We start from the raw sequence: 57,289 nt of genomic DNA, 5'->3' as shown, positions 1-57,289 counted from the left end.
TCCGCATCAGGGAGCCGTTGCCCGCTGTGCGGCCTGTGCGGTTGTGAAGTGCGGCCGATGCCTCGCGGGCAGTCCGTGCGCTCAGACGGTGTGAGCTTGCGGTCCGTAAGACCTGGCTGGTCTGGATGCCAACATCTTTCGCATGCTTCGACCAATCATGCCAACGCTGAACGACGGCATCGAGCACCGTTTCCTCGCGCAGATCAGCCCCGGCGGCAAGGGCTTCGGCGAGGGCGATGGCCATCGACGTGTCGTCGGTCCATTCACCGGGCTCCCATACACCGCCACCCGTCATGGCGACTTCTAGCTCGGGTCCGCGTGGTGGGCCAAACTCGTAGGGCGCTCCAAGTGCATCACCGGCTGCCGTGCCGAGCAGAACGCCGCACGCGCGGTCAAGTTGAGCGGGAGTCATTGTCATAGGTCGAGTCTCCTTTCACCCACCGACACGTCCGAGGCAACAAATGGAAGTTGTCGGATCTTCAAGTCGTGCAGGGCTTCACCGACAGCTGGCCGCTAGGGCGATCCTGTCCCCCGCCGGGGGAAGCAGGCGTCCGTCCCCCAGCGGGGGAAGTCCCCCGCCCGGGGAAGCAACGTGTCGATCCCCCGCCGGGGAATGCAGGTTCATCCCGACCTCCAACCGGGGAAGCCGGACGGAGGCTAGGCAGCTTCTTCGGACAGATACCGATAAAGCGTGGCCCGGCTGACGCCGAGGTACTTGGCTATGTCGCGTGCGGTGTGACCGTCGTCCTTCATCCGCCTCGCCGTGGCAATGTGGCTCGGGTCCGGGACTTTTTTCTTCCGCCCAAACTTGGTGCCGTTCGCCAAGGACACCGCGCGCTTCAGCGCCGTACGCTCCTTCACCAGCTCCCGTTCGTATTCCGCGAGAGATCCGAGGACCCCAATCATCATGCGGCCAGCCGCCGTTGACGAGTCGATCCCGTCGGAAGTCGACACGAGTGTTACGCCGCGATCCGTTAAGATCTTGACCGTTTCCAAGATGTGAAGCGTATTGCGGCCCAGCCGGTCCAGCTTCCACACGACGACTGTGTCACCCTCGCGGACGTAATCGAGGAGCGCAGCTAGGCCCGGACGTTCATCTCGAGCGCCAGACATGATGTCGGAGAACGTCTTCGTGACTCCAGCACCGGCGAGAGCTGCGTTCTGTTGCTCCAGCGTCTGCGCGATTGTGCTGACCCGCACGTAGCCGACGCGAAGTCCACCGCGCGGCGGAGCGACGGATTGCGGGTCAGTTTTTAGCACAGCTAATTATAGCACTTATCACACGCCATCTAGTGTCGTTTGATGGCGGTAGCCACTGGGTGCAGCTCAGGACGTTCCATAAGCGCTCGGTAGCCTGGCGGTCCGATTCGTTGAGCGGACGAACACTGGCTCTGCAGGGATTGCGATGGCCGAGAGGCCGACTAGTAGTGCTGTCTCGGCGGCGAGACGCGTAGAGCCAATCTCGCGTCTATCCCTGGGGCGGTCCCCACGCGTGCGAGGATGCTGTGCGTGGATCTCGAGCCGGGCCTGCACGAGTTGAAAAGCGATCCGATCGTCGTCTCGTTGTGCCAGCGACCGGATCTTCGTGTCGTGGTCTCCGGTTGGTCTGCGAGCGGGAAATCGGTGTTCTCACGATACGTCGCCGCGCTCCTGGGGTGCGAATACGTTTGCGCCTCTTCTCTGCTCACGAGTGATCTTGGTCTTGAGTCGGTCGACTGGATCGCCGATCGCACGCAGATGGAGTCGCTGCGCTCCTCCGAGAAGGAAATGAAACTGGACGATCTGCTGCTCGACGTCTTGCGGGACACCCCTCGAATCATCCTCGATTCATGGGTGGCTCCGTTCCGCTCGACCGTTCACGACGTTGCTGTCTGGATTGAGTGCGACCTGGCGACGAGAGTGCGAAACGTGTTGAAGGTGCAGGCTATTCGCGGTAGTCGAAATGTGGAGGAGACGCGATACGCTCTGCTTTTGAAGGACCGTGACAGTGTCCGCAGATTCAGGGAATCCTACGGTTTCGACTTCGGCCCGAATCCCGCAGTGTTCCCAGTGCGCTTGGACATTAGTGGTGACATCACGGCTGACTCGGCTCACTGGCCATCGGAGCGGCGCAAGGTTGTCGGGGACATAGTGCATGCGGTCTCGCGCTACTTGGGCGGCCAGTCGGCGAGGTAGCGGGCGTTCGCTTCCTGAACCGCCTGCAGGACGGACATTCGGACGTCGACACGTTTGGCTGTCTCCACGATCGCATCCAGATCTTTTGGAAGACAACGGCCATCGAATCCTCTGGATTGCGGGAATACCGCCGTGTGGTCGCGGTCGACGCGAGGATCTAGAAGCCATGCCTCGCGGACCGTGAACCAGTCGGCTCCCAGAGCTTCACAGAGGTCGTAGAACTGATTCACGAAAGTCACCTTCATCGCGAAGTAACTGTTCTCCATGTACTTGGCTACTTCGGCCTCGATCGCAGTGCATTGAAATATTCGTGTCTCGGCGCCGTGAATTTCGGTGAGGTGCGCGGCGAACCATCTAGTGTGTTCTGGGGATCCGCCGATGATCTGGAACAGCTGGTCGTGTGCCCACTGCTTCCAGCCGTCCTGAGCGAATGGCGATTCGCCCACGTACTCGGGGCTGAAACATATCGCTTTGCCGGTTTTGCGTGCCAATGTGTCCGTCGTGCCGGGAGGCACGGTGGAGCGGAGCAGAATCTTGTCTGTCGGAAGCGACTGGATTGCGTCCACGACGTTGAAGAGGCAGACCTGACCGTTGTCTCGGCGCGGGGTGTCGACGCAGATCGTAGCGAAATCACACTGCGACAGTTCGTCTGTCGGGTATAGGGCTCCGCTCGCTGTATCGAACTCGACCACATCGACGCCCTTGGCAACGAGTCGCTGGGACACGTTCCTCCCGACGTGTCCGACCCCGATGACGCCCACTTTCATGTCGACACCCCGCCTGCCAAACTCGATATCACGTAGCACCAGTACGTGCGGTCTTGTTGAAAGAGTGCGCTAGCAGACTGCAGCGATGCCGTTGACGGCCCGAAGACGACGAGCGCCGGCCCGACCGAGCTCAAAAGGGGGATGTGGCCCATCGCCGTCAGTCGCTCGGCTTGCAAGAGGACCGGGGATCGCTGGATACCCCACTCTTCCGGTTTTGAGCTGGACTGATTTAACAATCGGAGCCCGTGGTTGAAGGTGTCGAAGCTTTCGTCGATGACGCCGGGGATGATCTGGGTCAGTATTGACTTCGTCGCGGTGTCAGTGCGGGATTCGGAAACCGGAAGTGTATTTTCCCAGAAGGCGGAATCCTCGGTGTCCTGCGGTCCCGATACGTGACGCGGCCAGGCGACAAGGGCACGCCAGTCCGAGGGTAAATTCATCCGGAAAGCTCCACAACGGGGTTTCCGAATGGGGTATGGCGTCAGTGACGTTGGCGGAGAAGTGCCCCCGAGGTCCAGCAGCGGCCGGCGATCGAACGCCAAACGAATGCCGAGCGATGACTCCGCTCCGATTCCGATCATTGCTAATCCCTGAATCGATAGGAGCGGTCGATCCAGTAGTGCGAGGCAGCCTTGAAGGATGGCTATCAGGTACTGTGTCGTCGATCCCAGTCCCTTGTGCTCGGGTAGTCGGCTTGCGAATTCGATTCGAATGTACTTGAGATCGATTCCCGCTCGATCGGCGTAGATCGGCAATCTTCGGACCGAGGACGGGAGCGGTGACCGGCCGGATCGATCGGTATCAAATCGTATGTTGATGCCGAAAGTCAATTCCGGAACTGAGAATCCGAGTCCGCCACCGGCGGGGGTGGGCGACGAGAGGTCGATGGATCCGAGGTGGACGCGTGCCTTGCCCGTGACGTCGACTGAGTTGTCAGCGCGGACGTGCAGCGCCTGCTCCGTGAAGTCAGCGATTGACTCCTCGTACCAGACGAGGGAGCTAGCCAATGGTTCCCCCCGGGGTCAGGATGCGGTGCCAGGATTCCGTTATGACGGCTTCGCTGTGCCGCCGCCGGATGAGTGATGCCTCGCTTCGTCTGGCGCTGATCGAGTCGGGTCTAGCCAACAGCCGGGCAAATGCGTCCTCGAAGTCACGGGGAGCGTGTAGCCATGCGGCGGCTTCGAGACCAGTGAGCAGCTCTCGACATTCCGGGATGTCACTCACCAGAATTTTCTGACCTCGCGACGCTGCTTCCAGTACTGAATTTGGCGAGCCCTCTCGTGACGAGATATGCAGGAAGACACTGGCTCGGGCTACGTTGCGGTGCATCCCGTCGGTGGGTTTAAGGGTCTCGACTCGCTTGTCCAGCGCGCCGCAGAATTGCTCGTAGAGATTCGTATTTCCATGGGATGGAACGGGTTGTGCCACAACGTTCTTCCCTATCCGCACTGCGAGATTGAGAGCCTCGACCAGCAGGCCGGGTTGCTTTCGTGGCTCGATCCTTCCCGCCCAGGCGATGTCGGCACTTCGGGGGCTTATAAGGTCCTCATCGTGCTGTGCGACTTCCTCTTCGAGCAACAGATTTGGGATCACCGAGACCGGTACCTCGGGTACGATTTCCTGGGTCATCGCTTGCGACGAACGACTGTTCGCGACCACTCGGTCGATCGCACGTCGAAGTTGAAGGGGTTGGCCCGAGATGTTCCGACGAGCATGATCAGCAGTTGGTGTCCTCCAGACGGTGAGGCCACCCCGCTCCCGGAATTCGGAGCCGGCCAGCAGCTGTTGTTCGCCGGTGCCGGGGCCGAATGAAGCGAACAAAACTGCCGTTCTGTCGGGATCGACGGCGCGGATGTGCGCCGGGATCGAATCAGCCCACTCGCTGAGCGTGCTGCAAGCCCGCTTCACAGGCACCTGATCGTCGTATTGCGGTGTGTGATGGGACGTGTATACGGAGACGTCCCAGTGACGGCGTTTGAGGGCGATCATGATTCGGTGAAGTGCGCGCTCCATTCCGCCGATATGCGGAACGAAAAACGGAGAGACGAGAACTAAGCTGCGCACTGGTACACCCTGGCCCAGAAGTCGCGCGGATCGACCGATCCCAGCGCTCGAATCGCCGGTATTCTCCAACCTTCTACGCGGTCGGCGACCGCTCGCGCGGCCTGTGGCGATCCGATGAATGCCTGGGCGAAACTTGCTGGTCGAGAACGCGTGTTGAGTATCTTCTGGATGGACGCCTGGAGGAGCCAGGAATGAGCGTCGGTTTCGGAAACTGAGTCCAGCTGTGGTGGCCCGTATGCCCCGTCGACGAAGGCGATCGCCGATATGGGCGCTGAACTCACTCCCCACTTGGGTGAGTCGAACGAGAGACCAGTGCGGCTGCGGATCGCCCGTCGACACCATCCCGTTCCGACCAGTCCGTTTCCGCGGTGCTCCACGATCACCGTGTCGTCGCTGACCACAGTTGCGATCTGCGCGCACGCTGCGGCGAAGTGGGACTTGCCCGATCCGGCGACGATTAGTCCGCACCCGCCCTGGACCAGTAGCGCGGCATCCAAAACGACGCGCCCATTTAGCGCGTGGGCGGCGCCATGCCAGTAACGAAGGGCTCCGTAGAGTACTTCATGCCACGTCGGAGTTGCGCGTAACGGAAGTGCCGCGCTGCGGGTGCGCCCAAAACCCCACCTGCTGTCAAGCAGGGTCTTCTGGCCGTTGTTCGTAATCCGGGTTACGTCTGGCAGCAGCGGCAGAATGAGGTCGGATGAGGGCGTATTCACAACGCCCTCGACTTCGATCGATGTCCCTTCCGCCGAGAGCTGCAATTGCGACGGCATCAGAGGACCCGTTCCTGGCTAAGGGTTCTGTATAGAGAGCCGGGTGTGAGGTTCGATGCGGTCGATTCGTCCAGCCAGCGATGCGGGTCATAGATGAATCCGCCTGGGGTGACGGCTCGGAGGAGCTGTTCGCAGGCGCCCGTTGAGGCGAAGTAAACGTGATTGCTGTATATGAGCAGAGCATCCCAACTGGCCGCGTCCGGGCGCGGGCACGGCTGCAGTCCGGCGGTTCGGATCGCTGTGCGGTCGACGACGGGATCGAACACCGAGACCATGAACCCCTGATCGTGAAGCTCGCGCGCAACACCGAGCCCGACTGAGTTACGAGTGTCGGTGGTCGGCGGCGTTCCTTTGAATGCGGCTCCGCAGACGAGGACCCGAACCGTTGCGGTGTCTCGACCGGCGAAGTGTCGCCGAAAACTCGCGACTGTCGGCACCTGCGCATGATCGTTGACGAGGCGCGCCCGGCCGAACAGGGTGTCTTCCGGCCGCACAGGATCTAGCGACTCTGCGAGGATGTATGAGTCCTTTGTGAGGCATGACCCTCCCACCCCGGGGCTTGCGTGCCTCAATCGGTCTCTCGGGTAGTCCAAGTTCACATTGTCGACCAGGCGTCGAATGTCAACACCGTGAATCTCGGCGACCTGGCACAACTGATTGGAAAGTGCCTGGTTGATGTCTCGAACCGCGTTGCTCGCCAGCTTCCCGAGTTCAGCTGCCTCCAAGGATTCCATCGCGACGCAACGCATACCCGAGCTCTCCATAACATCGACTGCACGACGGGTACTCCGTCTGTCCAATCCGCCGACAAGGTGACGTATCCGCCGCGATTCATCCAGGGTGCCGCCAGTCGTCGTCCGCTCCGGCGCGAACGCGAGGAGCAGTTGGTGCCCGGCTAGCCCTGAGCATTCGATGAGGAGGGGCGCGACCATCGTGCGCGTCGTACCTACAGGGACCGTTGAGCGCACGATCACGAGGTCACCGCTTCGCAGGACCCGACCGACGGCTCGTGCTGCTGAGAGGAGGTTGTCGAGTCGGGTCTTTTTGGTAGCGGGGTCCACCGGAGAGTCCACGCAGATCACATAGGCGTCGCAGGGCTGTACAACATCGGAGATTCGCAGCCCGGGTATCTCGAATTCATAGCCGGCTGCGCGTAATCCGTCGAGCGCCGTGGCCCGACGGGTTTGCGTTTTGTCGATTCCGATGACCTGCAAGCCGGCCTCCGCAACTAGCGCGGCGAACTTGAGACCGACCTCTCCAAGACCAACGACTCCGACTTGCACCAGACAGAAGCTCCTGAATCCGGGCCAATTTGGAATAGCCAGTCTACGGTCGGGGACGCGTCTGCCCAGGCCATTTAGGCAAGTTCGCAGACGTGTCGATGAGCCGCGCGAACCTCTCCGAGGTACGCATGTTGGCTCGAACAGTTGCGCGGGCAATCTCCATAGCGGCCAAGGCCGGAACAAGCTCAGACAGTCATTTGAGACACTTTGTGTGAGACGAAGTTTCGATACATCGTCAAGTGGGCGAAGTCGACATCTGGTAGTGCGCCGATCGCTGTCTCATATGAGCTCTGTTTCGATACAAGCAAATGAATAGGCAGTGGCTTAGCAGAGCGTCTGTTCAGCGCCGCTCGGCACCCGCGACTTCGCGCACAATATCGTCGAATCCCACGCTGGCGGCCCCGGCACGGTACAGGCAAGCCTCCGCATGCAGCCAGCGCCAGCGGCGCGAACCGATGAGCTGGCCGAACTTATAGAGCTTGAACTCGATCAGGTCTGGCTCTTCGCCGTATCGGTCGGCCCAGCGGCGGATATTGCCGCAAAACTGCGAGTACACGCTGGGCTTCTGGTCAAGGAAGTCGTTGCCGGTAAGGGTGATCACCGCCTCGGCGACCCGCGAGTCGAGAATCATGCAGCGGGGATACGCCGAATCACGGTCGCCCGTGAAGTAAAGGAATTTTGAAAAGAATGCGGGGCCGAGCCGTTTGATCTTGCGGTGGATTGCCCGATAAGCGGCTTGGATGTCGCCACGGTAGCTTGCGGCGGCAGCGGCGGCGAGTATGTCGTTCAGGCGAGATCGACCGACACTGTCCTCGGCGCTCCGGACGACGGTCGGAGCATTGCGTAGGTCCCCCATCGCGCCCCATGCCAGCACATGCCAGAGCAGCGGTACCAGATCGTCACTTTCGCGCGCTCTTGAGGCCATATTGAATAGGTCCTGCCGCCCCAGCAACGCACTGTCGATTGGCACATTGCAACCTGACCACCAGGAGTCAATTTTCTGCGGGTAGTCCAGATCACCCGCCAGTCGGGGAGAGTCACACCGCAGTAGGTCACCTATCGCATCGTCTGATTCTCGCCAAACCATCGCCTACCCTGATGAATCGCGCATTGAGTCCGCATCTTGATCGCATCAAGGCTGACCCGCGCAACGCCATTCGATGCGGGCATTCTCGTTCGACCAATGCGAAGTGATATAAGGCGCACCCTTGTCAATGACCATGTGGTACAGGGTGTCGATGTCGCCAGGCCCTTGAAAGCCAAACCTAGCAAGGTTGTTCGGATCACTTGCCCATTGGGCTGGGTCAAGCCCCGACTCATGCATAGTTCTTTGAAGTTGTGCCGCGTTATCAGTGCAGAAAGCCGCCAAGGGGGTTTCTGCATGAGCCTGGGATGGGACTGCCAAGGCCGTGCAAGTCAATGCTGCGCTCACCATGAAAATAACTCGTTGAAATTGCATATGTACGGAGATGCCACCAACCATATGATTCCTCATTAACGCAAATCCTTCCCGTGTCGCTGGAGTTTGGGTGAAGACCCAGCAAGCCGGGTGTACTACCCATTAGTGCCGTAGGTACACCACGGCGTTGTTCCCGCCCTGGCACACCGAGCCAGCGTTAGTACACGTCATCGTGTAATCCTGACCGGTCACCGGGCTGTGCACACTGAACGGCTGTGACCCCTTGCCATAGTTCCAATATGCCTCGGCAGTGCTCATAGCGAAATCGCAAGAGGTGTCCGAATTGCCCGCGTAAACACTCGCTCCGCTACTGGCTTGCCCGCAATAGGCGTCCGCGAATGCCAATGGAGCTGCGATAACCGTCGTTCCAATAGCCGTCGCGAACAACGTAGAAGAAACTGCGAGGAGTTGCTTGATCATCACATGACCTTTCTCAGCGAAACTTCTTGAGCCAGCGCAGCTTTTATGACCACATTGTCTGCATTGCAATCTGCGCTGTGCTTCGCAGCGTCATGGGTGGTAGAGCGTCCATAGCCCTGATTGGCATCCAATCAGGTGGTCATCCGGCGTTTTGGCCACTGGATCAGATGGGGAGCATGGTGCGCCCAGCAAGTGGACCGTCGAAGGCATTACGGACTGGACCCAGGTACCGGCGCGGGTGCACACCACTGCTTGGCCCGAGGGATCGTATGCCAACTTGAGAGGGTCATTACAAGGTTGGCCCAACTGCGGCCCCATGGGAACAGGAAGATGACCACTAGTTCGGGAGTCGGCACCAGCAGGTGGTGCCGCACAACCGATGCCGCCGCAAAACAATGTCATCGTCGCAGCCAACCCGAATCCTGCAGCGGCGCGAACCTTCAGACGCATCCTCATTAGATTTCCCCTGGCGAACTCAGCCCCCGAGCCCCGAAAGCAGGTTAGCCCTGGGGAGCCAGCGGCACGTGGGTTTCGACAAAGTGGTTGTGATCAATTCACCTCGGCAGCGGGCCGTGGTTCGTAGTATCCGCACATGCCATTGAGCGCGGGGGAAACTTTTGGCGGCTATCGGATCGTGCGACTGCTTGGTTCCGGTGGCATGGGCGAGGTCTATCTAGCCGAGCACCCCCGCCTGCCGCGTCGTGATGCCCTGAAGGTGCTTCCCGCCGATATATCCGCCGACGCTGACTACCGCGCCCGCTTCAATCGCGAGGCGGATCTCGCGTCAAAGCTCTGGCATCCGAACATCGTCAGCGTCCATGACCGGGGTGAGTTCAACGGCCAGCTGTGGATCTCGATGGATTATGTCGATGGCCTCGATGCGTTCCGGCTTCTCACTGACCGCTATCCGTCGGGAATACCTGTTGATCAGGTCTTGCGGATCGTCACCGCCGTGGCCAGTGCGCTCGACTACGCCCACAAACAGGGCCTGCTACACCGCGATGTCAAACCCGCCAACGTCATGCTCACTCATGTTGATGACCAGGATGACGGGCAACGGATTCTGCTGGCGGACTTCGGCATAGCACGCGATGTCGGTGACATCAGCGGGCTGACTTCGACCAATATGACGGTGGGAACGGCCGCCTACTCTGCTCCCGAACAACTGATGGGCGAGGAGATCGATGGTCGCGCCGACCAATACGCACTAGCTGCCACCACCTATCACTTGCTGACCGGATCACACCTTTTCCCGCACTCGAATCCGGCAGTCGTGATCAGCCGCCACCTCAATTCGTCGCCTCCGGCTTTGGCGGACAGTCGTCGCGACCTCGCGGCACTGGACCCGGTGCTTGCAGTGGCACTTGCCAAGGACCCCGGCAAGCGGTTTTCCCGGTGCGCTGATTTCGCCCGCGCGCTGAAACAAGCCGCGACCCCAGGGGAGGCTTCCGCTGCGGCACCTACCGCACCGGCCCCCGCAGCGAGTAAGCCCGAACAAGCCGCTTCCACGAGCGGCCCACCGCGACGCTGGCACGCACCTGCGGCCGTGCTCGCAGTTTCGGTAGTGATTGCCGCTGTTGTTCTGACGTGGCACCCGTGGCGTCAAAGCCACGGAACGGCCGCAACCTCGACCACCGCTCACCCACCCTCGGTCTCCGCAAGCAGTGCTGCTGCGCCGCCTCCGCCAGCCGCCGCCCCGACGAGTGCGGCACCAGTGGCAACGAAAGTCATAACCGTAGTGCCCGTCGTGAACGGCCAGCCAGCCAACGGCTACCGAGAGGGGCAGACACCCGGCAATGCTCATCAAGTCTTCGGATGCGACGCATCGCCAGCGGCAGTGTCTTTCAACATTTACAAGTGTTACCCCTCCGCAGCCGACGCTGATGTGTGCTGGCCATCAATGCCAGGAACCTTGCTGTGCCTGTACACCCCTTGGGACAAACAGCTTTACCGGGAGTTCTATACCGATGCGCTTCCTGCTGCAGAACCGCCGCCAACGCCGGAACCGTTTGCATTGCTTCTCGACGACGGCACGCAATGCCGCCTCCGCAACGGCGGCGCTTGGGTCGTACGCAATGACGGCTATTTGGGCGCTTATGGATGCCCCTCTGATAGTCCCGCTGTCCTGATTCCCGCGCCAGGCACGCCTGCGATAGATCGCTCTCATCCCCTGTGGACAGTGAAGGTTGGTCCGCTCGGCATCGCAAACTTCCCACCACCCGAGACTCACACGGTGACCACCGCTTATTTCGCGGGAAATTGACATTGATGCCACGACATCGGCTCGGTTGACGCGTGCCGTTCTCCGTGCCGAGCGATGTCTAGTGGGCGGCGAGACCCGGCGAGACCCTAACGGGAAGCGCCCCGCGTCGAGGGCCAAAACCGACCTGTACCCGCGTTTCGACTACAGGTGAGAGACCGGGGCCGTCGGACAAACCTTCAGAAGTCGCCGCTATTTGCCAGTTCGCTATAGGGTCACTACAGGTTTGAAGCAAGCTTCATTTGAGGTTTTGAGGACATCCAGTGTCAAACCTTGTTGCCCTGCGGTCAATCCGCTCATGCTCGAAGCAAACGTGAACCGGCCACTGCACTACCCTGTAATCGAAAACCACTGGTCCCACTATGTTTTCGTGGCATCGGACTCAGAAGGCAACCAAGGCGATGCCTGCGGCGATGACAGATCGGCAATGCGACTCGAAATGCGGTTTGGTGTCTGGTCATTGCGAAAGTTCTATAGGTACCGGCACGCTGTGGAACCCCACACCCTGTCTGAGCACCCCGTGCCGACACCAGGCACATCAAGAGCTACCCAGGCCTCCTCCTTGGACGAGCGGTCCATTGGCGCGCCTAACTAACCAACCGTGAGCTGATTACCCGCGTGGATGTGCTCCTCGGCGACGACAACCATTTCCTCGACTTCCGTTGGTAGGGCGTCTATCTCTGGGCTCCCCACCGTCGCCGGTCACGATGCGCCCGCCTTGATCGGGGCGCACCCCCAGCACGAACGGCACAGGCCTGTCTCCTGGTCCACGAGCGGGGGTCCTGACATGTCGCCACACTCGCAAAACCCGTATACGAACTCCGGCTTGCGGTCTGGTCGCGGCTGCGGCGCGTGGCCAGTGGTGACGCGGCCTTTCGCCTCGGGCACGCAGAACTCGGTGAGCAAGTCATTGGTCAGTGCGTCGAAACTTTGGTGTAGGTCGTATTCCGCAGGCGAACCCTCGGAAGAGGTAGTGGTCTTGTGTAACTCGGTGCTGCGCTTGTCCGACTCGGTACACCCGGAGAGCGCGGCTAACCCGGTACCGTCAGATGCTGGTTGGGCAGATTTATGCGCCGGGTCCGCCGGGTTCGCCGGGTTGCTCGGGTTAGCCGAGACGGTGTCAGCCAGATCGGTGTGCCCGATCCGCAGTCTGTCCCAAGCGATCTGGAGTGCGGATCGCGTGTAGCCCCGGGGTCCCTTCCCGCCAGGCCGTGTCGAGGTTGAATTGGTGGCCCGGTTGATCATGTGTCCCAGCCGGGTCTCGGTGAGACGTTTGCCGTAGGGGCTCTCCTCGCCCCAGTAACTTGGATTGTGAGCCACTAGCAGGTCAACCAGCTCCGTAGTCGGCATGAAGGCGGCGGAGTACGGCCAGACCGCATACAGATCGATCAGCAGCACCACGCCGGGCGGCTGTTTCTTCAGCCCGGCCTCGCGAACGGCGGCCTCCTCTTGCAGCCCGTTTATGATCAGCTCGTCAGCGATCTTCGGCCAACATCCCCCGGCGGCCACCGCAATCCGCTTGAGCGGACGCCATTTCTCCTTCGACCGACCGATACATCCTGTCGGCACCTCGACGTGCATCCCCTTGACCGTCTCGCGGACACTGTCGGCCCACAACGCAATCTTCTCCTGCAGCACCTTGGCGTCATCCTCCAGGTATTCCCAATCAGAATCCTCGACGCTGCCGTCAAGGTCAGGCATCAGCAAGACGCGGATCGTCCTTGAACGGGTGTCGTTTTCCAGGTTCGGGTCATTGCCTGCTAACGCAACGGGCGCAAAGGTCGGCATGTCCACAACATCCCAGCCCCCGCCCTTCATGGGGACATTGACTGGCCGCGTCGCGCCGCGCCGGTATCCGGTGTTCATGACGGCCACAAGGTCGCTGACCCCTGGCTTGTCGGGACGCAGCGTGCGATGTACCTCATCGAGCAGGATTGTGCGCATCCCGTTGTTGATCAGGCGCGGCAGCAGCGCCGGTGACGATAGCGATGCGATTTGAATCGGGTTGTGCGCCAATCGCTTGAAGTGATCGAGAACTGTCGTCTTGCCCGACCCTTCAACCGGAGAGTCAAGCTGCAAGCGCGGTGTGGTGTAACACTCCACCGCCAGGTAGGTGTGCACGATCCAGAGCGCCAACAGCTGATAGTCGTGGTCGAACGTCACCCTGATGAACCGCCGCAACCACGCCACAACCTGTTCGAGCACCGCAGCACCATTGATGCTGCCGCAGGGCGGCGGCACTTCCGGCTTAGCCAACGCGGCATGGGAGTCGTCGCTATGCCGGTCTCCGTGCAACTCCGCTTGCCACCAGGATGCACTAGAATCACAAGGAGCCTGATCTTGGCAGTGATGGCCTTCGTGTTGCTGGTTGGTCGCCTCGGTGTTCATGCCGGGGCGGCTTTCCTCTTTAGCCATCAGTCATCACCACCCCGTGCGCCGCACCATCCGGTCTTGCGGCACAGCATGACTCATCGCTTTTGGTGGAGGTCGGAAGGGCTTTCACCCCGCGATGTGTGGCCACCACTCGTTGCGCATCGAGCCAGGCCTCCAGCTGAGAGCGGCGGTAGTACCACTTGCCTCCGATCCTGAATCGCTGCGCGAATGCACCCCGGTCGTGCAGCTTGTTCTGGGTCTGCACTGGCACCCCGTACTCGTTCGCCACACCACGCTGGTCGATCAACTTCGTCTGCATCTCACACCTCACTTGGTCTGAGTTGGGCTGATAACATCGCTCCCTATCTGTTCTGGATGTAGAAGAGCTGAAAAACAGTGCGTTGAAGCAACATTCATCAGGGACTCTGTCAGAGTGTTGATTTCTCTATAGGTTTGGTTACGGGATGGAGTCGAATTAAGGGCCATAGACATCAAGAGATAGCCTCCCGTCCACCACTTGCAGGTCCGATGTAACGGCCGGTCCGAACCAGCTTGCCGATACCCTGCGAGGGGTTGTACCGTCTGCGCTTTTTCTCCGTCACCGCAGCGCTAAATTCTTTCCATAGGCCGACCCCCTCTCCGGTCTCCTTCAGACTGGTCAGGATCCCCATTGGGGTCTTCGAGCCCTCTGACTGGCCGACAGTGGTGCCTTTGACGCAGTAGCCAGCGAGTCGGTTCTCAGAGTTGGGTTCCATCGGGTGAAGGTCCTGTCCCGCGAAAGATGCTTGTCCTCCTGCAGCCCTGATGCCCCGCACGAAGCGCGCCGTGAGCCGGTCCTTCAGCTGACACAATCGCTGGTGATCGAGTTCCTCATCGAAAAGCAGATTCACGTGAAAATGAACATTCCAGCCATTGTCAGGATGCTGAACGACCTCGGTGAGCCGGACATAGCCCCGCAATCCAAACGACTTCTGGTCGGCGCGCCAGCCCGAGCCGCGCAGCATCGTGTCCCAACCGTCTTCCAGACGGTCCCACAAGATGTCCAATTCATCCTCGGCGCTGTGGCTCTGGGTCAGCGTCAGAAACGCCACCGAGCCGCCTTGGGCGGTCCATGCCGTGAGCGTCTTAGTAACCCTCCGGTACTGCTCGCGGGCGACGCGGTCACCGCAAACTGGGCAAAGCCACGCTCGGTGGCAGTAGCACGTCGTCTCTAAAATCTCATCGGCGTCGCCGACAACGCCGCGCCGTATTTTTCGCCCGCATCCCCGCAGGCGACGGTCGTCAGTCAGTGACTTTCCGAACTCGCGCAGTGTCAGCAATTCGGCGTGCCGCAGCATGGGGCTGGGTGAACTCGTTCGCCGACGGCGCGATCTGGGCGCGGAGACAGAACTCATTTTGCAGGGTCAACACCTTGCCATGTACTTTTCGGTTCGCCTCGCGCCGTAAGTCTCACTCACGCCGCCGCCGGTCTTCAGACACCACCAGCGCCCGTTGCAGCGTCCTGCTGTGCAATCCACGCGAGCACGTCGGTCCTGCGCCACACTCGGCGACGCCCAATCTTGAACGAGCGCGGCCCACTGTCGATGGTTGCCCAGTAGCGCCATGTCGAGGCGGGGATGCCTGTCAGCTGCTGCATCCCGGTTGAGCTGAGGTAGTCAGTTTGGATCTCGCCGAGAACGGCACGTGCGGAGTCTTCTAATGCCGCCCGCTGAGCTTCGGTGACCGGTGCAGCGATGTCGGGGTAGGAGTCGGCACTCACGCCGCCCCTCCTTCCTATGATCGGTTTCCCTCCCGATGAGGGGTTGCTGAATCAGTGTCAGTCCAGTTTGTTGCGCTAGTCAACCGATGAGGACTAACTTTCCTCTCATGGGAAATCGCCCGGCCAACATGGACCGATTTCGGGAACGCATCTTCCATGAGCGTGACCGACGAAACTGGTCGCAGGCCGAAGTCGCAAAGCGGCTGACCGCCATGGGAATTGACAACATGCACCCGACCACGGTGGCCAAAATTGAGGCGGGGGACCGCGAGGTAAAGCTGGACGAGGCTGCAGCGATGGCGGATCTCTACGGCCTGCCCCTGGACACCCTGCTGGGCCGGAGGCCGAAGGGGGTGCGTGACCTCCACTACGTGCTGGGAGCGCTGACTGATGCAGCCTTCACCGCGCGCACTGAGCTATACCGGGTCTCCAAGACCGTCCGAGACCGCTTGGACGACATCCCGTCCGACTTCGAGAGACACGACAGCCTTGCCAAGCTCGGGCGCGATCTGTTCGCTCACCTGGATGCGGCCAGCGCGGTGCTGGATGAGTTGGTGGAGCACCACATCCCGGACATTGAGCAGCGAGCGGCAGAACGAGTCTTCAAGCAACTGAAAGCCAAAACAGACAAGGAGCAGGCATGAGGCGCAATCGCAGGGCTGGCGTCGAGGACCGCTGGCACCGGACCACCCGCGACGAGCACGGCAACACCCAGACCGTGCCGAGCGCCAACTACGGCAGCGGAAGCAGATGGCGGGCACGGTATGTCGATGACCAGGGCCGTGAGCACGCCAAGGGATTCGGGCGCAAAACCGACGCAACCAACTGGCTCAACAAACAAATCAGCGACCAGGTCACCGGAACCTGGACTGATCCGGCACTGTCAGGTGTCACATTCGGGGTGATCGCGGAGCGCTGGATCTCCACCAAGGCCACCAGAGCACCCAAGACTGTGGCCGGGTATCGGTCATTGCTGGACACGCTCGTGCTGCCCCGGTGGCGAGAGGTACCGGTCCGCGAGATCGGATTCGATGACCTTCAGGTCTGGATCGCTGACCTGTCGGTCAGAGGATCGTCGCGCTTTGAGGGCAGGGGCCTTAGCGCCTCTCGGGTGCGCCAAACCCACCAGCTCATGGCCGCGGTGTTCAAGTTCGCCGTGCGGGCCAGGCATCTGCCCGCAAACGTCGCTGACGGAATCGAGCTGCCCAGGCTGCCAGAAACCGAACAGCGCTATCTCACACACGAGCAGCTGCACCGGATAGCGGTGGCGTCGGGCAAGCTGCGAACCCTGGTATTGGTCCTGGGCTACTGCGGGCTGCGCTTCGGTGAAGCCGCAGCGCTGCGGATCGCCGATCTCGACATCGCGGCGCGGCGAATCCGGGTTCGGCGCTCAGTGACCTACGTACGCAAGACTGGATTGGTCGAAGGCGAGACGAAGAACCACACCAGCCGAACGGTCCCGATTCCCACATTTTTGGCCCGCCTGATCGAGACCGAGATCGCCGACAAAGATAGCGCAGCACTGGTGTTCCCCTCAGAACGCAGCGGCGGATATTTGACCCTCGGCCAGGCGCGCTACACCTTCCAGAAGGCCACGGCAGGCGTTCAAGGCTGCGACGGAGTACGGCTGCACGATCTGCGGCACACGTGTGCATCCCTGGCGATCAGCTCGGGGGCCAACGTGAAAGTGGTCCAGAGGCTTCTGGGACACAAGACAGCGGTGCTGACGCTAGACCGCTACGGACACCTTTTCCCTGATGACCTCGACGCTGTGGCCAGTGCTTTTGACGCCGCTGCGCAAACTACTGCGGACGGTCTGCGGACGGTCACAGCCCTCAAAGCCGTTGCGGTCGCAGGAAACACGACTTGACCTTGGTGGCAGGTACAGGATTCGAACCTGTGTAGGCGTAAGCCGACGGATTTACAGTCCGCTCCCATTGGCCGCTCGGGCAACCTGCCGCCAGACAGGTTACAACGAACGGGTAGACAGGGCACAAACGGCTATCACCTGATGAAGGGACGGATCGAATGGCGGACTCATCGTTCGACATCGTCAGCAAGATCGACCGGCAGGAGGTCGACAACGCGCTCAACCAGGCGGCCAAGGAGCTGGCCACCCGGTTCGACTTTCGCGGCACCGACACCAAGATCGCCTGGAAGGGCGACGAGGCGGTCGAGCTGACGTCGTCCACCGAGGAGCGCGTCAAGGCCGCCGTCGACGTCTTCAAGGAAAAGCTGGTCCGCCGCGACATCTCGATGAAGGCCTTCGAGGCCGGCGAGCCGCAGGCCTCTGGCAAGACCTACAAGGTCACGGGCACCCTCAAGCAGGGCATCAACAGCGAGAACGCCAAGAAGATCACCAAGCTGATCCGCGACGAGGGGCCCAAGAACGTCAAGACCCAGATCCAGGGCGACGAGGTCCGCGTCACCAGCAAGAAGCGCGACGACCTACAGGCCGTCATCGCGATGCTGAAGAAGGCCGATCTGGACGTGGCGCTGCAGTTCGTCAACTATCGCTAGCGGACCGGGCCCCTCTCGGCGCGGACGTAACGCCACGCACAAAATTCGCGCCGTTTTTCGCCGTGGCGTTACGCTCGCGACCAAGACCCAGGATGCGCAAGCGAGGTTCACGATGACCGTGACTCCCCAGGAGGCCGCCGGCGACGGCGCGGTCGACGCCGGCTACTTCGACGTCGTGATCGTCGGCGCCGGTATCTCCGGCATCGGCGCGGCCTACCGGATCACCGAGCGCAACCCGCACACGACCTACGCCATCCTGGAGCGGCGCGAGCGGATCGGGGGCACCTGGGATCTGTTCCGCTACCCCGGAGTGCGCTCCGACAGCAGCATCTTCACACTGAGCTATCCGTTCGAGCCGTGGACCCGCAGGGAGGGCGTCGCCGACGGCACCCACATCCGCGAGTACCTGATCGCGACCGCGCGCAAGCACGGCATCGATCGCCACATCCGGTTCGGCAGCTACGTCCGTTCCGCGGACTGGGATTCGTCGACCGACACCTGGACGGTCACGGTCGAGCAAGACGGTGGGACGAGGCACTATCGCAGCCGGTTCCTGTTCTTCGGCAGCGGCTACTACAACTACGACGAGGGCTACACCCCCGACTTCCCCGGCATCGAGAAGTTCCGCGGCACCGTCGTGCATCCGCAACACTGGCCGGAAGACCTGGACTACAGCGGCAAGAAGATCGTGGTCATCGGCAGCGGCGCCACCGCGATCACGCTCATCCCGGCGCTGGCGGAGCGCGCGGCGAAAGTGATCATGCTGCAGCGCTCGCCGACCTACATGATGGCGGCATCCAAATACAGCAGGGTGGCCGCTGCGGCTCGTAAAGTGTTGCCGCGCAGGGCCGCCCACTTGGTCACCCGGACATACTCCGCCCTGACCGAGGCGGTGTTCTGGTTTTTCTCCCGGAAGATGCCCGGGCTGATCAAGCGGCTGCTGCGATACGTGGCGACCCGGTATCTGCCCGACGGCTACGACATCGACACCCACTTCAAGCCGCGCTACAACCCGTGGGACCAGCGGATGTGCCTGATTCCCGACGCCGACCTGTACACCGCGATCGCCGCGGGCCGCGCCGAGGTGGTCACCGACCACATTGACCACTTCGACGCCACCGGCATCGCGCTGAAATCCGGCGGCCACCTCGACGCCGACGTCATCGTCACCGCAACCGGCTTGCAGCTGCAGGCGCTGGGCGGGGCCACGATCAGCCTGGACGGCGTCGAGATCAACCCGCGGGACCGCTTCGTCTACAAGGCGCACATGCTCGAAGACGTGCCCAACCTGTTCTGGTGCGTGGGCTATACCAATGCGTCGTGGACGCTGAGGGCCGACATCACCGCTCGGGCAACGGCAAAGCTGATGGCACACATGGCGTCTCACGGCTACACGCACGCCGCCCCGCACCTGGGCGACCAGCCGATGGCCGAGAAGCCGGCCTGGGACATCCAGGCCAACTATGTGAAGCGCTCGCTGCACGCGCTGCCCAAGTCGGGCACCAAGCGGCCCTGGAATGTGCGCCAGAACTACCTCGCCGATGCGATCGATTACCGGTTCGACCGCATCGAGGAGGCGATGGTGTTCGGCCGCGCGGGCGACCGGGCGCCCCTGGCCGGATGAACTGCTTCTAAATCGCGAGTGTCGGCAATACGCTGATCGCCATGGCAGCTACGAAGCGCGAACCCAAAGTCGTTGTCCTCGGTGGCGGGTCCTGGGGAACCACGGTGGCGTCGATCTGTGCGCGCCGCGGACCGACGCTGCAGTGGGTGCGCTCCGAGGCGACGGCCAAGGACATCAACGACAATCACCGCAACCACCGCTACCTCGGCAACGACGTCGTCCTGAGCGACACCCTGCGCGCGACCACCGACTTCGCCGAGGCCGCCAATGCCGCCGACGTGGTCGTCATGGGCGTGCCCTCGCACGGTTTCCGGGGCGTGCTGACCGAGCTGACGAAAGAGCTGCGGCCGTGGGTGCCGGTGGTGTCGCTGGTCAAGGGGCTCGAGCAGGGCACCAACATGCGAATGTCGCAGATCGTCGAGGAGGTGCTGCCCGGGCACCCGGCGGGGATCCTGGCCGGCCCGAACATCGCCCGCGAGGTGGCCGAGGGGTATGCCGCGGCGGCGGTGCTGGCGATGCCCGACCAGCATTTGGCCACCCGGCTGGCGGCGTTGTTCCGCACCCGGCGCTTCCGCGTCTACACGACCGACGACGTCGTCGGCGCGGAGATGGCGGGGGCCCTGAAGAACGTCTTCGCGATCGCGGTGGGGATGGGTTACTCGCTGGGCATCGGAGAGAACACCCGCGCGCTGGTCATCGCCCGCGCCTTGCGCGAGATGACGAAGCTCGGCGTGGCCATCGGCGGCCACCCCGACACCTTCCCCGGGCTGGCCGGCCTGGGCGATCTGATCGTCACCTGCACCAGCCAGCGCAGCCGGAACCGCCACGTCGGCGAGCAGCTGGGAGCCGGCAAGCCGATCGACGAGATCATCGCGTCGATGAACCAGGTGGCCGAGGGGGTCAAGGCCGCCAGCGTGATCATGGAGTTCGCCAACGAGTTCGGACTGAACATGCCGATCGCCCGAGAAGTCGACGCGGTCATCAACCACGGTTCGTCCGTCGAGCAGGCCTACCACGGGCTGATCGCCGAGGTCCCGGGGCACGAGGTGCACGGCTCGGGCTTCTGACTGGCCTGCTTAACGGGGCATTACGAAAACATTTGCATTCCATATGCGCCCGCCCCGTCAGCTTGACCGAGGTTTTGCTGGCCCATACCGTCGAACGAGGTAGCCAAGCGTTCCCATCGTGCTGCGCTGGGTGTAATCGTTTGTGCGCCAATCAGTTACGCAGACGTTACTGAACGCAAGGGCGGGATATCGGAACATCCCCCGCTAGTCCTAACGAGGGAGCCACCGATGCACCACATCGAGGCGCTGTCCCCCGACCGATTGCGATCGATTCTGCGGCACGACTTGCCCTCTTCGCTCGTGGTTTTCCTGGTCGCGCTTCCGTTGTCGCTGGGCATTGCCATCGCGTCGAACGCTCCGGTCCTGGCCGGTCTGATCGCCGCCATCGTCGGTGGCATCATCGTCGGAGCCATCGGCGGATCGCCGCTGCAGGTCAGCGGCCCCGCCGCCGGCCTGACGGTGGTGGTCGCCGGCCTCATCTCCGATTTCGGTTGGGGCGTAACGTGTTTGATCACCGCCGCCGCGGGCGTGCTGCAGGTTCTGTTGGGGCTCAGCCGCGTCGCACGAGCGGCGCTGGCGATCTCGCCGGTCGTCGTGCACGCCATGCTGGCCGGCATCGGAATCACGATCGCGCTGCAGCAGGCGCACGTATTGCTGGGCGGCAAATCCAAAAGCACGGCCTGGCACAACCTCATCGGCCTGCCGGGCCAAATCATGGGCGCGCATCGGCCGGGAGTGCTGCTGGGCGTCCTGGTGATCGTCATCATGGTCGCCTGGCGCTGGGTTCCGGGTCGCCTGCGCTTCATCCCTGGCCCACTGGTCGCCATCGTGGCGGCGACGGTCATCTCCCTGGCCTTCCCGTTCCACGTGAGGCGGATCGAGATCGACGAGTCGCCGCTGAACGCGTTGCGGCTGCCCGACATTCCGCACGGCAACTGGGGCGCGGTGGCAATCGGAGTGATCACCATCGCACTCATCGCCAGCGTCGAAAGCCTGCTGTCGGCGGTTTCGGTAGACCGGATGCATCACGGGCCGCGCACCGATTTCGACCGCGAACTGATCGGCCAGGGTGCCGCCAACATCGTGTCGGGGACCATCGGCGGCCTGCCGGTCACCGGTGTAATCGTGCGCAGCTCAACGAACGTCTACGCGGGCGCGAAATCCCGCGCCTCCTCGATAATGCACGGCGTCTGGATCCTGCTGTTCACGGTTCCCTTCGCGGAATTCGTCGAGAAAATCCCGTCCGCTGCCCTTGCCGGCCTGCTCATCGTCATCGGCATTCAGTTGCTCAAGCCCGCCCACATCGAAACCGCAATGAAGCACCGGGATCTCGCGGTGTACGTCGTGACGGCGGTCAGCGTCATCTTCCTCAATCTGCTGCACGGCGTGATGATCGGACTCGCGTTGGCTATCGCGTTGACCGGATGGCGGGTGATCCGGGTCAAGATCGAGGCGAAGCCCGTCCGCGACGAATGGCAGGTGGGCATCGAGGGCACCGCGTGCACGTTCCTCGCCCTGCCCCGGCTGACCCGCGTGCTGGCGTCGGTCCCGACTGGTCACACGGTGTCGGTCAGCATTTCAGTCAACTACATGGATCATGCTGCGCACCAAGCGATTACCGATTGGCGACAGCAGTATGAGGCCACGGGCGGCACCATCCGGATCCAGGGTGAGTTCGAGACGGGCCATGTCCGCCGGCCCGTTCGCGAGCTGGCCGAAACCGAAAGACCCGAAGCGGCCGCCTAGTCCACGTCGATCCGGATGTGCAGGCGCTTGCCGCACACTCGCGCCAGGCGCTCCAGCACATCGATACGCGGCACGTCACTGCCCTTCTCCCAGGCGGCGACCACGTCCTTGTCGATACCGAGTGCGTCGGCCAGCTGCGCCTGGTTCATGCCTGCACCGACGCGCGTCTCGAATATCAAATCGGGCAGGTCCAGTGACAATCCGGCTTCGTGGATATCCATTGAGTTAGCTTCCGGCATCGGAATCACTGCTTCCATCGAGCCAATCGATCAGTAATTCCATGGTACGTATCTAGTCGAAGCCGAAGGGCCACGCCGCTATCAACCCCGCGCCATCGCTTCCAGCCGGCGGATGCGGTCCTCGATCGGCGGGTGCGTGGAGAACAGCGACCCGATTCGCTCGCCCGCACGGAACGGGTTGGCGATCATCAGATGCGCCTGGCTGGCCAGCTGCGGCTCCGGCGGCAGCGGCGCCGCCTGCACACCGCCGGAGATCTTGCGCAGCGCAGACGCCAGCGCCAAGGGATCACCGGTCAGCACGGCACCCGACTCGTCGGCCTGGTATTCGCGGGAACGCGACACCGCGAGCCGCACGACCGTCGCGGCGATCGGGCCCAGCAGCGAAACCAGCAGCAGCGCAAAGGGATTCTCGCCATCCCGGTCATCGCCGCCGAAAAACATCGCTATGTAGGACAGCGCGGTGATCACCGACGCCAGGGCGCCGGCGATACACGAGATCAGGATGTCGCGGTTGTAGACGTGGGAAAGTTCATGCCCGAGCACGGCGCGCAGCTCACGCTCGCTGAGGATGCTCAAAATGCCGGTGGTACAGCACACCGCGGCGTTGCGCGGGTTGCGTCCGGTGGCGAAAGCGTTGGGGGCGTTCGTGTCGCTGATGTACAGCCTCGGCATCGGCTGGTGCGCGGAGGTGGCGAGCTCGCGCACGATCCGGTACATCGCCGGCTCCTGCAGCTCGGAGACCGGCTGCGCGTGCATCGCCCGCAGCGCCAGCTTGTCGCTGTTGAAGTAGGTGTAGGCGTTCATGCCGATCGCGAACAGGACCGCCAGCCACATCGCCGTCCTGCCGAACAGCGAGCCCACCAGCACGATCAACACGGACATACCGACCAACAGGGCGAAGGTCTTCAGCCTGTTGGCATGGGGATGCCAGGTCATCGGTGTCCTCCTCGGACCACTCTGTCTCGGACTTCACCCTATTGAACGCCCGAAACGGCGGGCGGAGTTCCGTAACCCGCGCTAGCCGTGCCGGCTGATGGTGTAGTCGACCAGCGCCTGCATCGCGTGCCGCCCCGGCACATCGGGCAAAAGGGCCAGCTCATGGTGGGCTTTCGCGGCATATTGCGCCAGGAAATCTTTCGCCTTGGCCATGCCCGGCGACGCCCGCAACAGCGTCAGGGCCTCGGTCACGGCGTCGTCATCATCGACGGGCCCGGCCAGCAGCTCGCGCAGCCGCGCCGCCTCGGGTCCGGTTTCGGCCAGCGCGTAGAGCATCGGCAGGGTGTGCACCCCTTCGCGCACATCGGTGCCCGGCAGCTTCCCCGATTCGTGGGAGTCGCTGTCGATGTCGATGATGTCGTCGGAGATCTGAAACGCGGTGCCCACCAGGCCGCCGAGCCGGCTCAGGCGCGCGACCTGATCCTCGTCCGCCCCGGAGAACATGGCGCCGAACTCGCCGGCGGCCGAAATCAGACAGGCCGTCTTCTCGTAGACCACCTTCAGGTAGTGCTCGATCGAATCCGATGCCTCGGCGACACCGCGGGTCTCGCGCATCTGGCCGGTGACCAGCTGAGCGAACGTTTCGGCGATGAGCCGCACCGCCACCGGCCCCAACCGCGAGACCAGCCGCGACGCCGTCGCGAACAGATAGTCGCCGGCCAGGATCGCGACGTTGTTGCTCCAGCGCACGTTCGCCGTCGGGGCGCCGCGGCGCACCTCCGCCTCGTCCATCACGTCGTCGTGGTAGAGCGTGGCCAGGTGCACCAGTTCGATGACCGCGCCGGCGATCGTCACCTCCGCGGCGTCCGGGTGGGGTCCGATCTGGGCGGACAGCACGGTGAAAAGCGGCCGGAACCGCTTGCCGCCGGCCTTGAACAGGTGCGTCAGTGAGTCCGTCATGATCGCGTCGGCGCTGCGGAGTTCGGTGTCCATGAGCTGCTCGATTTTCGCGACACCGTCGCGGACCGTCGCGGCGAACGCGGCGTCGCCGAAGTCCACGCCCGCCACCACCGTTGCGGGAGTCCTCACCCGACCCACCCGCTGTTCGCCGGAGTACTCACTCGACCAACATACTGGTGAGCGTGGAGACCAAGGCCGACGTGGTAGTCGTGGGCGCCGGACCCGCCGGTTCGGCCGCCGCGGCCTGGGCCGCGCGCGCCGGCCGCGACGTCCTGGTCGTCGACTCGGCCAGCTTCCCCCGCGACAAGGCCTGCGGTGACGGGCTGACCCCGCGCGCCGTCGCCGAGCTGGAACGGCTGGGCCTGGCCGACTGGCTGGATACCCGCATCAGGCATCGGGGTCTACGGATGAGCGGATTCGGCGGCGAGCTGGAAGTGGATTGGCCCGGACCGTCGTTCCCGTCGACCGGCAGCGCGGTGGCCCGCTTCGAGCTGGACGACCGAATCCGCAAGGTCGCCGAAGACGCCGGCGCGCGGATGCTGCTCGGAACCAAAGCCGTTGCCACCCACCATGACTCATCGAGACGGGTGACGTCACTGACATTGGCCGACGGCACCGAGGTGGGCTGTCGGCAGCTGATCATCGCCGACGGGGCCCGGTCGTCGTTGGGGCGCAAACTGGGCAGGCGCTGGCATCAAGAGACGGTGTACGGCGTGGCCGCCCGCGGCTACCTGACCACCCCGCGCAGCGACGACCCCTGGCTGACGTCGCATCTGGAACTGCGCTCCCCCGACGGCGCCGTGCTGCCCGGCTACGGCTGGATTTTTCCGCTCGGCAACGGCGAGGTGAACATCGGTGTGGGAGCGTTGTCGACGTCGAAGCGCCCGGCGGATCTGGCGCTGCGGCCGCTGATTTCGTACTACACCGACCTGCGCCGCGACGAGTGGGGCTTCACCGGCCAGCCCCGCGCGGTGGCTTCGGCGCTGCTGCCGATGGGCGGTGCGGTGTCGGGGGTGGCCGGGCCGAATTGGATGCTGATCGGCGACTCCGCGGCCTGCGTCAACCCGCTCAACGGCGAAGGCATCGACTACGGCCTGGAGACCGGCCGCCTGGCCGCCGAGCTGCTGGACACCCGCGACCTGTCGCGGGTGTGGCCCTCGCTGCTGCAACACCACTACGGCCGCGGGTTCTCGGTGGCGCGCAGGCTGGCGTTGCTGCTCACCTTCCAACGCTTCCTGCCTGCCACCGGGCCGATCGCGATGCGCTCCAGCGCGCTCATGACCATCGCCGTGCGGGTGATGGCCAACCTGGTCACCGACGACGATGCCGACTGGGTGGCGCGGGTATGGCGCGGCGGGGGGCGGCTGTCGCGGCTCGTCGACCGGCGAACGCCGTTCAGCTGAAGCGTGGTTTATATCAAGTTCGTTGACATGTATCAGGGCCCTTGATATACATGGGGCATGACTCAGCCAACAGATTTTCAGTTCGAGGCGGCATACCGTGGTGAATCCCCGTTCGGTGCAGGCGTGCGGCCGCCATGGAGCATCGACGCCCCCCAACCGGAGCTGGCCGCGCTGATCGAGCAGGGCAGGTTCCACGGCGACGTGCTCGACGTGGGCTGCGGGGAGGCGGCCATCTCGCTGGCGCTCGCCGAGCGCGGCTACAACACGGTGGGACTGGACCTGTCGCCCACCGCCGTCGACCTGGCCCGTCGCGAGGCCGAGAAGCGCGGCCTGACCAACGTCACCTTCGAGGTCGCCGACATCAGCGAATTCAGTGGATACGACGGCCGGTTCGGCACCATCGTCGACAGCACCCTGTTCCACTCCATCCCGGTGGAGGCGCGCGAGGGCTACCAGCGGTCGATCCGGCGCGCCGCCGCGCCTGGCGCCTCGTACTTCGCCCTGGTCTTCGACAAAGCGGCCGTGCCCGAGGGCCCAATCAATGCCGTCACCGCCGACGAGTTGCGCGACGCGGTGTCCAAGTACTGGGTCGTCGAAGAGATCAGGCCGGCCCGCATCCACGCGAACCTGCCCGACGGCGTTCCCGATCTGCCGTTCGCTGGATTCCGCGAAGAGCCCAGCGGCCTGCGGTCGGTCGGTGCCTGGCTGTTGTCCGCGCACCGCGACTGAATTGCCGATTTCGAACCATCGCCGAGGTGTATAGTCCTGCTAATGAGGGGTACCAAGCTGCTTACAAGCGTCGCCATGGCGGCGGCAGCCATCGCGCTGGCCGCGCCGGTGTACGCCGATCCGCCGCCAACCGCGCCGTATCCGACACCGAGGACGCCGTCGCCGCCCAGCGACTACGACGCTCCGTTCAAGAACACCGTGAACGGGTTCGGCATCTACCAGCCGCAGGACCAATTGGCGTGGCTGGGCAAGATCACGTGTGACCGAATCGGCAGGGGCGTGGACACCGACCCGTACAAGTCGGCCAACTTCATCCAGCGCAACCTGCCACGCGGCACCACCGAGGGACAGGCATTCCAGTTCCTCGGCGCCGCGGTCGATCACTACTGCCCGGACCAGGTCGGCTTCGTACAAAGCGCCGGCCGCTAGGCCTCGGTCACCGCAAGGCCTTGTACGCGGCGTGCAAGGCCACAATGCCGCCGGTCAGGTTGCGCCACCGCACCGCTGACCAACCCGCGGCCGAAATCCGACCCGCCAGCGTCGCCTGGTCGGGCCAGGCCCTGATCGACTCTGCGAGATACACGTAGGCGTCGGGGTTGCTCGACACCGCCCGCGCCACCCGTGGCAACGCCCGCATCAGATATTCCTTGTACGCGGTGGCGAACAGCGCGTTGGTGGGCGTGGAGAATTCGCACACCACCAATCGGCCGCCGGGCCGGGTGACCCGGGCCATCTCGCGCAGCGCCGCCTGCGAGTCGGCCACGTTGCGCAACCCGAAACTGATTGTGACCGCATCGAATACGTTGTCACCGAACGGCAGCCGGGTGGCGTCGCCGGCGACCTTCGGTACCTTGCGCGCGGCTCCGGCGGCAAGCATCCCGACGGAAAAATCGGCCGCCACACACCACGCCCCGGACTTGCCCAGCTCCACGGTCGACACCGCGGTGCCGGCGGCCAGGTCGAGCACCTTGTGGCCGGGCGCGATCTTCAGCGCCGAACGCGTCGCCCGACGCCAGTACCGGTCCTGGCCCAGCGACAGCACGGTATTGGTGAGGTCATACCGGCGGGCGACGCCGTCGAACATCGACGCGACGTCGCGGGGGTCCTTGTCCAGCGCCGCGCGGCTCACGCCGACGACGCTACCGGGTCAATATTGTCGGTACCTTCGCTGCACGTGTTCTTGGCGCACCCTGATCTGCTCCCTGCGCTCCTCGGGAGAGACGGCGCGGGTGGTCGCGGGAAGGTGTTGACGCACGCCGGCCAGCGGTACCTTGGTCGCCGTCGCCGTCGGCAAGTCGGGCGGGGGCTTTGAGTACGTCCACCGCAGGGCCAGAAACCCGCCGCGGTGGCCGGCGGTGTCGAGCCAGTTCGGCACGCCGGGGTCGGTCCCCGCGACGACATAGCGGAAGGTCCCGTCCGGGTCCGGTTCGGACTGAAATCCGTTCAGGCTGCTCGTGTGGTTGGCGTAATCGAGCGACTCGCCCCACAGATTGGATAGATGGAAGCCCATGTACGCCGGCGCCACGGGGACGGCGACTTCGACGAGCAGCGCCTCGTCGGGCTCAAGGTCGAACACGCCACCGGAGTAGACGTTGGTGCTCTGCCCGCCGCCCATCGCGAGGTTGGCGAGCGCGGGCTCGTTCAGGGCGTTTCGGGGCATCAGGGTGAACCCGTCACCATTCTCGTCGCCGTGCGCCTCCAGCACCACGTCGTAGAACTCGTTCCAGAACCTCATCTGGTTTTCGACGATCGTGCCGACGCGACGAAGGTAACGGGCCGCCGCGGCCGGATCGATCGGTAGCGGGCGGCCGCCCTCTTTGCCGATCTGCACGATGTGCAGCTCGGGCGATGTCTCGTGTTCCCAGTCGTGAAAGAGCATGCGGGTGATCAGGAAACGAGCCGTCTCGCTGCCGTCCGCGGTGGACGTGGCGATGAAGTTGCCCGCGTGGCCGGTTGGCCGCTGGGGAGCAAGCAGGATCTCGAAGCGGCCGTCGTCGTCGACCGCGAGGTCGGCGACATCCAACGACCCGGTGACGGCGCGCCCTTCCGGGGCGAGTTCGGCAAGGCTGCCGGTGTCTCCGGCGTACACGGTGTGGGCCTCAAAGATGATGTATTGCGGCGCTTTCGGCACGAGCCGGCCGCGGACCCGGTAGCCCTTGGCGCCGTCGATCGAGGCCGAGAGGTACAGGGCGTCGGCGTTGTCGATGGTTGCCTTGTCGAGCGGTTGGATGGCGCGCCGGAAGTACGGGAATTCGGGGTCTTCGAAGAACGCGCGCTCGATCGCGCTGAACACGAAGCCCAGCAGGTAGCGGTGCCCTTCCGCCAGGCCCTGTTCGGTCAGCGGTGGCGCGTGCAGCTCGGCGGAGTCGACGGCGTCGCGCGCCCGGGTCAGGGCGTCGATCATGTCCGTCCAGGCCGCGCGGAGTTCGACCCGGGTTGATTCAGTGGACATCTGCTTCCTTTCCTTCGGTGTCCCACTGGTATTGATCGAACAGAGCGGCCAGGCGGGTGTGGATTTCGTGGGGGTCGAGGCCGAATTCCTCGAGGCTGTAGCGGTGGGTCGATTCGTGACCGCCCCCGGCGGACGCGAACGCCTTGGCGGCCACCGGGCCTAGATCGAGGTCCAACTCCCGGTAGATCCGGCGCATCGTGGCCTCGGGTTGCGCGACCAGCTCGCGATAGTCGACGACGACCGAGCGAACGTCGGGGTGCCGGGCCAGGACGTCAAGCGGACGCTGGTAGGTGTCGAAGGACTGGTCGGCCAGCACGCGCAGCGATTTCGCGATCAGGCGCTCGTCGCGGCCGCGCAGGCCCCACTCGGTCTTCAGCAACTTGAGCAGGCTCGGGATCGTCTCGTCGGGATTGCGCATGGGCACAATGAATCTCGCGTCGGGAAACGTCTCGATCAACGACTCGACGCGACCGCAGAAGGTGGGGTTCTTGCTCAGGTGGGTGCCGCCGCCGTTGAGGGCGATCTGTCGCCGGACGCATTCTTTGTAGAAGTCCATCGCCCGCCGCCGTTTGCGTTCGGGCCATTCGTCGACGTGGTAGAAGTCGAGCTCGCCCATGAACGGGAACATGATGATCCAGAAGCCCGAACACAGCGACCAGGTGAGAAAGAAGTCGTCCTCCTCGGGGACGAAAAAGCCCGTCTTGTGCATGTCGTCGGTGGGCGCGAACCGGCGCTCCTCGATCGCGTCGAGGCGGTGCCGCAGGCGCTTGCCGAACACCGCGGCGTCAACGGCAAACAGAAGGCGCAATAACCGCTTCTCCAACAGCGACGGGAAGAACAGCTCGTACATCAAGGCGTAGCTGAACTGTGGGTCGGCGGCCATCAGCCGATGCAGGTACGTTGTGCCGCTGCGGGCGTGCCCGATGCAAAACGTCGGCCCGGTCACCCGGGTGTGGCGCAGCGATCCGAACACGATCGGGTCGAGTGTGAAACACACGGCGTGGATCGCCGCGACGAGCGGAACGCCGATCAGGAATGCCAAGTAGCGCGACCAGCGCCTCGATGCCGGCGGGTCCCGGCGCAACAGCCCCAGCATCCTCCAGTAGTTGGGCCAGTCAAAGTAGAAGCGCGACCCCAGCATGAAACCTCCTCAGCGCAAGCTGATTTCGGCAGGCTATCGCCATATATTTGACTATGTCAAGTATATTTTTGATACGGTGAGGGGGTGACGTACGCGCCAAAGCGGGATTCAGTGGATTCCATCAGCGCCACGCTTTCGCGAATCGTGCGGCTCAGCGTGAGTCGCTCGGCGTTCGCCCGACAGGCGTCGGCTGCCGATACCGAGCTATCGCAACCCTCTTACATCCTGCTTCGCGTCTTGATCGACGAGGGACCTCTACCGATCGGGCGCCTGGCAACGATGGCGCACATGGACGTCGGGATGGCCACTCGCCGGGTGCGGGCCCTGGCCGATGCGGGACTCGTTACGCGACGCGGTGATCCGGGCGACGGCCGAGTTTCGGTCATTGAAGCCACGGCGGACGGCGTGCGCGCCGCGGGATCCCTGCACGAGGTGCGCAGGGATCACCTGGCGCGGGCGCTTTCGGGCTGGTCGGCGGCCGAGCTTGCGCAGTTCGACCGGCTGCTGGCGAGGTTCCTCGAGGACACGACGAAGACGCCGATCAAAATCTAGCGGCTCGGACACTCACTCACCCTGCGCATGTCGCCGGAACGACACCCGCGCCGGCGCGTAGGGCGAAAGGACCGCCTCGTAGTGGCCGAGCAGCTCATCGCAGATGACCGGCCAGCTGCGGCCGAGCACGCTGCGCCGAGCGGCAGGCGAATAGCGGTGGCGTTCTTGGAGCAGGTGCGCCACAGCGCCGGGCAACCGCGCCTCGAACTCGTTGACTCCCAACAAAAGTCCGGTCCGCCAGGGGGCGACCAGGTCACGGGGTCCGCCGGCGTCCGGCGCGATCACCGGCAGCCCCGACGCCAGCGCTTCCTGCACGACTTGGCAGAACGTCTCATGCTCGCCGGTGTGCACGAAGACGTCCATGCTGGCATACGCTTCGGCGAGCTCCTCGCCATACAGTGCACCGGTGAAAACCGCTGTGGGCATGGCCAATTGCAGTTTGCGTTGGTCGACGCCGTCGCCGACGATGACGAGCTGCACCGACTCGTCGGTCCTCAGCGCGGCCAACCGCTCGGCGTGCTTTTCCGGCGCGAGCCGGCCGACGAACCCGACGATCGGCTTGCCTTCTGGCGACCACCGGCGCCGCAGGGCCTCGCTGCGCGCCGACGGCGCGAACCGCAGCACGTCGACCCCGCGCGCCCATCGGTGTACCCGCGGAAATCGATGGGCGACAAGAGATTCCATCGTCACGCTGGAAGGAGCCAGGGTCCGGTCTGCGAGGCTGTGCAGGTGGCGGAACCACGCCCACGCCGCGCGTGCCGTCATCGGAATGCCGTAGCTGGCCGCAAAACCGGGGACGTCGGTTTGGTACACCGCGACCGTCGGCACCCCCAGCCGCCGGGCCGCCTTCACGCCGCCGTAGCCGAGCAGCGCCGGCGACGCCAGGTGGATGACGTCGGGATTGAAACCGCGCAGCACGCTGAGCATCCGGGGCATCGGCACACCGAGCGGCAACGTGGTGACCTTTGGGAACATCCGCGATGGCACGCGATGTATCCGCACGCCGTCGTGAATCCGATCCGCCCGGGGCTGGCCCGGCGGATTGTCCGGCGCGATTACGAGCGCTTCGTGACCGGTACGGCGCAGATGCTCCAGGACGCGCAGCACCGAGTTGCTGACACCGTTGACATTGGGGAGGAATGATTCGGCGACGATTGCAACGCGCACGCCATCACAATGCCAGCATTGCCTGTCGTCAAGGTTGCCGACGGGCATACGGGGCGCGAAATCTGCTGCTTAAGGCCCTAAGACGGCGATTCGCCCGGCTCCTCGCCGCCCTTCACGCGGCCGTCCAACCGCCTGTCCAACAGCGCCAGAGCGACCAACACGGCACCGGCGGCCAGCCAGGCCACCACCGCGATGGACCCCGCCGGGATGATCGCCAGCCCGGCGTTGCGGTGCTGCACGCGGACCAGGTTCGGATCCCGCTTGTTGTATTCGACGTAAATCCGCATGCCGGTGGACAATTCCGACGGATACAACACACCCAGCTCGGGCCGATACGTAACGCGTTCGGGCGTGACGAATTCGATGGTGGATCGCCGTGGCCCGGCACTGAGCACTTCGGCCTGTGCGACGCCCATGTTGCGCTGGATGGCAATGTCGTCGCGCCAGGCACCGGCGACCAGCAGCACCGACTGCAGCGTGACCAGGCAAGCCACAATCAGCACCGCAATGCGCACCCACCGCAACACGATTCTCGGGCGGGTCTTCGGCGGTTCATCACTGCGGCCGTGAATGAGGATGCGCAACAACGTCTTCGGCGATATCACACCGATCCTCATAGGGCCGCCTTGATGGCGGCGTGCAGCTGTCGCAGGGAGGACCGGTCCGCCTTGACTTCCAGCACCCGCATACCGGCCCCGGGCTCGTCGAGGGCCCCGTTGAGCTCTTCGACCTCGATCTGCCGGCTCTCCACGTGGTAGGCGCGACACAGCGCGCCCACGTCGACATCGTGCGGCGTCCCGAAGATCCGCGACGAGACGTCGGAGAACCGCGGGTCGCCCTGCTCGAGGAGTTCGAAGATGCCGCCGCCATTGTCGTTGGACACCACGATGGTCAGGCGCCGCGGTGTCGGCTCGGTAGGGCCGATCAACAGCCCGGAGCTGTCGTGGACGAACGTGAGGTCACCGATGAGCGCGACGGTGCGCCCGTCATGGCGCCCCTCATGGGCCAGCGCCGCCCCGATCGCGGTCGACACCGTGCCGTCGATGCCGGCGACGCCGCGGTTGGACCGGACGTTGATGCCGTGCGTGTTCAGGCCGACCAGGGCCGCGTCGCGCACCGGGTTCGACGCCCCGAGCACCAACTGGTCGCCCGGGCGCAGCGCGTCGGCGACCGCGGCCGCGACATGCAGGCCGGTGGTCAGCGGGTGGGCCGCGAGCTGGCCCCGGACGGCGGTGACGGCGTGGCGGTGCATCTCCGAGCAGCGGTGCAGCCACGCCGGATTCGGCGTCCCGGTGGTGACGGCCCGGGTGCCGGTGGCCTGCGAGTTACCCGAGACGTCGGGCCAGCGCGGCCCGGTGGTCAGCGCGTACACCGGCACCTGCGGGTCGGCCAGCAGCGCCGACACCGGCCGGTGCAGGGTCGGACGGCCGAGCATGATCACCTGCTTGGGGCGCAGCAGCGGTAGCGCCAGCGGATGCAGCGGGTTGGCCGGCGGTGGGGCCGTCGGCTCGGCGACTGTGGGCAACTGCGCCAGCTCGGGCTGCACGCCCGCGCCGTGCCCCGCGATGACGACCGTGTCGGGTGCCAGGTCGATGTCGAGTGGCTGATCGAAACTGACCGCGGGCGTGTAGGTCCATGGTTTGCCACCGGGCCGGCCCGGCGGCGTCACCGCTTGCGGTTCCGGATCCGGCACCAACGGTTCGCGCAGCGGGATGTCGAAGTGCACGGGGCCGGCGTTGGCGGTGCGAGAACCGGTGGCGGCCACCAACACTCGGCAGGTGGCCGATCGCCAGGTGGCGTTGAATTCGGGCAGCCGCTCGGGTGCGTCCTCGGCCAGGCCCAGGCTGATCGTGGCGCGAACCTGGGTGCCGAAGTAGCCCAGCTGCTCCATCGTCTGGTTGGCCCCGGTGCCGAGCAATTCGTAGGGCCGGTTGGCCGAGAGCACGATCAGCGGCACCCGCGCGTAGTTGGCCTCCACCACCGCCGGGCCGAGGTTGGCCACGGCCGTGCCCGACGTCATCGCGACGCACACCGGCGCGTCGGCGGCGATCGCCAGACCGATGGCCAGGTAGCCGGCGGTGCGCTCGTCGATCCGGACGTGCAGCCGGAGCCGGCCGGAGCGGTCGGCGTCCTGCAACGCGAACGCCAGCGGGGCATTGCGCGAGCCGGGGCACAGCACCACATCCCGGACGCCGCCGCGGATCAGCTCGTCAACGACGACGCGGGCCTGTGTCGTCGAGGGGTTCACTCCTACAGGGTGTCACAGGGCCGCTGAACTGGCCTCAGGCCTTGTCGTCGGCGAAGAACTTCAACATCTCGGCGTTGACGACCTCCGGCCGCTCGAAGAACCCGAGGTGACCGGTGTCGGGGATCTGCACGTAGCGGCCGTTGGGTATGGCGTCGGCCACCTCGCGCCCCAGGTGCGGCGGTGTCACCAGGTCGTCGCCGAACCCGATCACCAGCACCGGCGCCGAGATGTTGCGGTAGGCGGGCAGCCGATTGGTCTGCGGGGAGATGTTCAGCTGGCAGCGCGTTCCCGGGGTTTGCTTGGCCGGCCACGTGCTGAACATCGCGATCCAATCCGCGACCGCCACGTCGTCGTTGAGGGTCTTGCGCGAAAAGCTTTCCATCAAGCGCATTTTCGCTTCATAGCCGGCGGGCAGCTTGACACCCGACTGGAAGAACTCGTTCTCGGCTTGGTGGAAAAACTCCCGGGCGCGGTCCAGGCGGCCGCGCGTCGCCATCAGCACCGCGGCGCTCACCAGATCGGGCCGGGCCACCATGAGTTCCTGGGCGATGTAGGAGCCCATCGAGACTCCGACGACGCGGGCCGGGGCGGCGCCCAGCTTTTCGATCAGGGCCGCCGTGTCGGCGACCATGGTCTGCGTCGTGAACCCTTCGGCGTTTTCGGTGGCGCCGATCCCGCGATTGTCGAAGGTGATGCAGCGATACCCCGCCGCCAGAAACGCCGGCACCTGATGCGGCAGCCAAGTGCGCCCGGCACCGCCGTGGCCTGCGATGAAGACGACGGGTTCGCCCGTCCCGCGGTCGTCGTAAGCCAGGTTGGTCACTCGGAGCACGTTACAAGCAGCGGGTGGCAGGCCTTGACCCGGTCGATCCACCACTGCCGCCGTTCCGGCGGCGCGCCCAGGGCCCGCAGCCGCGCGGGATCCGGCGTCACCGGCGCGACGGCCAGGCTCCCGTCGACGGGTGCGGCGCGCTCGGCGACGTCCTCGGCGAACAGGCCGCCGGTGCCCAGCCCGCAGGCATGCCGGAGTTGCGGCAGGGCCGCCGCGGCGATCAAGCCATGGCTTATGCCGACCGCCGAGTCCAGCGCGCTGGAAACGACGACCGGAATGCCGATCCGCGAGGCGATGTCGAGCAGCGCCGAAACCCCGCCCAGCGGAGCGACTTTCAGCACCGCGACGTCGGCGGCGCGGGCGCGGACGACGGCCAGCGGATCGTCGGCTTTGCGGATGCTTTCGTCGGCGGCGATCGGCACGTCGATCCGCCGGCGCAGTTCGGCGAGTTCGTCGACGGTGGCGCAGGGCTGCTCGAGGTACTCGAGCAGGCCGTCGGCGGTCAGGGCGGCCGCGGCCGCAGCCGCCTGCTCGACGGTCCAGCCGCCGTTGGCGTCCACCCGCACGGTGGGGCACAGCTCCCGCACGGCGTTGACGCGCGCGACGTCGTCGGCCAGGGTCTGTCCCGGTTCGGCGACCTTCACCTTGGCCGTTCGCGCGCCCGGAAAACGCGCCAGCACCTCGCCGACCTCATCGGCGGCGACAGCCGGCACGGTGGCATTGATCGGGATCCGGTCGCGTCGCGCCGGCGGCGGGCGGCGGTAGGCGGCCTCGATGCCCGACGCCAGCCACGCGGCGGCCTCGGCGGGCCCGTACTCCACGAACGCGCCGAACTCGCCCCAGCCCGTCGGGCCCTCGATCAGCGCGACCTCGCGGGTGGTGATGCCGCGGAAACGCACCCGCATGGGCAGCGCGACCACGTGCAGGCGGTCCAGCAGGTCGTCCAGCGCGGGCTTCACCGGCGGTAGACCTGGCGGCCCGCCAGAAACGTGGCGCGCACGTCGAGCTCGGCGATCCGCTCGGGCGGCACGGCGCGGGGATCGGCCGACAACACCACCATGTCCGCGTACTTGCCGACCTCCAGCGAGCCGATCACGTCGTCCGCGAACAGCTGCCAGGCGGCATCGATGGTCTGCGCGCGGATCGCCTGCTCGACCGTCAAGCGCTCCTCGGGCGCCAGCACCCGGCCGCTGGGCGCCGTCCGGGTCGCGGCGACGCTGATGTTGCGCAGCGGCTCCTCGGGCGTGACAGGTGGGTCGTTGTGCAGCGAGATGCGCATGCCGGTGGCGACCGCGGATCCCGCTGGCATCCAACGGGATCCGCGTTCGGGTCCGAACAGGCCGTCGACGATGACGTCGCCCCAGTAGTGGATCTGGTCGACGAAGATGCTGCAGGTGACGCCGAGCGCGGCGACGCGTTTGAGTTGTTCGGGCCGAATGGCGCCGACGTGTTCGAGCCGCAGGCGGTGGTCTGGACGGGGCCAGCGCTGCAGTGCTTTTTCGTAGACATCGAGGATGGTGTCGACGCCGTTGTCGCCGTGCACATGGCAGGCCATCTGCCAGCCCAACGGAAAGTAGGCGCCGACGATTTCGGTCAGCTGCTCGGCGGTGTAGTTGGCGCATCCGCAGGAGCCGGGCGTCACGCCGATGGTGCGCGTCGCCTCGGTGTCCAGGTAAGGGAAGGACAGGGCGATGTTGCCGACCCACGGAGAGCCGTCGACCCAGATCTTGATGCCGACCTGGCGCAGCATGTCGTCGCCCTCGCCCGGCGTCGCGGTGGTCGACATCTGCGGGTTAGAGATCTCGTAGGTGCGCAGGCGCACCGAGAGCTCGCCGCGCAGCTGCTCGACCAGCGGCCGGAAGGCGGGGTCGAACGCCATCTCTGAGCAGGTGGTCAGCCCCGCGCGGTTGAGCCGGGCGCACTCGGCGTGCAGCATCGCCGGATAGTCGCCGGGCTGCACGGCCCCGGCCAACAAGGGAAACACCGCGCCGATCTCCTCGGCGGTGCCGTCGAGTTCCCCGCCGGCATCGCGGCCGAACCGGGCGCCCTTGGGGTCCGGCGTGTCGCGGGTCAGCCCGTTGAGGCGGGCGGCTTGCGAGTTGAAGAACGCCTTGTGCCCGGAGTTGTGGATGATCACCAGTGGCCCGTCGGGCGCGATTTCGTCGAGCCAGGCCAGCGTCGGCTCCGGAAGACCGGGCTGCAGCAGCGGATCCCACCCGTTGAGGTAGGCGCCGTCCGCGCCGCGCTTTCCCACTTCGCGCCGGACCGCCGCGACCACGTCGTCGGCGCCTCGGAGGGTGACCGGGCGGATGTCGACGATGCGGTCCGACAACGCGACGGCCTCCATCAGCGGATGACCATGCGCCTCAACGAATCCCGGCATGACGCAGCCGTCGCCGACATCGATGGTCTCGGTGTCCGGACCTATCAGGCCCTCGACGTCGGACCGGGTGCCCACGGCGACGATCCGGCCATCGGTGACGGCAACGGCCTCGGCGGTGGGGCGTGCGTCGTCGACGGTCAGCACGGTTCCGGTGATGACGACGTCTGCCTTGAGATCGGCCCCAGCCATGTGCAGGAATCCTAGTGATCCCAGGGTCCGGCCGACCCGAATTGCAACACGTTCTAGTCTTGGGCCATGAGTCGCGCCGGCGACGATGCAGAACGAAGTGATGAGGAGGAGCGGCGCCATGGGTGACGAGCTGCTGCGCAACCCGACCCACAACGGCCACCTGCTGGTGGGCTCGCTCAAGCGCCACAAGAACAAGCCGGTGCTCTTCCTCGGCGACACCACGCTGACCGGCGGCCAGCTGGCCGAGCGCATCAGCCAGTACACGCAGGCGTTCGAGGCGCTGGGCGCCGGCACCGGCGTCACCGTCGGCCTGCTGTCGCTCAACCGTCCCGAGGTCCTGATGATCCTCGGCGCCAGCCAGACCCAGGGTTACCGGCGCACCGCGCTGCACCCGCTCGGCTCGCTGGACGACCACGCCTACGTGCTCAACGACGCCGGGGCGAGCGCGCTGATCATCGATCCCAACCCGAATTTCGTCGAGCGCGCGCTGGGACTGCTGGAAAAGGTGGACTCGCTGAAGCGGATTCTCACCATCGGTCCGGTCCCCGAGGCTTTGAGCGGCGTGGCCGTCGACCTGTCCGCCGAGGCCGCCAAGTACGAGCCGAAGCCGCTAGTGGTTGCCGACCTGCCGCCGAACCATATCGGCGGCCTGACCTACACCGGCGGCACCACCGGCAAGCCCAAGGGCGTGATCGGCACCACCGGCAACATCGCCACCATGACGTCGATCCAGCTCGCCGAATGGGAATGGCCGGAGAACCCGCGGTTCCTGATGTGCACGCCGCTGTCGCACGCCGGGGCGGCGTTTTTCACGCCCACCCTGGTCAAGGGTGGCCAGATGATCGTGCTGGCCAAGTTCGATCCGGCCGAGGTGCTGAGAGTCATTGAAGAGCAACGCATTACGGCGACCATGCTGGTGCCGTCGATGCTGTACGCGCTGATGGATCACCCGGATTCGCACACCCGCGACCTGTCGTCGCTGGAGACCGTGTACTACGGCGCCTCGGCGATCAACCCGGTGCGGCTTGCCGAGGCGATCCGGCGGTTCGGCCCGATCTTCGCCCAGTACTACGGGCAGTCCGAGGCGCCGATGGTGATCACCTACCTTCCCAAGGCCGATCACGACGAGAAGCGGCTGACATCTTGTGGGCGCCCAACGCTTTTCGCGCGGGTCGCGCTGCTGGGTGAGGACGGCAAGCCGGTGCCGCAGGGCGAGCCGGGCGAAATCTGTGTCAGCGGACCACTATTGGCCGGCGGCTACTGGAATCTGCCCGACGCGACGGCCGAGACGTTCAAGGACGGCTGGCTGCACACGGGCGACATGGCCCGCGAGGACGAGGACGGGTTCTACTTCATCGTCGACCGGGTCAAGGACATGATTGTCACCGGCGGCTTCAACGTGTTCCCCCGCGAGGTCGAGGACGTCGTCGCCGAGCACCCGGCCGTCGCGCAGGTCTGTGTCGTCGGGGCGCCGGATGACAAGTGGGGCGAGGCCGTCACCGCCGTGGTGGTGCTGCGCTCGGATGCGGCCCGCGACGACGCCGCGATCGAGGCGATGACCGCCGAGATCCAGGCCGCGGTCAAAGACCGCAAGGGCTCGGTGCAGTCGCCCAAGCGCGTCGTCATCGTCGAGTCGCTGCCGTTGACCGGGCTGGGCAAGCCGGACAAAAAGGCCGTCCGGGCGCAGTTCTGGGAAGGCGCGGGACGCGCCGTCGGCTAGGTGCTGGCCTCGAACGTGACACTGCAGTCACGTTCGCGGTCGAGTGTGACTGTGCCGTCACGTTCGGCGGGTGGGGCTAACAAGAAATCCCGGCCAGCAGCAGGTCGAGCATGCGGCCCGTCTGCTCGGGTGACCCGCTGACCAAGAAAATGCCGATCAGGCTGGACACCACATCTTCGGCTTGCACATCGGGCCGCAGGGTCCCGTCGTCGGCGCCGGCCCGCAACAGCGTGTCGACGGCACCGACGATGCTGTCGCGAGTCTGGCTCGGCTCCATGGCGCCGGAGTCGAAGATGGCCTGCAGCGACTCGGCCATCCCGCGCTTGGCGGCCACGAAGCTGGCGTAGCGGTCCATCCAGCGGCGCAGGGCGGTCTTCGGCGGATGCCTCTTGAGCAGCCGCTCGGCCGCGGCCGCCACCTCAGCGAGCTCCGCACGGTAGATCGCCTCTACGAGGGCTTCCCGATTCGGGAAGTGGCGGTAGAGCGTTCCGATACCGACACCGGCGCCGCGGGCGATCGACTCGAGCGCGACCGGCCCACCGTTCGCGGCGGTGAACGCCGCGGTCGCCGCCTCGAGCAACCTTTCGCGGTTCCGGCGCGCGTCGGACCGGGCACTGCCTGACAAAGCGGAGGGTCCTCCGTTTCTGCTACCATCGACTAAGCGGAGGGGCCTCCGCATTACTCCAGTGTCTCACGAGATTGGGAGCATCATGACGGACCAACCACATCCCGGCGGTGTCGGCAGCCTCGGCACGGCGGCGGTCGCCCGCGTTGGGTACGGCGCCATGCAACTGTTCGAGGCGTCGGCCGACGATGCGGCGGCGGTGCTGCGCCGCGCGGTCGAACTCGGCGTTAACCACATCGACACAGCGTCGTTCTACGGTCCCGGCGAGGTGAACCGGCGGATCCGCGCGGCGTTGGCGCCGTACCCGGACGACCTCGTCATCGTCAGCAAGGTCGGCGCGCGCTACACCGGCGAACAACCGATTCCGCTGACCGCGGCGCAACGGCCCGCCGAGCTGCGTGCCGCCGTCGAAGACGACCTGAGCCAGCTCGGCCTGGACCGCGTCCCGGTGGTCAATCTCCGCCGGATGGATCTCGGGCCCGGCGTGGGCACCGCGGGTGATCAGGTCGTCGACCTCGACGACCAGCTCGCCGAGATGATCGCACTGCGCGACGAGGGAAAGATCGGCGCGATCGGGATCAGCAGTGTGCCGCTCGACGTCCTGCGGCGAGCATTGCCCGCCGGAATCGTGTGCGTGCAGAATGCCTACAGCCTGCTGGACCGCTCCCAGGAAGAGATGGTCGATGTCTGCGTGGACGAGGGCATCGCATGGGTTCCGTACTTTCCGCTGGGCTCGGCATTCCCGGGCTTCCCCAAGGCCACCGACAACGCTGTGGTGATCGACATCGCCGGCGAACTCGGCGTCACACCCGCGCAAGTCGGGTTGGCCTGGATCTTGGCTCATGCGCCGAACACATTGCTGATTCCGGGCACTCGCTCGATCACGCACCTCGAAGAGAACATCGACGCGGGGAGCGTCACGCTGAGCGCCGAAGCGATCGCGCGGCTGGACGCCGTCAGTGAGTTGTCCCATCGAACGTGACGCTGCAGTCACGTTCGAGGCCGAGTGTGACTGTGCCGTCACGTTCGGCGGGCACCGTTAGGGTTGCGGTCATGGCTGCCTTGAGTGACAACCCTTTTGACGCGGCGGTGTGGCGGCCCGTCGACGGCTTCGGCGATCTGACCGACATCACCTACCACCGCCATGTCGACGACGCCACGGTACGGGTGGCGTTCGACCGGCCCGAGGTGCGCAACGCGTTCCGGCCGCACACCGTCGACGAGCTGTACCGGGTGCTCGACCACACCCGCATGTCGCCCGACGTCGGCGTGGTGCTGCTGACCGGTAACGGGCCGTCGCCCAAGGACGGCGGCTGGGCATTCTGTTCGGGCGGCGATCAGCGCATCCGCGGCCGGTCGGGCTATCAATACGCTTCCGGAGAGACCGCCGACACCGTCGACGCCGCCCGCTCCGGCCGGCTGCACATCCTCGAGGTGCAGCGGCTGATCCGCTTCATGCCCAAGGTGGTCATCTGCCTGGTCAACGGGTGGGCGGCCGGCGGCGGGCACAGCCTGCACGTGGTCTGCGATCTCACCCTGGCCAGCCGCGAGCACGCCCGCTTCAAGCAGACCGACGCCGACGTCGGCAGCTTCGACGGCGGCTACGGCAGCGCGTATCTGGCCCGTCAGGTCGGCCAGAAGTTCGCCCGCGAGATCTTCTTCCTCGGCCGCGCGTACACCGCCGAGCAGATGCACCGCATGGGCGCGGTCAACGAGGTCGTCGATCACGCCGAGCTCGAACGCGTCGGGGTGCAGTGGGCGCGCGAGATCAACGCGAAATCGCCTCAGGCGCAACGGATGTTGAAGTTTGCGTTCAATCTGCTCGACGACGGTCTGGTGGGTCAGCAGTTATTCGCGGGTGAGGCCACCCGGCTGGCGTATATGACCGACGAGGCCGTCGAGGGCCGCGACGCGTTCCTGGAGAAGCGGCCACCGGACTGGACCCCGTTCCCGCGCTACTTCTGAGCGGTCCGGCGGCGAAACTACACTCGCCCCCTGTGAGCAAGAGTCCCCTTCGCCGCCTAACCGACCAGCTGGTGCTGGCCACCATGCGGCCGCCGATTTCGCCGCAAATTCTGGTCAACCGGCCTCCGATCAAACCGGTCAGCCTCGACGGCAAGCGGATTCTGCTCACCGGCGCGTCGTCGGGCATCGGCGAGGCCGGCGCCGAACTGTTCGCCAAACACGGCGCCACCGTGGTCGCGGTCGCCCGTCGCCAGGACCTGCTGGACGCGCTGGTCGACCGGATCACGGCCTCGGGTGGCGAGGCGACGGCGATGCCGTGCGACCTCTCGGACATGGACGCCATCGACGCGCTGGTGTCTGACGTCGACGAGCACCTCGGCGGCATCGACATTTTGATCAACAACGCCGCCAGGTCGATCCGGCGGCCCCTGGCCCAGTCGCTGGAACGGTGGCATGACGTCGAGCGAATCATGGCGCTGAACTACTACGGCCCGCTGCGGCTGATCCGCGGGCTGGCCCCCGGGATGCTCGAGCGCGGCGACGGCCACATCATCAACGTCTCGACCTGGGGAGTGATGTCGGAGGCGTCGCCCATGTTCGGTGTCTACAACGCGTCGAAGGCCGCGCTGGGAACCATCGGCCGGGTCGTGGAAACCGAGTGGGGCCACAAGGGCGTGCACTCGACAACGCTCTACTATCCGCTGGTCGCGACTCCTATGATCAAACCGACGAAGGCGTATGACGGGATGCCCGCTTTGAGCCCGGAAGAAGCCGCCGAATGGATGGTCACCGCCGCCCGCACCCGGCCGGTGCGGATCGCGCCGCGGATGGCCGTCGCCCTCAACGCGTTGAACACCGTCGGCCCCCGCTGGGTAAATGCGCTCATGTCACGCCGCGCCGACCACCTCAACGATTCCCATTAACTCCGGGAGGTCGCCATGTCCGATCTGTGGGCCACCATTGCCGCCGAGCGCGGGGCGCTCGCCAACGACCTCGCCGACCTGGAGCCGGCGCAGTGGGATACGCCATCGCTCTGCCCGGGCTGGACTGTCCGCGACATCGTCGCGCACCTGTCGGCGACCGCCTCACTGAACCCGGCCACCTTCTTTCTCAACATGGCCAAGGCCGGGTTCAGCTTCGACAAGTTCGCCAACGCTCAGATCGCCAAGCACCGCGGCCCCGACCCGGCCGCCACCCTGAGCGAATTCCGTGACTTGCAGAACTCCACCTCGGCACCGCCGGGCCCCAAGACTTCCTGGCTCGGTGAGGTGGTGGTGCATGGCGAGGACCTGCGGCGTCCGCTGGGCATCGCGCACGCCTACCCGCCCGACGCGGTTCGCGAGGTGATCGACTTCTTCAAGGGCTCCAACATGCTGATCGGATCCAAGAAGCGCGTCGCCGGGCTCGCCCTGAAGGCCACCGACGACGACTGGCAGCACGGAGAGGGCGAGGCGGTTGAGGGTCCGCTGCTGTCGTTGCTCCTCGCGATGACCGGCCGTGCCGCCGGGTGCGACGATCTCGCCGGTCCGGGCGTCGAAACCCTGCGCAGCCGGTGCACGTGATAGACACGACGCTATGGAGATCCTGGGCAGCCGGATGCTGCTCCGGCCGGCGGACTATCAGCAATCGTTGAGCTTCTACCGCGACAAGATCGGCCTGGCCATCGCGCGCGATTACGGCGCGGGCACAGTGTTTTTCGCCGGCCAATCTCTGCTGGAGCTGGCGGGCTACGGCAGCCCCGACCACTCCCGGGGCCCCTTTCCCGGCGCGCTGTGGCTACAGGTCCGTGACGTCGTGGCGACCCAGGCCGAGCTGGAGGGCCGCGGGGTGGCGATCGCCCGCGAGGCGCGACAGGAACCGTGGGGCCTGCGCGAGATGCACGTCACCGATCCAGACGGAATCACCCTGATTTTCGTCGAGGTCCCGCCCGACCACCCACTGCGCCGCGACACGCGCGGCGACCGTGGGGAACGTAAGGTTAACTAAGCGCTAATATTCAACGACGAGTCGAGGTACACCTGCGTTTCCGCCATCTCAGCGTTCGACAATTTAATCCCCCAACTACCAGAATCAGGCGCTGTGAACATCGATTTGTTCCTCCTCATCATCGTCGTAATCACGGCACTCGCTTTCGATTTCACCAACGGCTTCCATGACACCGGCAACGCGATGGCGACCTCCATCGCCAGCGGCGCCCTGGCGCCCAAGGCCGCCGTCGCGCTGTCCGCTGTGCTCAACCTGGTGGGCGCGTTCATGTCCACCGCGGTCGCGGCCACCATCGCCAAGGGCCTGATCGACGGGCACATCGTGACGCTGCAACTGGTGTTCGCCGGCCTGGTCGGCGGCATCGTCTGGAACCTGCTGACCTGGCTGCTCGGCATCCCCTCCAGCTCCTCGCACGCGCTGATCGGCGGCATCGTCGGCGCGACGATCGCCGCCGTCGGCGCGCACGGGGTGATCTGGAAGGGCCTGGTGTCCAAGGTGCTGATCCCGGCCGTCGTCGCCGCGATCCTGGCCATCGTTGTCGGCGCGATAGCGACCTGGCTGGTCTACCGGATCACCCGGGGCATTGCGACCAACCGCACCGAGGCGGGCTTCCGGTACGGCCAGTGGGGCTCGGCGTCGCTGGTCTCCCTGGCGCACGGCACCGGCGACGCGCAGAAGACGATGGGCATCATCTTCCTGGCGCTGATGTCCTACGGCGCGGTCAGCAAGACCGACGCGGCACCGCCGCTGTGGGTCATCGTCTGTTGCGCCCTGGCGATGGCAGCGGGTACCTACCTGGGCGGCTGGCGGATCATCCGCACCCTGGGCAAGGGACTGGTCGAGATCAAGTCGCCGCAGGGCATGGCCGCCGAATCTTCCTCGGCCGCAGTCATTCTGCTGTCCACCCACTTCGGCTACGCGCTGTCGACGACGCAGGTCTGCACCGGTTCGGTGCTGGGCAGCGGGCTGGGCAAGCCGGGCGGCGAGGTGCGCTGGGGCGTGGCCGGGCGGATGGCGGTCGCGTGGCTGGTGACGCTTCCGCTGGCCGGTTTGGTCGGGGCGATCACCTATTGGATCGTGCACCTCATCGGGGGATTCCCCGGCGCGATCATCGGCTTCGGCCTGCTGATCGCCACCTCTACGGCGATCTACCTGCGGTCGCGCAGGGTCAAGGTCGACCACAAGAACGTCAACGCCGAATGGGAGGGCAGCCTCACCGCCGGCCTCGAGGGGTCGGACGAAAAACCGCCGTCCGATACCGGCCCGAGGTCGGGCGCCGGTACCGGCTCGCAGGACACCGTGAGCGCGGGGAACCCCTCATGAGCCACTTCAGCGATTGGTTCAACTACCAGGCGTCCCTGAAGATCCTGGTCTTCGCCATGCTGGCCGGCGCCGCGCTGCCGGGGCTGTTCGCCCTCGGGCTGCGGTTCCACGCCGTCGGGGCCGGGCAGCTCACCACGGACGGCACCGCGCCACACAGGAATCCGATCCTGCTGGCGATCGCCTGGGTGATCTACGCGGTGGTGATTGCGGTGATCGCCTTCGCTCTCCTGTACATCTCCCGCGACTTCATCGCGCACCAGATAGGCCAGTCCTTCCTGGGAGCAAAGCCGCCGCACAAGTAGCATTGAATCGTTGTCCACCGACCTGCCGATCCCCCGCGCGGAGAGATAGCAAGTGAACCGATTCCTGAGTTCCGTTGTCTCGTGGTTGCGCGCGGGATATCCGGAAGGCGTTCCCGCGACCGACACCTTTGCGGTGCTCGCGCTGCTGTCCCGGCGGCTGACCAACGACGAAGTCAAAGCCGTGGCCGGTGACCTGATGGCGCACGGCGAATTCGACAAGATCGACATCGGCGTGGCGATCAGCAAGCTCACCGACGAGCTGCCGTCCGAGGACGACATCGACCGGGTGCGCGCCCGGTTGGCCGCCAAGGGCTGGCCGCTCGACGAAGAGCACGACGGCGGGGCCCACGCATAGCCGTTCTGCGGGCGCTGCGCGTCGCGCCGGGCTCCGCCACCGAGGCGCTGTTGCCCGCGCTGGCCGGAGTCCTGGATGACGGTGATCCCGCTCTGGTCGTCACCCCCGCGGGTGCGAGCGATTCCGAGCTGCGCGCGTTGCGCGTCGGCGAAGCCATAGACGACGACGTCGCCCTCGTGGCGACGACGTCGGGAACCACCGGCGCGCCCAAGGGCGCCTTGCTGACCGCGGCCGCCTTGGTCGCCAGCGCGTCGGCGACCCACGACCGTCTCGGCGGCCCGGGGAACTGGCTGCTAGCGTTGCCGCCCCATCACATCGCCGGCGTACAAGTCTTGGTACGCAGCGTGCTCGCAGGTTGCCCGCCCGTCGAGCTCGATGTTTCCGCCGGCTTCGATGTCACCCAATTGCCCGGCGCCGTAAGGCGATTGGGCTCGGGCCGGCGGTACACGTCGCTGGTGGCCGCGCAGCTGGCCAAGGCCCTGACCGATCCGGCGGCGACGGCGGCGCTGGCCGGCCTGGACGCCGTGCTGATCGGCGGCGGGCCGGCTCCGCGGCCGGTTCTCGACGCCGCCGCCGCGGCCGGCATCGCGGTGGTGCGCACGTACGGGATGAGCGAGACCGCCGGGGGCTGCGTCTACGACGGCGTCCCGCTGGACGGGGTCCGGCTGCGGGTGACCGACGGGCGCATCGTGATCGGCGGGGCGACGCTGGCCAAGGGCTATCGCAACCCGGTCGATCCCGATCCCTTCGCCGAGCCGGGCTGGTTTCGCACCGACGACCTCGGTGCCATCGACGACGCGGGCGTGCTGACCGTGCTCGGCCGCGCCGACGACGCGATCAGCACCGGCGGGTTGACCGTGCTGCCGCAACCCGTGGAGGCGGCGCTGTGCACCCATCCCGCCGTCAGCGACTGCGCGGTCTTCGGGCTCGCCGACCCGACGTTGGGCCAGCGCGTGGTCGCTGCGGTCGTGGTGAGCGACGGTTGCGTGCCCCCGACGCTGGAGGCGGTGCGGGCGCACGTGTCGCGCACGCTCGATGCCACCGCCGCTCCGCGCGAGCTGCACATCGTCACGGCGCTGCCGCGACGCGGGATCGGCAAGGTGGACCGGGCGGCGTTGGTGCGCCGGTTCGCCGGCGCGGGCGACCAAGCCGATCAATAGGCTGGGCGACCGTGAGGATTGCTCGCCGGGAGTGGTTGGCCGTCGCCTTCGCTGTCGTCCTGCTGGCGGCGGCGTTCGTGCTGCCGCGGCTGAACTGGGGCGTCAAACCCCGTTCGGATACCGGGCTGGAACATTTCGCCATGCGGGCCGGCGCCGCGCCGATCTTCGGGTATTGGGACGCCCATGTCGGCTGGGGAACCGGCCCGGCGATTCTCATCGCGGTCGCCGCCGTGTTGTGGGGACCGGCTGTGGCGCAACGTCTTTCGTGGCGGGCCCTATTGCTGGTCAGCTGGGCCACCGCGTGCGGGTGGGCGTTTGCGCTTTCGCTGATCGACGGCTGGCAACGCGGCTTCGCCGGCCGGCTGACGACCCGCGACGAGTACCTGTCGCAGGTGGGAAGCATCACCGATATTCCAGCGGCGGTGCGCACGTTCTCCAGCCGGATCCTCGACTTCCAGCCGAACTCGTGGATCACCCACGTCTCGGGGCATCCGCCGGGCGCGCTGTTGACGTTCGTGTGGCTGGACCGGATCGGCCTGCACGGCGGAGCTTGGGCCGCCCTGCTCTGCCTGCTGGCCGGGTCCAGCGCGGCGGCGGCGGTACTGATCGGCGTTCGCGCGTTGGCCGACGAGCCGACCGCGCGGCGGGCCGCGCCTTTCGTCGCGGTGGCACCGACGGCGATCTGGGTGGCGGTCTCCGCGGATGCCTACTTCGCGGGGGTCGCGGCGTGGGGCATCGCGCTACTGGCGGTGGCGGTGCACCGGCCGGTCCGTTTTCCCGCGCTGGTTGCCGCCGCCGCGGGTCTGTTGCTCGGCTGGGGGGTGTTCGTCAACTACGGCCTGGCGCTGATGGGCATTCCGGCGTTGGCGGTGTTGGTCTCGGCGCCCGGATGGCGAGCGGTCCTGCGGGCGCTCGGCCCGGCGTTTTTGGCCGCGCTGGCGGTGGCGGTGACCTTCGCCGTGGCCGGGTTCTACTGGTTCGACGGCTATAACCTTGTGCAGCAACGCTATTGGCAGGGAGTGGCCAAGGACCGGCCGTTTGCGTACTGGAGCTGGGCCAACCTGGCGAGCGTGGTGTGCGCGATCGGGCTGGGCAGCGTCGCGGGGATCGCCCGGCTGTTCGACCGGGCCGCGATCCGTGGCCGCTCCGGTTTGCACCTGGTGCTACTGGCGATGCTGGCGGCCATCGTCGTCGCCGACCTGAGCATGCTGAGCAAGGCCGAGGTCGAGCGGATCTGGCTGCCGTTCACCGTCTGGCTCACCGCGGCGGCCGCGCTGCTGCCGGTACGCTCACACCGAATGTGGTTGGCGCTCAATGCTACCGGCGCCCTGGTGATCAACTCCGTGATCTTCACGAACTGGTAGGCGGCCATGGAAGAACAGCAACGACTGGCCCGACGGCTCGGCACGACCGACACGGTGGTGATCGGGCTGGGTTCGATGATCGGCGCCGGTGTGTTCTCGGCGTTCGGCCCGGCCGCGCGGGCGGCCGGCGCGGGCCTGCTGATCGGGCTGGCGGTGGCCGCCGCCATCGCGTACTGCAACGCCACCGCGTCGGCGCAACTGGCCGCGGTCTATCCGACGTCGGGCGGGACATACATCTACGGGCGTGAACGCCTAGGCCCGTGGTGGGGCTTCATCGCCGGCTGGGGATTCGTGATCGGCAAGAGCGCGTCCTGCGCGGCCATGGCGCTGACGGTCGCCAGCTATGCGATTCCGGGGCCCGCCTGGGCGCAGCGAATCATCGGGGTGGGAGCCGTAGTCCTGCTGATCGCGCTGAACTACCGGGGCGTCACCAAGACCGCGCTGCTGGCCCGAATACTATTGGCCTGCACGGTGATTGCGCTTGCCGCGGTGGTCGTCGGGATCGCGGTGACCAGGCCGGCACCGACGCAGTTGATGCACTGGCCGACCGGAACGGTCTACGGCGTCCTGCAGTCGGCGGGGTTGCTGTTTTTCGCGTTCGCCGGTTACGCGCGGATCGCGACGATGGGCGAGGAGGTTCGCGACCCGGCCCGCACCATCCCCCGCGCGATTACCCTCGCCCTGGCGATCGCGGTCGCGATCTATTTCGTGGTCGGCGTGGCGGCCCTGCTCGCCGCGGGACCCGATCGGCTCGCGCATGCCGCCGCTCCGCTGGCGGACGCCGTCCGGGCCGCCGGGGTCCCGGCGCTGGTGCCGGTGATCACCGTCGGCGCCGCGCTGGCCAGCCTGGGCGCGCTGCTCGCGTTGATCGCCGGGCTCGGCCGCACTGTGCTGGCGATGGGCCGTCATCGTGATCTGCCCGCGTGGCTGGCGGCCGTTCACCCGCGCTACCGGGTGCCGCACCACGCCGAGGTCGCACTCGGGGTGGTCGTCTGCGTCCTGGTCGCCACCGTCGACCTGCGCGGGGTGATCGGCTTCTCGTCGTTCGGGGTGTTGATCTACTACGCGATCGCCAACGCCTCGGCCTACACGCTGCCGGATGTAGGGCGCGGCCGTCGGATCCTGAACGTGTGCGGCGTGGCGGGTTGCCTGCTGCTGGTCGCCACCCTGCCGTGGCAGGCGGTGATTTCGGGGCTGGCCGTATTCGCCGTCGGGATCGTCGGGCGGTTCGTGGTGTTGCGGTTGCGGGCCTGAACTCGCTTGCCGCGTGTACGTCGATGGCGTCCTGGACGCACACTGGCCGCCCAGGGCGCACACCCGACCGGTCCTAGAGCCCGGCTGCGCGGGTGACGCGGGCGAACCGACTGGCCGGCCCGCACCCATCCCGGACCGCGGCGATGTCGGCGACGACGTCGAAGTCGGCCAGCCGTTGCACCAATGTGACGTCAATACCGTTGTCCCGCAAAGCTTTCGCCGTGAGCTCTCCGGTGTCGGGTTGAGACATCGGGACGGCGCGCAGGCATTCGGCCATCGCCGGCGCGCGCACACCCAGCACCCACCATCCCCCGTCGCGCGCCGGCCCGAGCACGGCGGGCGACTCGACCAGCTGCTGCGCGCAGCCGGTCAACAGGTCGGCGGTTACTTGCGGGGTGTCCATCCCGATCTGCAGCACCGGATATCCCTCGAGGCCCGCGTCGGCGTGTGCGTTGGCGAGCCGGTCGGCGAAGCCGGCGCCACGCTGCCCGATCACCGTGAACGACGCGAGCCGTTGCCGGATGTCGGCGGCGCCGGCGGCGGCGCCCAGATCGCCGGTGAGCGCCACCACCCGCGCCGCCACGGGCGCGGCGGCCACTGCGTCCAGTGTGTCCAGCAGCGCGGCGGCGGCTATGTCGGCGGCGACCTCGTCGCCGACGGTCGCGGCGAGCCGGGTCTTGGCCCGGCCGGGTTCCGGAGCCTTGGCGACCACCAGCAGGGTCACCGGCAAGCCGCTCACGAAATCACCTTCCAGAAGTCCACGATCGCGGTGATGCTGCCCCGCAGCGAACCACTGACCTTCGACTTGCCGCCCGTCCGGGGGCCATAGCTGACGTCGAGTTCCGCCACCCGCCAGCCGGCGGCCGCGGCTCGCACCAGCAGCTCGAGCGGATACCCCGAGCGCCGGTCGGCGACGCCCAGGTTCAGCAGCGCCTCCCGCCGCGCGACCCGCATCGGCGCGATGTCGTGCACCGGCAGGCCGTGCCGGGTGCGCAGCCGCCAGCTCATCACCACGGTGCCCACCCGGGCGACCCACGGCCAATGCAACCCCGGCACGGGTCGGCGCCGGCCTATCACCAGGTCGGCACCGTCTTCGAGCGCGGCGACGAGCCGCGGCAAGTCGCCGGGATCCATGGAGCCGTCGGCGTCGATGACCGGTACGATCGGCGTGGTCGCGGCGACGACGCCCGCGTGCACCGCCGAGCCGTACCCGGGCCGCGGCTCGACGACCACCTCGGCGCCGTGCCGGCCCGCGACCGCGGCGGTGTCATCGGTGCTGTTGTTGTCGACCACCAGCGCCCGATAGCCGGCGGGGATCGCCGCCAGCACCGCCGGCAGCGACTCCTCCTCGTTCAGGCAGGGCAGCACCACCGTCACAGCCTCGGGCATGGCTGCCGACAATAGCCCGACGGCGGGATTCGGTATGCCGCGGCGGGCCCTTAGTAGCGGCGCGGCTGCTGCGGCACCAGCGGCTGCTGCGGCACCAATGGCTGCTGCGGCACCAGTGGCTGCTGCGGCAGCACCGGCTTCGGGACCACCGGCTGCTGTGGGACTACCGGCTGCTGTGGGACCACGGGCTGCTGTGGCACAACCGGTTTCGGGACGACCGGCTGCTGCGGGACCACCGGCTGTTGCGGGACCACAGGTTGCTGCGGCACAACCGGTTTCGGGACCACCGGCTGCTGCGGCACCACCGGCTTCGGGACCACCGGCTGCTGCGGCACCACCGGCTTCGGGACGACCGGCTGCTGCGGCACCACCGGCTGCTGCGGGACCACCGGCTGTTGCGGCACCACGGGCTGCTGTGGCACAACCGGTTTCGGCACCACGGGCTGCTGTGGCACAACCGGTTTCGGCACCACGGGCTGCTGCGGCACCACGGGCGGCTGCGGAGCTACCGGCGGCAGTGGCACCACCACCGGCGGCGGCACCACGGGCGGCTGTGGCACCACCGGCGGCAAGTTTGGCGGTGCCTGTTGCACCGGCAACGGAATGATGATCGGAATGGGAATAAGCGGGTTCGGGTTGGGCACAAAGCCTGGAAGGCCCGGTGCTGCCGGCGCCGGGTTGACGGGCGCTACCGGCGCCGGGTTGACCGGAGCAATCGGTGCCGGGTTGACCTGGACTACCCGAGCGGGACTGTCGCCGCCGCGCGACACCAACTGCGGCGGAATGTAGCCCTTGGAGTCCGGAACGACGCCACCCTGGAAACCCGCGTTGGGCTGATCGGGCGGGGGTGGCGGAACCGGCGCCTGCTGCTGCGTCGGTAACAGTGGCATGAACTTCCCGGGGGCAGCATTCTGGATCCCCACCAGCGGCGCCGCACTCGCGGTCGGCCGAACGGCGACCGCCACCGCGACGGCCAGCGACGCGAATCCGATGACGGCGAACGCGATGACCGCATTGCCGAGCAGCACCGACCGTCCGCTCAGCGGTATCCGGACGGTCGCGGCGGGGTCGTCGTCAAAGTCGTCGTACTCGTCGTCGTACTCGTCGTCGAACTCGTCGGCCCCGAGGGCGTCGCCCTCGTCGGACATCGAGTAAGCCAGCTGCTGGTCCGCGGCCGCCGGCTCGGCCGCGGGCGCGAAGGCGGTCTCGTCTCCACCGAGCCCGGTCACGGGAGCTATCGAGGTCGCCGCTCCCGGTGTGACCGGCGTCGTGGGCGCCAACCCGGCTGCCAGCGCCGCGCCGCGGGCGAGTGCGAATGTGGGGTCTTCGGGAATCTCCACTCGCACGGTTGAGGCGTCGCGAAGCTGGTCGGCAACCCCGATGAGGTTCGACGACGCGCCGACAAGGTAGACGTCCTGCGGCGTCCCGGGCTGGCCGCCGAGGGTGTCCATCATCGTGTTCAACGCGGCGGTGGCATCAGCACCGCCGAGGGGCTGCCTGGCCAGCATGGTCGGCTCTGCACCGTCGCCGTCCGCACCCACCAGCGACAGCGTCGCCGTGTCGTCGTCAACGACGAGCACACCGCCGGCCCGCCCGGCCGCCCGCATCAACGCCGTCACCGCCTCCGACTCCGACAGCACGGCAACGTTGTGGAGACCCGAGTCTTCGAGTGCCCGGCGCAGATCGTCGGCCTTCGGGGCGTCCGGCCAGCACACCCGGGTCGCGACGAGGCGGTGGTCCTCGTCGGCCAGCAGCCGATCCGTTCCGACCACGCTCCGGGTCAGGGTGTCGATCGGGTGGTCGGCGATGTCGAAGACGGATTGGTCGAGCACGCCAGATCCCGGTGCGCCCGACCCGACAAGGGCCATGCGGGCGACGGGACCTGCGACCGCGACCCCCAAGACGACGTCCATCCCGACGCTCCTTCGGCTGGCTAACCTTCAACCAGCATGTCCTGGGATCATTACACTGCGTTATTGCCGGCAAGAACAGTCATTTGGGCAAAGAATATTTGCCGGGCTGCGCAGCCGGGTCAGCGAACCGCTCGAGACGCCACCAACCGCAGCAACCCGCCAGGACCACGTGTCAGTGGTGGGGCGTGAAAATGGGCGCCTTCGGGGTCACCGGTTGCTGTGGGGTGACCGGCTGCTGCGGGGTGAGCGGCTGCTTCGGAATGGTCTGCGTGGGGACTGTCTGAGTCGGAACTGTCTGAGTCGGAACTGTCTGCTGCACCGTCGAGGTCGGCGGTGTCGTCGTGACAACCTGCTGCTGCTTCGTCGTCGTCGGCTGCGTGGTGGTCGTGGTCGGCTGCGTCGTAGTCGTCGTCGGCTGCGTGGTGGTCGTCGTCGGCTGCGTCGTAGTCGTCGTCGGCGTCGTGGTCGTCGTCGAGGGACCCAGCGACGTGGTTGTCGTGGTGGTCGTCGTCAGCGTCGTCGTGGTCGTCGTCGTAGTCGGCCCCAACGGCGGGTACGGAACGATGATCGGGATCGGGATCGGCACATACGGGTTCGGGTTCGGCACGAAACCCGGAACGCCCGGCGCGGGATTGACCGGGGCGGCCGGCGCCCCGCCGGACATCAACTGCGGGGGAATGTAGCCGTTGGAGTCCGGAACGACGCCGCCCTGGAATCCGGCGTTGGGCTGATCGGGCGGGGGCGGCGGAACCGGCGCCTGCTGTTGCGTCGGCAGCAGCGGCATGAACTTGCCCGGGGCGGCGTTCTGGTGCCCGACCACCGGCTGCGCGCTCGCGGTCGGCCGGACGGCGACCGCCACCGCGACCGCCAACGACGCGAATCCGACGACGGCGAACGCGATGACCGCATTGCCGAGCACCACCGACCGCCTGCTCAACGGCAATGGCCCCGTCTCGGCCTCGTCACCGTCGAACTCGCCGTACTCGTCGCCGAAGTCGTCGGCCGCGAGCGGCTCGCCCTCGTCGGCCATCGAATACGCCAGCTGTTGATCCTCGGCGGCCGGCTCGGCCGCGGGCGCGAAGGCGGTCTCGTCTCCGGTGCGCCCGGTCACGGGCGAATAGGCTGTCTCGTCTCCCGTGAGCCCCGCCGCCGGCGCCATCGCGGTTGCGTCTCCGGCCGCCAACAGCGCCCCCGGCACGGCGGCCAATGCCGCGCCGCGGGCAAGCGCGAAGGTGGGGTCGTCTGGGATCTGCACTCGCATCGTCGACGTCTCGCGAATCTGGTTTGCGACGGTGTTGAGGTCGGACGACGCGCCCACGAGGTAGAGGTCGCCCGCGGCGCCCGGCTGGTCGGCGAGCCTGGCCATCAACGTGTCGAGTGTGCCCGTGGCTTGATCGCCCGAGTCGCCGGCCAGCGGTGCGCTGGCCAGCAGGGTGGGCGGCGCACTCTCGTCTCCCACCGCGGGGCCCAATAGGGTCGCCGCCTCGTCGCCCACCACCAGCGCGGGACCGGACCGTCCCGCCGCGCGCATCAGCGCGGTGACCGCCTGCGATTCGGACAGCACCGCGACGTCGTGGACGCCGGAATCTTCCAGCGCCTGCCGCAACCGGTCAGCCTGGGGGTGGTCCGTCCAGCAAAGCCGCGTGGCGGTCAGCCGGTGGTTCTGCTCGGCCAACAGCCGATTCGTACCGACCACGGTCTCGGTCAGCGTCCCGACCGGGTTGCCAGCCAGCTCGACCTCGGATTGGTCGATCACGTCGGCACCTTGGGCGCCCTGTCCGACAAGCGCCAAGTGGGCAACAGGGCCGGTGACCGCGACCCCCAAAACGACGTCCATCCCGACTCTCCTTCGGCTGGCCACCCCGCAACCAGCATGTCCCTGCATCACTACACTGCGATATCGTCGGCAGTAACAGTCATTCGGGCGACAGCGTCCGCCTATGAGCGCAGCGTAACCGTTCCCAAACCGCGGGAACGTCTCCGCGGAACAACATCCGCGGAATCGCACGTTCTCATCGCAGCCACTGCCGCGTCGTCCGAACGGGGATTATGTTTCCAAGTAAGCAACGCAGTCGGCCGGGCAGGTGGTTCCCTCGCCACCCAACCGAAGCGGCGCCGCCAGCAACCGTCCTCGATACCCGGGGGGAACCGTGAGCCAGAGCAGCGACGACGCGCCCACCGGCCCGATCAGCGACCAAACGCAGCGGCTGGCCGCCGTCGACCCACCCGGTCAGGCTCCACGCGCGGCGCAGCGGTCGAGGCGGCGCCGAAACGTCGTCGCCGACCTGATCACCGCCGCCTTGCTGGTCATCGCGCTGGTGCTGCCGTGGAATCTGTACTCCGGCCTGGCGATCCCCGGCAGCAGCCGGATCCCGTTCGCGGTGCTGTTCGCGGTGACGTTGCTGTCCCTGATCTCGCTCGTCGCGGCTGGCGCCGGGCGGTCGGCCAGCCCGCAATTCAACGCCGCGGCGGCCAACCGAATCCGTCTCTGGCTCAACGTCCCCTACGTGCTGCTGGTGCTCGCCTTCGTCGCCTTCGACGCGGTCGAGACCGTCCGATTCGGCGGCACCGTCACCGTGCCCGGCGGCGTCGGACCGGGCGCATGGTTCGGCATCGCCGGCTCGTTGCTGTGCGCGCAACCGGCGATCACCGGTGCCGCCGCCGACGACGAGAAGTTCGCCGGGTGGCAGCGCTCCGCGCGGATCATCGGTTATGCGTCCTTGGTACTGGCGGTGCTGAGTTTTGCGTTCAACCTGTACTGGCGGATCAAGTACGCCGTGACCGGTGGATCGGGCGGCTTCGGCAAGCAGAACATCTCGGTCATCGCGACGGCGGTGGTGTACGGCGTGGTGGCGCTGGTCGCCGTGCTCGTCGCGTCGCGGTGGCTTCTTCGCAGCACCAAGGCTTCCCGGCTGGCCACCGTCGCGCTCGGCGCGTCGACACTCGTCGCCGGGCTCGTTGTGTGGAGCCTCCCCGCCGGTCGCGACATCGACGCGTTCCACGGCATCGCGCAGAACACGTCGACGGCCGGGGTCGGGTTCGAGGGCTACCTTGCGTGGGCGGCGGCCGCCGCGATCTTTGCGCCTCGGGCGCTGTTCGGCGACCGCACGCTGTCGACGACCCAGGAAAACGCCTGGCGCGCGGCGGCCCGAAATGGCTTGCTGCTGATCGTCGTGTGGTGCGTGGGATCCATGGCGATGCGGTTCACCGACCTGTTCGTCGGGGTGGCGCTGAACTACCCGTACTCGCGATACGACAGCATCGTGCTGGCGGGGTTCGATCTGGCCACCGCCGCCCTCGCGATCTGGCTGCGCGTCAACCTGGCCAACGACGCAGTGTCCGCGCGGCTGATCTCGTCGCTGTGCGGACTCGTTGCCACGCTGAGCATTTCGCGGGTGGTGGTCGGCGTCGTGCTGGCCCCGCGGTTCGAGGAGATTCCGAACTCCGCCGCGCAAAACCCGGTCTACGGAAATAATCTCGCCCAGCAGATCACCAGCACCTTCGACGTGGCGCTGTGCGGGCTGGCCCTGTGCATCCTGGCCGCCGCGATCGTCACGGGTCAGCTCACCGGCCGGCGACTGCGACGCAAGAAGCCCCGCGCGGCGCACACCCGTGGTGCGGGGGCTCAGCCGGGCCCTCAGCAGGAGGCGGGGACCACCCGCATTCCGGCCGCGGCGACCACCCGCATCCCGGCCGGCGCGCCGCCGCCGTCGGCCGCACCGACGACGCGTGTGCGGGTCGGCGGCGGGTCCGACGCGCCCCGGATCTTCCGCGGCGACGACTCCGGCACCCGCCAGATCCCGGTCCCGAAACCCAAGATCTTCCGGCCGCCGGCCGGCCGCTAGCGCAGCGGGGCGGACGCGAATTCGCGCAGCCCGTCGCGCGGGCGGACGGCCGCACGGAATCCCAGCACCTCGGCGGCCCGGCTGGGATCCGCGACGATGTGGCGCACGTCGCCGCTGCGGTACTGCCCGGTGATCACCGGGTTGACCGCGCCACTGGAATCCCTGCGCGCGTCGCACAGCGCCGTGGCGACCTCTAGGATCGAAATCGGCTGTCCCGAGCAGACATTCACCGTGGTGAAGCCGGAGCCGCCGGCCAAAACCGACGCTGCCGATACGTTGGCGGCGGCCACGTCGTCGACGTGGACGAAGTCGCGCATCTGGCCACCGTCCTCGAAAACCCTTGGCGGCTCACCCTTTTCCAGCGATGAACGAAAGATCGCGGCCACGCCGGAGTAGGGGGTGTCGCGCGGCATGCCCGGACCGTAGACGTTGTGGTAGCGCAATGCCACGACCGAGCCGCCCGTCGACTCCGACCATGCCAGCGCGTAATGCTCCTGCGCGGTGTCGACCTGGTCTGCCACCAGGCCGCGATGGTGGGCGCGGGCGTGGATGCCGCCGACGCGCCCG

The 57,289-nt window shown here is 66.3% G+C and carries 55 protein-coding genes and 1 tRNA gene (1 of these 56 cut by a window edge); 25 read left to right on the top strand and 31 right to left on the bottom strand.

Annotated elements, in window-relative coordinates:
- Together A5736_RS12660 and A5736_RS12655 are read right to left on the bottom strand one after the other, a co-directional pair.
- On the bottom strand, positions 1 to 418 hold the start of the coding sequence (locus A5736_RS12660; RefSeq protein WP_076246521.1) for an ADP-ribosylglycohydrolase family protein. Its footprint begins 1,007 nt before the window's first position; 418 of the gene's 1,425 nt are visible here — the first part of the coding sequence; it begins with the start codon at positions 416 to 418; its stop codon lies off the left edge, out of view.
- Between the two features lie 239 nt (positions 419 to 657).
- On the bottom strand, positions 658 to 1,260 hold the full coding sequence (locus A5736_RS12655) for a recombinase family protein (RefSeq protein WP_076246519.1): 603 nt from the start codon (positions 1,258 to 1,260) through the stop codon (positions 658 to 660).
- A gap of 249 nt (positions 1,261 to 1,509) precedes the next feature.
- Between A5736_RS12655 and A5736_RS12650 the strand changes: the two genes are divergently transcribed.
- Positions 1,510 to 2,175 (top strand): hypothetical protein, encoded by a 666-nt coding sequence (locus A5736_RS12650; protein WP_139333287.1) that lies wholly within the window; start codon positions 1,510 to 1,512, stop codon positions 2,173 to 2,175.
- Here the strand turns inward: A5736_RS12650 and A5736_RS12645 are convergent.
- The 6 genes from A5736_RS12645 to A5736_RS12625 all read right to left on the bottom strand — a co-directional run bounded on the left by A5736_RS12645 (position 2,148) and on the right by A5736_RS12625 (position 8,032).
- Positions 2,148 to 2,942, bottom strand: coding sequence for a hypothetical protein (locus A5736_RS12645; protein ID WP_076246515.1), 795 nt, complete (start codon positions 2,940 to 2,942; stop codon positions 2,148 to 2,150). The two genes, A5736_RS12650 and A5736_RS12645, sit on opposite strands and share 28 nt — an antisense overlap.
- Positions 2,939 to 3,382, bottom strand: coding sequence for a hypothetical protein (locus tag A5736_RS12640; RefSeq protein WP_076246513.1), 444 nt, complete (start codon positions 3,380 to 3,382; stop codon positions 2,939 to 2,941). The genes A5736_RS12645 and A5736_RS12640 overlap by 4 nt, the downstream gene beginning before the upstream one ends.
- A gap of 559 nt (positions 3,383 to 3,941) precedes the next feature.
- Entirely contained in the window at positions 3,942 to 5,006 is a 1,065-nt protein-coding gene (locus tag A5736_RS12635) for a glycosyltransferase family 4 protein (protein ID WP_175611257.1), read from the bottom strand.
- Complete coding sequence (locus tag A5736_RS26345; protein ID WP_175611256.1) at positions 4,994 to 5,779, bottom strand: hypothetical protein; 786 nt, start codon at positions 5,777 to 5,779, stop codon at positions 4,994 to 4,996. The genes A5736_RS12635 and A5736_RS26345 overlap by 13 nt, the downstream gene beginning before the upstream one ends.
- A complete protein-coding gene (locus A5736_RS12630; RefSeq protein WP_076246509.1) occupies positions 5,779 to 7,062 on the bottom strand; it encodes a nucleotide sugar dehydrogenase in 1,284 nt (427 codons plus the stop codon). Before A5736_RS12630 ends, A5736_RS26345 begins: the two co-directional genes overlap by 1 nt.
- 340 nt (positions 7,063 to 7,402) lie before the next feature.
- Positions 7,403 to 8,032 (bottom strand): hypothetical protein, encoded by a 630-nt coding sequence (locus A5736_RS12625; RefSeq protein ID WP_076246507.1) that lies wholly within the window; start codon positions 8,030 to 8,032, stop codon positions 7,403 to 7,405.
- 1,501 nt (positions 8,033 to 9,533) lie between these two features.
- On the opposite strand from A5736_RS12625, the gene A5736_RS27090 reads away from it, so the two are divergent.
- Positions 9,534 to 11,204 carry a serine/threonine-protein kinase gene (locus A5736_RS27090; RefSeq protein ID WP_083667371.1) on the top strand — a complete coding sequence of 557 codons (1,671 nt, stop codon included), beginning with the start codon at positions 9,534 to 9,536 and terminating at the stop codon, positions 11,202 to 11,204.
- A gap of 699 nt (positions 11,205 to 11,903) precedes the next feature.
- On the opposite strand, the gene A5736_RS12615 is transcribed toward A5736_RS27090, so the two are convergent.
- From A5736_RS12615 to A5736_RS27225, 4 genes are all read right to left on the bottom strand, one after another.
- The gene (locus A5736_RS12615) at positions 11,904 to 13,616 is read right to left on the bottom strand and encodes a DUF3631 domain-containing protein (RefSeq protein WP_083667369.1); all 1,713 of its coding nucleotides are present in this window, start codon (positions 13,614 to 13,616) and stop codon (positions 11,904 to 11,906) included.
- Positions 13,609 to 13,893 carry an AlpA family transcriptional regulator gene (locus A5736_RS12610; RefSeq protein ID WP_076246500.1) on the bottom strand — a complete coding sequence of 95 codons (285 nt, stop codon included), beginning with the start codon at positions 13,891 to 13,893 and terminating at the stop codon, positions 13,609 to 13,611. Before A5736_RS12610 ends, A5736_RS12615 begins: the two co-directional genes overlap by 8 nt.
- Before the next feature lie 172 nt (positions 13,894 to 14,065).
- Positions 14,066 to 14,911 carry a protein rep gene (locus tag A5736_RS12605; protein WP_076246498.1) on the bottom strand — a complete coding sequence of 282 codons (846 nt, stop codon included), beginning with the start codon at positions 14,909 to 14,911 and terminating at the stop codon, positions 14,066 to 14,068.
- Positions 14,912 to 15,045: 134 nt separating this feature from the next.
- Positions 15,046 to 15,333: an AlpA family transcriptional regulator gene (locus A5736_RS27225; protein WP_076246496.1), complete on the bottom strand. Its 288-nt coding sequence runs from the start codon at positions 15,331 to 15,333 to the stop codon at positions 15,046 to 15,048.
- 107 nt (positions 15,334 to 15,440) lie between these two features.
- Between A5736_RS27225 and A5736_RS12595 the strand changes: the two genes are divergently transcribed.
- Positions 15,441 to 15,977: a helix-turn-helix domain-containing protein gene (locus tag A5736_RS12595; protein WP_175611255.1), complete on the top strand. Its 537-nt coding sequence runs from the start codon at positions 15,441 to 15,443 to the stop codon at positions 15,975 to 15,977.
- The gene (locus A5736_RS12590; RefSeq protein WP_076246492.1) at positions 15,974 to 17,203 is read left to right on the top strand and encodes a site-specific integrase; all 1,230 of its coding nucleotides are present in this window, start codon (positions 15,974 to 15,976) and stop codon (positions 17,201 to 17,203) included. The genes A5736_RS12595 and A5736_RS12590 overlap by 4 nt, the downstream gene beginning before the upstream one ends.
- 3 nt (positions 17,204 to 17,206) lie before the next feature.
- Here the strand turns inward: A5736_RS12590 and A5736_RS12585 are convergent.
- Positions 17,207 to 17,292: transfer RNA gene (locus A5736_RS12585), tRNA-Tyr, on the bottom strand.
- Positions 17,293 to 17,361: 69 nt separating this feature from the next.
- Between A5736_RS12585 and A5736_RS12580 the strand changes: the two genes are divergently transcribed.
- The 4 genes from A5736_RS12580 (at position 17,362) to A5736_RS12565 (ending at position 22,290) form a co-directional block, all read left to right on the top strand.
- On the top strand, positions 17,362 to 17,853 hold the full coding sequence (locus A5736_RS12580) for a YajQ family cyclic di-GMP-binding protein (RefSeq protein ID WP_076060895.1): 492 nt from the start codon (positions 17,362 to 17,364) through the stop codon (positions 17,851 to 17,853).
- A gap of 112 nt (positions 17,854 to 17,965) precedes the next feature.
- The gene (locus tag A5736_RS12575; RefSeq protein WP_076246490.1) at positions 17,966 to 19,477 is read left to right on the top strand and encodes an NAD(P)/FAD-dependent oxidoreductase; all 1,512 of its coding nucleotides are present in this window, start codon (positions 17,966 to 17,968) and stop codon (positions 19,475 to 19,477) included.
- Between the two features lie 41 nt (positions 19,478 to 19,518).
- Positions 19,519 to 20,544: an NAD(P)H-dependent glycerol-3-phosphate dehydrogenase gene (locus A5736_RS12570; RefSeq protein WP_076060891.1), complete on the top strand. Its 1,026-nt coding sequence runs from the start codon at positions 19,519 to 19,521 to the stop codon at positions 20,542 to 20,544.
- Positions 20,545 to 20,772: 228 nt separating this feature from the next.
- On the top strand, positions 20,773 to 22,290 hold the full coding sequence (locus A5736_RS12565) for a SulP family inorganic anion transporter (RefSeq protein WP_076246489.1): 1,518 nt from the start codon (positions 20,773 to 20,775) through the stop codon (positions 22,288 to 22,290).
- On the opposite strand, the gene A5736_RS12560 is transcribed toward A5736_RS12565, so the two are convergent.
- The 3 genes from A5736_RS12560 to grcC1 form a co-directional block, all read right to left on the bottom strand.
- Positions 22,287 to 22,547: a helix-turn-helix transcriptional regulator gene (locus A5736_RS12560; RefSeq protein WP_076123954.1), complete on the bottom strand. Its 261-nt coding sequence runs from the start codon at positions 22,545 to 22,547 to the stop codon at positions 22,287 to 22,289. The genes A5736_RS12565 and A5736_RS12560 overlap by 4 nt on opposite strands.
- A gap of 63 nt (positions 22,548 to 22,610) precedes the next feature.
- Positions 22,611 to 23,465: a zinc metalloprotease HtpX gene (gene htpX, locus A5736_RS12555; RefSeq protein WP_076123950.1), complete on the bottom strand. Its 855-nt coding sequence runs from the start codon at positions 23,463 to 23,465 to the stop codon at positions 22,611 to 22,613.
- Positions 23,466 to 23,546: 81 nt separating this feature from the next.
- Positions 23,547 to 24,554: a nonaprenyl/(2E,6E)-farnesyl/geranylgeranyl diphosphat synthase gene (gene grcC1 / locus A5736_RS12550; RefSeq protein ID WP_076123948.1), complete on the bottom strand. Its 1,008-nt coding sequence runs from the start codon at positions 24,552 to 24,554 to the stop codon at positions 23,547 to 23,549.
- Between the two features lie 44 nt (positions 24,555 to 24,598).
- Between grcC1 and menJ the strand changes: the two genes are divergently transcribed.
- Genes menJ through A5736_RS12535 form a run of 3 tightly spaced genes read left to right on the top strand, consistent with a single transcriptional unit; the run spans position 24,599 to position 26,986 of the window.
- Positions 24,599 to 25,828, top strand: a complete 1,230-nt coding sequence (gene menJ, locus A5736_RS12545; RefSeq protein ID WP_371328379.1) for a menaquinone reductase — start codon at positions 24,599 to 24,601, stop codon at positions 25,826 to 25,828.
- Positions 25,829 to 25,885: 57 nt separating this feature from the next.
- Complete coding sequence (locus A5736_RS12540; RefSeq protein WP_076123943.1) at positions 25,886 to 26,557, top strand: class I SAM-dependent methyltransferase; 672 nt, start codon at positions 25,886 to 25,888, stop codon at positions 26,555 to 26,557.
- A 42-nt stretch (positions 26,558 to 26,599) separates the two neighbouring features.
- Positions 26,600 to 26,986, top strand: coding sequence for a DUF732 domain-containing protein (locus A5736_RS12535; RefSeq protein ID WP_076246485.1), 387 nt, complete (start codon positions 26,600 to 26,602; stop codon positions 26,984 to 26,986).
- A 7-nt stretch (positions 26,987 to 26,993) separates the two neighbouring features.
- On the opposite strand, the gene A5736_RS12530 is transcribed toward A5736_RS12535, so the two are convergent.
- From A5736_RS12530 to A5736_RS12520, 3 genes are read right to left on the bottom strand one after another with little or no spacing between them, the layout of a single operon-like run.
- Positions 26,994 to 27,686: a demethylmenaquinone methyltransferase gene (locus tag A5736_RS12530; RefSeq protein ID WP_076246483.1), complete on the bottom strand. Its 693-nt coding sequence runs from the start codon at positions 27,684 to 27,686 to the stop codon at positions 26,994 to 26,996.
- Positions 27,687 to 27,704: 18 nt separating this feature from the next.
- The gene (locus tag A5736_RS12525; protein ID WP_076246482.1) at positions 27,705 to 29,009 is read right to left on the bottom strand and encodes a DUF1214 domain-containing protein; all 1,305 of its coding nucleotides are present in this window, start codon (positions 29,007 to 29,009) and stop codon (positions 27,705 to 27,707) included.
- Positions 28,999 to 30,150 (bottom strand): sulfotransferase, encoded by a 1,152-nt coding sequence (locus A5736_RS12520; protein WP_076246480.1) that lies wholly within the window; start codon positions 30,148 to 30,150, stop codon positions 28,999 to 29,001. Before A5736_RS12520 ends, A5736_RS12525 begins: the two co-directional genes overlap by 11 nt.
- Before the next feature lie 84 nt (positions 30,151 to 30,234).
- On the opposite strand from A5736_RS12520, the gene A5736_RS12515 reads away from it, so the two are divergent.
- Positions 30,235 to 30,702 (top strand): MarR family winged helix-turn-helix transcriptional regulator, encoded by a 468-nt coding sequence (locus A5736_RS12515; protein ID WP_076246478.1) that lies wholly within the window; start codon positions 30,235 to 30,237, stop codon positions 30,700 to 30,702.
- 12 nt (positions 30,703 to 30,714) lie between these two features.
- Here the strand turns inward: A5736_RS12515 and A5736_RS12510 are convergent, their stop codons facing one another.
- From A5736_RS12510 to A5736_RS12485, 6 genes are all read right to left on the bottom strand, one after another.
- Positions 30,715 to 31,869 (bottom strand): glycosyltransferase family 1 protein, encoded by a 1,155-nt coding sequence (locus A5736_RS12510; RefSeq protein WP_076246575.1) that lies wholly within the window; start codon positions 31,867 to 31,869, stop codon positions 30,715 to 30,717.
- Positions 31,870 to 31,946: 77 nt separating this feature from the next.
- Positions 31,947 to 32,474, bottom strand: a complete 528-nt coding sequence (locus A5736_RS12505) for a DUF3592 domain-containing protein (protein ID WP_076246573.1) — start codon at positions 32,472 to 32,474, stop codon at positions 31,947 to 31,949.
- Positions 32,475 to 32,482: 8 nt separating this feature from the next.
- Positions 32,483 to 34,117: a 2-succinyl-5-enolpyruvyl-6-hydroxy-3-cyclohexene-1-carboxylic-acid synthase gene (menD, locus tag A5736_RS12500; protein ID WP_076246477.1), complete on the bottom strand. Its 1,635-nt coding sequence runs from the start codon at positions 34,115 to 34,117 to the stop codon at positions 32,483 to 32,485.
- Between the two features lie 34 nt (positions 34,118 to 34,151).
- Entirely contained in the window at positions 34,152 to 34,940 is a 789-nt protein-coding gene (locus A5736_RS12495; RefSeq protein ID WP_076123982.1) for an alpha/beta fold hydrolase, read from the bottom strand.
- Entirely contained in the window at positions 34,937 to 35,908 is a 972-nt protein-coding gene (locus A5736_RS12490; protein WP_076246475.1) for an o-succinylbenzoate synthase, read from the bottom strand. The genes A5736_RS12495 and A5736_RS12490 overlap by 4 nt, the downstream gene beginning before the upstream one ends.
- Entirely contained in the window at positions 35,905 to 37,521 is a 1,617-nt protein-coding gene (locus A5736_RS12485) for an amidohydrolase (RefSeq protein WP_076246473.1), read from the bottom strand. Before A5736_RS12485 ends, A5736_RS12490 begins: the two co-directional genes overlap by 4 nt.
- Before the next feature lie 85 nt (positions 37,522 to 37,606).
- Here A5736_RS12485 and fadD8 point away from each other — a divergent pair, with 85 nt between their 5' ends.
- A complete protein-coding gene (gene fadD8 / locus A5736_RS12480; RefSeq protein ID WP_369805052.1) occupies positions 37,607 to 39,241 on the top strand; it encodes a fatty-acid--CoA ligase FadD8 in 1,635 nt (544 codons plus the stop codon).
- 76 nt (positions 39,242 to 39,317) lie between these two features.
- Here the strand turns inward: fadD8 and A5736_RS12475 are convergent, their stop codons facing one another.
- Positions 39,318 to 39,866 carry a TetR/AcrR family transcriptional regulator gene (locus tag A5736_RS12475; RefSeq protein ID WP_076246472.1) on the bottom strand — a complete coding sequence of 183 codons (549 nt, stop codon included), beginning with the start codon at positions 39,864 to 39,866 and terminating at the stop codon, positions 39,318 to 39,320.
- 85 nt (positions 39,867 to 39,951) lie between these two features.
- Here A5736_RS12475 and A5736_RS12470 point away from each other — a divergent pair, with 85 nt between their 5' ends.
- The 11 genes from A5736_RS12470 to A5736_RS12420 all read left to right on the top strand — a co-directional run bounded on the left by A5736_RS12470 (position 39,952) and on the right by A5736_RS12420 (position 49,575).
- The gene (locus tag A5736_RS12470; protein ID WP_076246571.1) at positions 39,952 to 40,848 is read left to right on the top strand and encodes an aldo/keto reductase; all 897 of its coding nucleotides are present in this window, start codon (positions 39,952 to 39,954) and stop codon (positions 40,846 to 40,848) included.
- Positions 40,849 to 40,928: 80 nt separating this feature from the next.
- Entirely contained in the window at positions 40,929 to 41,831 is a 903-nt protein-coding gene (locus A5736_RS12465; protein WP_076246569.1) for a 1,4-dihydroxy-2-naphthoyl-CoA synthase, read from the top strand.
- Between the two features lie 32 nt (positions 41,832 to 41,863).
- Positions 41,864 to 42,754 (top strand): SDR family oxidoreductase, encoded by an 891-nt coding sequence (locus A5736_RS12460; RefSeq protein WP_076246470.1) that lies wholly within the window; start codon positions 41,864 to 41,866, stop codon positions 42,752 to 42,754.
- A 15-nt stretch (positions 42,755 to 42,769) separates the two neighbouring features.
- The gene (locus A5736_RS12455) at positions 42,770 to 43,393 is read left to right on the top strand and encodes a maleylpyruvate isomerase family mycothiol-dependent enzyme (protein ID WP_076246469.1); all 624 of its coding nucleotides are present in this window, start codon (positions 42,770 to 42,772) and stop codon (positions 43,391 to 43,393) included.
- A gap of 13 nt (positions 43,394 to 43,406) precedes the next feature.
- Positions 43,407 to 43,817, top strand: a complete 411-nt coding sequence (locus A5736_RS12450) for a VOC family protein (RefSeq protein ID WP_076123917.1) — start codon at positions 43,407 to 43,409, stop codon at positions 43,815 to 43,817.
- A gap of 93 nt (positions 43,818 to 43,910) precedes the next feature.
- On the top strand, positions 43,911 to 45,140 hold the full coding sequence (locus tag A5736_RS12445; protein WP_076246467.1) for an inorganic phosphate transporter: 1,230 nt from the start codon (positions 43,911 to 43,913) through the stop codon (positions 45,138 to 45,140).
- Positions 45,137 to 45,442, top strand: a complete 306-nt coding sequence (locus A5736_RS12440; RefSeq protein WP_076246466.1) for a hypothetical protein — start codon at positions 45,137 to 45,139, stop codon at positions 45,440 to 45,442. Before A5736_RS12445 ends, A5736_RS12440 begins: the two co-directional genes overlap by 4 nt.
- 52 nt (positions 45,443 to 45,494) lie before the next feature.
- Positions 45,495 to 45,797, top strand: coding sequence for a DUF3349 domain-containing protein (locus A5736_RS12435; protein ID WP_076123911.1), 303 nt, complete (start codon positions 45,495 to 45,497; stop codon positions 45,795 to 45,797).
- A gap of 59 nt (positions 45,798 to 45,856) precedes the next feature.
- The gene (gene menE / locus A5736_RS12430; protein ID WP_217695751.1) at positions 45,857 to 46,957 is read left to right on the top strand and encodes an o-succinylbenzoate--CoA ligase; all 1,101 of its coding nucleotides are present in this window, start codon (positions 45,857 to 45,859) and stop codon (positions 46,955 to 46,957) included.
- Between the two features lie 11 nt (positions 46,958 to 46,968).
- Positions 46,969 to 48,321 (top strand): hypothetical protein, encoded by a 1,353-nt coding sequence (locus A5736_RS12425; protein ID WP_076246463.1) that lies wholly within the window; start codon positions 46,969 to 46,971, stop codon positions 48,319 to 48,321.
- A 6-nt stretch (positions 48,322 to 48,327) separates the two neighbouring features.
- On the top strand, positions 48,328 to 49,575 hold the full coding sequence (locus A5736_RS12420; protein ID WP_076246461.1) for an APC family permease: 1,248 nt from the start codon (positions 48,328 to 48,330) through the stop codon (positions 49,573 to 49,575).
- Positions 49,576 to 49,648: 73 nt separating this feature from the next.
- Here the strand turns inward: A5736_RS12420 and A5736_RS12415 are convergent, their stop codons facing one another.
- The 4 genes from A5736_RS12415 to A5736_RS26340 all read right to left on the bottom strand — a co-directional run bounded on the left by A5736_RS12415 (position 49,649) and on the right by A5736_RS26340 (position 54,714).
- A complete protein-coding gene (locus tag A5736_RS12415; RefSeq protein WP_076246460.1) occupies positions 49,649 to 50,314 on the bottom strand; it encodes a DUF2064 domain-containing protein in 666 nt (221 codons plus the stop codon).
- Positions 50,311 to 50,964 carry a glycosyltransferase family 2 protein gene (locus tag A5736_RS12410; protein WP_076246458.1) on the bottom strand — a complete coding sequence of 218 codons (654 nt, stop codon included), beginning with the start codon at positions 50,962 to 50,964 and terminating at the stop codon, positions 50,311 to 50,313. Before A5736_RS12410 ends, A5736_RS12415 begins: the two co-directional genes overlap by 4 nt.
- Before the next feature lie 50 nt (positions 50,965 to 51,014).
- Complete coding sequence (locus A5736_RS12405) at positions 51,015 to 52,877, bottom strand: hypothetical protein (protein ID WP_076246457.1); 1,863 nt, start codon at positions 52,875 to 52,877, stop codon at positions 51,015 to 51,017.
- Positions 52,878 to 53,049: 172 nt separating this feature from the next.
- Positions 53,050 to 54,714 carry a hypothetical protein gene (locus A5736_RS26340; protein ID WP_076246455.1) on the bottom strand — a complete coding sequence of 555 codons (1,665 nt, stop codon included), beginning with the start codon at positions 54,712 to 54,714 and terminating at the stop codon, positions 53,050 to 53,052.
- A gap of 370 nt (positions 54,715 to 55,084) precedes the next feature.
- Between A5736_RS26340 and A5736_RS12395 the strand changes: the two genes are divergently transcribed.
- Positions 55,085 to 56,722, top strand: coding sequence for a hypothetical protein (locus tag A5736_RS12395; protein WP_175611258.1), 1,638 nt, complete (start codon positions 55,085 to 55,087; stop codon positions 56,720 to 56,722).
- On the opposite strand, the gene A5736_RS12390 is transcribed toward A5736_RS12395, so the two are convergent.
- The coding region (locus tag A5736_RS12390; RefSeq protein ID WP_139333285.1) for an NAD-dependent epimerase/dehydratase family protein at positions 56,719 to 57,289 on the bottom strand (571 nt) is incomplete at its 5' end. The genes A5736_RS12395 and A5736_RS12390 overlap by 4 nt on opposite strands.

It is taken from the genome of Mycobacterium sp. SP-6446 (genome assembly GCF_001954045.1).
GTDB lineage: Bacteria > Actinomycetota > Actinomycetes > Mycobacteriales > Mycobacteriaceae > Mycobacterium.
This window is presented reverse-complemented; position numbering and strand designations above follow the sequence as displayed.

Excerpts from the sequence above, each read along its gene's own strand:
- A5736_RS12645 (WP_076246515.1), bottom strand. The coding sequence starts at position 2,942 with ATGAAAGTGGGCGTCATCGGGGTCGGACACGTCGGGAGGAACGTGTCC.
- A5736_RS12640 (WP_076246513.1), bottom strand. The coding sequence starts at position 3,382 with ATGAATTTACCCTCGGACTGGCGTGCCCTTGTCGCCTGGCCGCGTCAC.
- A5736_RS26345 (WP_175611256.1), bottom strand. The coding sequence starts at position 5,779 with ATGCCGTCGCAATTGCAGCTCTCGGCGGAAGGGACATCGATCGAAGTC.
- A5736_RS27090 (WP_083667371.1), top strand. The coding sequence starts at position 9,534 with ATGCCATTGAGCGCGGGGGAAACTTTTGGCGGCTATCGGATCGTGCGA.
- A5736_RS12615 (WP_083667369.1), bottom strand. The coding sequence starts at position 13,616 with ATGGCTAAAGAGGAAAGCCGCCCCGGCATGAACACCGAGGCGACCAAC.
- A5736_RS12610 (WP_076246500.1), bottom strand. The coding sequence starts at position 13,893 with ATGCAGACGAAGTTGATCGACCAGCGTGGTGTGGCGAACGAGTACGGG.
- A5736_RS12605 (WP_076246498.1), bottom strand. The coding sequence starts at position 14,911 with ATGCTGCGGCACGCCGAATTGCTGACACTGCGCGAGTTCGGAAAGTCA.
- A5736_RS12595 (WP_175611255.1), top strand. The coding sequence starts at position 15,441 with ATGGGAAATCGCCCGGCCAACATGGACCGATTTCGGGAACGCATCTTC.
- A5736_RS12590 (WP_076246492.1), top strand. The coding sequence starts at position 15,974 with ATGAGGCGCAATCGCAGGGCTGGCGTCGAGGACCGCTGGCACCGGACC.
- A5736_RS12580 (WP_076060895.1), top strand. The coding sequence starts at position 17,362 with ATGGCGGACTCATCGTTCGACATCGTCAGCAAGATCGACCGGCAGGAG.
- A5736_RS12575 (WP_076246490.1), top strand. The coding sequence starts at position 17,966 with ATGACCGTGACTCCCCAGGAGGCCGCCGGCGACGGCGCGGTCGACGCC.
- A5736_RS12570 (WP_076060891.1), top strand. The coding sequence starts at position 19,519 with ATGGCAGCTACGAAGCGCGAACCCAAAGTCGTTGTCCTCGGTGGCGGG.
- A5736_RS12565 (WP_076246489.1), top strand. The coding sequence starts at position 20,773 with ATGCACCACATCGAGGCGCTGTCCCCCGACCGATTGCGATCGATTCTG.
- A5736_RS12560 (WP_076123954.1), bottom strand. The coding sequence starts at position 22,547 with ATGGAAGCAGTGATTCCGATGCCGGAAGCTAACTCAATGGATATCCAC.
- htpX (WP_076123950.1), bottom strand. The coding sequence starts at position 23,465 with ATGACCTGGCATCCCCATGCCAACAGGCTGAAGACCTTCGCCCTGTTG.
- A5736_RS12540 (WP_076123943.1), top strand. The coding sequence starts at position 25,886 with ATGACTCAGCCAACAGATTTTCAGTTCGAGGCGGCATACCGTGGTGAA.
- A5736_RS12535 (WP_076246485.1), top strand. The coding sequence starts at position 26,600 with ATGAGGGGTACCAAGCTGCTTACAAGCGTCGCCATGGCGGCGGCAGCC.
- A5736_RS12525 (WP_076246482.1), bottom strand. The coding sequence starts at position 29,009 with ATGTCCACTGAATCAACCCGGGTCGAACTCCGCGCGGCCTGGACGGAC.
- A5736_RS12520 (WP_076246480.1), bottom strand. The coding sequence starts at position 30,150 with ATGCTGGGGTCGCGCTTCTACTTTGACTGGCCCAACTACTGGAGGATG.
- A5736_RS12485 (WP_076246473.1), bottom strand. The coding sequence starts at position 37,521 with ATGGCTGGGGCCGATCTCAAGGCAGACGTCGTCATCACCGGAACCGTG.
- fadD8 (WP_369805052.1), top strand. The coding sequence starts at position 37,607 with ATGCAGAACGAAGTGATGAGGAGGAGCGGCGCCATGGGTGACGAGCTG.
- A5736_RS12470 (WP_076246571.1), top strand. The coding sequence starts at position 39,952 with ATGACGGACCAACCACATCCCGGCGGTGTCGGCAGCCTCGGCACGGCG.
- A5736_RS12455 (WP_076246469.1), top strand. The coding sequence starts at position 42,770 with ATGTCCGATCTGTGGGCCACCATTGCCGCCGAGCGCGGGGCGCTCGCC.
- A5736_RS12450 (WP_076123917.1), top strand. The coding sequence starts at position 43,407 with ATGGAGATCCTGGGCAGCCGGATGCTGCTCCGGCCGGCGGACTATCAG.
- A5736_RS12440 (WP_076246466.1), top strand. The coding sequence starts at position 45,137 with ATGAGCCACTTCAGCGATTGGTTCAACTACCAGGCGTCCCTGAAGATC.
- A5736_RS12420 (WP_076246461.1), top strand. The coding sequence starts at position 48,328 with ATGGAAGAACAGCAACGACTGGCCCGACGGCTCGGCACGACCGACACG.
- A5736_RS12410 (WP_076246458.1), bottom strand. The coding sequence starts at position 50,964 with ATGCCCGAGGCTGTGACGGTGGTGCTGCCCTGCCTGAACGAGGAGGAG.
- A5736_RS12405 (WP_076246457.1), bottom strand. The coding sequence starts at position 52,877 with ATGGACGTCGTCTTGGGGGTCGCGGTCGCAGGTCCCGTCGCCCGCATG.
- A5736_RS26340 (WP_076246455.1), bottom strand. The coding sequence starts at position 54,714 with ATGGACGTCGTTTTGGGGGTCGCGGTCACCGGCCCTGTTGCCCACTTG.